49 protein-coding genes and 4 tRNA genes (2 of these 53 running past the window's edge) are annotated in these 57,671 nt (G+C 62.3%); 34 read left to right on the top strand and 19 right to left on the bottom strand.

Translation table 11 applies throughout. The annotated features are described in order from the left end of the window. From C8C92_RS00725 to tatC, 4 genes are all read left to right on the top strand, one after another. Positions 1-96, top strand: the 3' portion of a protein-coding gene (locus C8C92_RS00725; RefSeq protein ID WP_099761542.1) for a histidine triad nucleotide-binding protein. The gene continues 276 nt to the left of window position 1, outside the view; only the last 96 of its 372 coding nucleotides appear in the window; its start codon lies off the left edge, out of view; the stop codon is at positions 94-96. 80 nt (positions 97-176) lie between these two features. Beyond that, on the top strand, positions 177-413 hold the full coding sequence (gene tatA, locus C8C92_RS00720) for a Sec-independent protein translocase subunit TatA (protein ID WP_071075001.1): 237 nt from the start codon (positions 177-179) through the stop codon (positions 411-413). Between the two features lie 48 nt (positions 414-461). Further along, positions 462-995 carry a Sec-independent protein translocase protein TatB gene (gene tatB, locus C8C92_RS00715; protein WP_116742759.1) on the top strand — a complete coding sequence of 178 codons (534 nt, stop codon included), beginning with the start codon at positions 462-464 and terminating at the stop codon, positions 993-995. Then, on the top strand, positions 992-1,747 hold the full coding sequence (gene tatC, locus C8C92_RS00710; RefSeq protein WP_099761547.1) for a twin-arginine translocase subunit TatC: 756 nt from the start codon (positions 992-994) through the stop codon (positions 1,745-1,747). The genes tatB and tatC overlap by 4 nt, the downstream gene beginning before the upstream one ends. An 83-nt stretch (positions 1,748-1,830) precedes the next feature. Here tatC and C8C92_RS00705 read toward each other — a convergent pair whose 3' ends face one another. The 6 genes from C8C92_RS00705 to C8C92_RS00685 all read right to left on the bottom strand — a co-directional run bounded on the left by C8C92_RS00705 (position 1,831) and on the right by C8C92_RS00685 (position 11,237). Next, positions 1,831-2,364, bottom strand: coding sequence for a hypothetical protein (locus C8C92_RS00705; protein WP_116742758.1), 534 nt, complete (start codon positions 2,362-2,364; stop codon positions 1,831-1,833). A 166-nt stretch (positions 2,365-2,530) separates the two neighbouring features. Next, entirely contained in the window at positions 2,531-4,390 is a 1,860-nt protein-coding gene (locus C8C92_RS00700; protein ID WP_116745798.1) for a DUF885 domain-containing protein, read from the bottom strand. A 168-nt stretch (positions 4,391-4,558) separates the two neighbouring features. After that, on the bottom strand, positions 4,559-5,047 hold the full coding sequence (locus tag C8C92_RS00695; protein ID WP_096232605.1) for a hypothetical protein: 489 nt from the start codon (positions 5,045-5,047) through the stop codon (positions 4,559-4,561). Between the two features lie 55 nt (positions 5,048-5,102). Continuing rightward, the gene (locus C8C92_RS27690; RefSeq protein WP_347708480.1) at positions 5,103-6,767 is read right to left on the bottom strand and encodes a DEAD/DEAH box helicase; all 1,665 of its coding nucleotides are present in this window, start codon (positions 6,765-6,767) and stop codon (positions 5,103-5,105) included. 286 nt (positions 6,768-7,053) lie between these two features. After that, positions 7,054-9,297 carry a hypothetical protein gene (locus C8C92_RS27685; protein ID WP_243420075.1) on the bottom strand — a complete coding sequence of 748 codons (2,244 nt, stop codon included), beginning with the start codon at positions 9,295-9,297 and terminating at the stop codon, positions 7,054-7,056. Then, the gene (locus C8C92_RS00685) at positions 9,294-11,237 is read right to left on the bottom strand and encodes a prolyl oligopeptidase family serine peptidase (RefSeq protein WP_116742757.1); all 1,944 of its coding nucleotides are present in this window, start codon (positions 11,235-11,237) and stop codon (positions 9,294-9,296) included. Before C8C92_RS00685 ends, C8C92_RS27685 begins: the two co-directional genes overlap by 4 nt. Before the next feature lie 200 nt (positions 11,238-11,437). Between C8C92_RS00685 and hemE the strand changes: the two genes are divergently transcribed. Then, positions 11,438-12,523 carry a uroporphyrinogen decarboxylase gene (gene hemE / locus C8C92_RS00680; protein WP_071075009.1) on the top strand — a complete coding sequence of 362 codons (1,086 nt, stop codon included), beginning with the start codon at positions 11,438-11,440 and terminating at the stop codon, positions 12,521-12,523. An 840-nt stretch (positions 12,524-13,363) separates the two neighbouring features. Further along, on the top strand, positions 13,364-15,403 hold the full coding sequence (locus C8C92_RS00675) for a primosomal protein N' (RefSeq protein ID WP_116742756.1): 2,040 nt from the start codon (positions 13,364-13,366) through the stop codon (positions 15,401-15,403). A 1-nt stretch (position 15,404) separates the two neighbouring features. On the opposite strand, the gene C8C92_RS00670 is transcribed toward C8C92_RS00675, so the two are convergent. After that, positions 15,405-16,295, bottom strand: a complete 891-nt coding sequence (locus C8C92_RS00670) for an ArgP/LysG family DNA-binding transcriptional regulator (protein ID WP_099761563.1) — start codon at positions 16,293-16,295, stop codon at positions 15,405-15,407. Between the two features lie 129 nt (positions 16,296-16,424). Here C8C92_RS00670 and C8C92_RS00665 point away from each other — a divergent pair, with 129 nt between their 5' ends. The 3 genes from C8C92_RS00665 to C8C92_RS00655 all read left to right on the top strand — a co-directional run bounded on the left by C8C92_RS00665 (position 16,425) and on the right by C8C92_RS00655 (position 19,924). Beyond that, positions 16,425-17,873 carry a dihydrolipoyl dehydrogenase gene (locus C8C92_RS00665; protein ID WP_116745797.1) on the top strand — a complete coding sequence of 483 codons (1,449 nt, stop codon included), beginning with the start codon at positions 16,425-16,427 and terminating at the stop codon, positions 17,871-17,873. A gap of 163 nt (positions 17,874-18,036) precedes the next feature. Continuing rightward, entirely contained in the window at positions 18,037-19,158 is a 1,122-nt protein-coding gene (locus C8C92_RS00660) for an HD domain-containing phosphohydrolase (RefSeq protein WP_243420074.1), read from the top strand. 193 nt (positions 19,159-19,351) lie between these two features. Next, entirely contained in the window at positions 19,352-19,924 is a 573-nt protein-coding gene (locus tag C8C92_RS00655) for an FxDxF family PEP-CTERM protein (protein WP_180287846.1), read from the top strand. Positions 19,925-19,927: 3 nt separating this feature from the next. Here the strand turns inward: C8C92_RS00655 and C8C92_RS00650 are convergent, their stop codons facing one another. Next, positions 19,928-20,413 (bottom strand): SRPBCC family protein, encoded by a 486-nt coding sequence (locus C8C92_RS00650; protein ID WP_116742755.1) that lies wholly within the window; start codon positions 20,411-20,413, stop codon positions 19,928-19,930. A 209-nt stretch (positions 20,414-20,622) separates the two neighbouring features. On the opposite strand from C8C92_RS00650, the gene C8C92_RS00645 reads away from it, so the two are divergent. Then, positions 20,623-22,683 (top strand): UvrD-helicase domain-containing protein, encoded by a 2,061-nt coding sequence (locus C8C92_RS00645; protein ID WP_101483210.1) that lies wholly within the window; start codon positions 20,623-20,625, stop codon positions 22,681-22,683. Between the two features lie 7 nt (positions 22,684-22,690). On the opposite strand, the gene C8C92_RS00640 is transcribed toward C8C92_RS00645, so the two are convergent. Further along, complete coding sequence (locus tag C8C92_RS00640; RefSeq protein WP_099761574.1) at positions 22,691-23,047, bottom strand: addiction module antidote protein; 357 nt, start codon at positions 23,045-23,047, stop codon at positions 22,691-22,693. Next, a complete protein-coding gene (locus tag C8C92_RS00635; RefSeq protein WP_243420073.1) occupies positions 23,044-23,424 on the bottom strand; it encodes a type II toxin-antitoxin system RelE/ParE family toxin in 381 nt (126 codons plus the stop codon). Before C8C92_RS00635 ends, C8C92_RS00640 begins: the two co-directional genes overlap by 4 nt. A 161-nt stretch (positions 23,425-23,585) precedes the next feature. Here C8C92_RS00635 and C8C92_RS00630 point away from each other — a divergent pair, with 161 nt between their 5' ends. From C8C92_RS00630 to C8C92_RS00605, 6 genes are all read left to right on the top strand, one after another. Then, the gene (locus C8C92_RS00630) at positions 23,586-23,804 is read left to right on the top strand and encodes a SlyX family protein (RefSeq protein WP_070290273.1); all 219 of its coding nucleotides are present in this window, start codon (positions 23,586-23,588) and stop codon (positions 23,802-23,804) included. 154 nt (positions 23,805-23,958) lie between these two features. Next, positions 23,959-26,118 carry a M3 family metallopeptidase gene (locus C8C92_RS00625; protein ID WP_243420072.1) on the top strand — a complete coding sequence of 720 codons (2,160 nt, stop codon included), beginning with the start codon at positions 23,959-23,961 and terminating at the stop codon, positions 26,116-26,118. A gap of 226 nt (positions 26,119-26,344) precedes the next feature. Next, positions 26,345-28,495: a M3 family metallopeptidase gene (locus C8C92_RS00620; RefSeq protein WP_116742753.1), complete on the top strand. Its 2,151-nt coding sequence runs from the start codon at positions 26,345-26,347 to the stop codon at positions 28,493-28,495. A 109-nt stretch (positions 28,496-28,604) separates the two neighbouring features. After that, positions 28,605-28,817: a VF530 family protein gene (locus C8C92_RS00615; RefSeq protein WP_070219603.1), complete on the top strand. Its 213-nt coding sequence runs from the start codon at positions 28,605-28,607 to the stop codon at positions 28,815-28,817. Between the two features lie 12 nt (positions 28,818-28,829). Next, positions 28,830-29,108: a DUF4404 family protein gene (locus C8C92_RS00610; protein WP_116742752.1), complete on the top strand. Its 279-nt coding sequence runs from the start codon at positions 28,830-28,832 to the stop codon at positions 29,106-29,108. Positions 29,109-29,345: 237 nt separating this feature from the next. After that, complete coding sequence (locus tag C8C92_RS00605) at positions 29,346-31,607, top strand: YgiQ family radical SAM protein (RefSeq protein WP_218968380.1); 2,262 nt, start codon at positions 29,346-29,348, stop codon at positions 31,605-31,607. A 255-nt stretch (positions 31,608-31,862) separates the two neighbouring features. Here the strand turns inward: C8C92_RS00605 and C8C92_RS27680 are convergent, their stop codons facing one another. Beyond that, complete coding sequence (locus tag C8C92_RS27680) at positions 31,863-32,123, bottom strand: hypothetical protein (protein ID WP_243420071.1); 261 nt, start codon at positions 32,121-32,123, stop codon at positions 31,863-31,865. Between the two features lie 19 nt (positions 32,124-32,142). Here C8C92_RS27680 and C8C92_RS00600 point away from each other — a divergent pair, with 19 nt between their 5' ends. The 15 genes from C8C92_RS00600 (at position 32,143) to ahpF (ending at position 49,210) form a co-directional block, all read left to right on the top strand. Then, positions 32,143-32,925, top strand: coding sequence for a hypothetical protein (locus tag C8C92_RS00600; RefSeq protein ID WP_243420070.1), 783 nt, complete (start codon positions 32,143-32,145; stop codon positions 32,923-32,925). Positions 32,926-32,973: 48 nt separating this feature from the next. Then, the gene (locus tag C8C92_RS00595) at positions 32,974-33,696 is read left to right on the top strand and encodes a hypothetical protein (protein ID WP_099761587.1); all 723 of its coding nucleotides are present in this window, start codon (positions 32,974-32,976) and stop codon (positions 33,694-33,696) included. Between the two features lie 65 nt (positions 33,697-33,761). Continuing rightward, complete coding sequence (locus tag C8C92_RS00590) at positions 33,762-34,904, top strand: zinc ribbon domain-containing protein (protein ID WP_116742750.1); 1,143 nt, start codon at positions 33,762-33,764, stop codon at positions 34,902-34,904. An 8-nt stretch (positions 34,905-34,912) separates the two neighbouring features. Beyond that, the gene (locus C8C92_RS00585) at positions 34,913-36,010 is read left to right on the top strand and encodes a zinc ribbon domain-containing protein (RefSeq protein ID WP_099761591.1); all 1,098 of its coding nucleotides are present in this window, start codon (positions 34,913-34,915) and stop codon (positions 36,008-36,010) included. 163 nt (positions 36,011-36,173) lie between these two features. Further along, complete coding sequence (locus tag C8C92_RS00580; protein WP_116742749.1) at positions 36,174-37,055, top strand: EamA family transporter; 882 nt, start codon at positions 36,174-36,176, stop codon at positions 37,053-37,055. Positions 37,056-37,287: 232 nt separating this feature from the next. Continuing rightward, positions 37,288-38,223, top strand: a complete 936-nt coding sequence (locus C8C92_RS00575; RefSeq protein ID WP_243136578.1) for a sugar ABC transporter substrate-binding protein — start codon at positions 37,288-37,290, stop codon at positions 38,221-38,223. Positions 38,224-38,314: 91 nt separating this feature from the next. Then, complete coding sequence (locus C8C92_RS00570) at positions 38,315-39,868, top strand: sugar ABC transporter ATP-binding protein (protein ID WP_116742748.1); 1,554 nt, start codon at positions 38,315-38,317, stop codon at positions 39,866-39,868. 18 nt (positions 39,869-39,886) lie between these two features. Then, the gene (locus tag C8C92_RS00565) at positions 39,887-40,858 is read left to right on the top strand and encodes an ABC transporter permease (protein ID WP_086137501.1); all 972 of its coding nucleotides are present in this window, start codon (positions 39,887-39,889) and stop codon (positions 40,856-40,858) included. Between the two features lie 9 nt (positions 40,859-40,867). Then, complete coding sequence (locus C8C92_RS00560; protein ID WP_116742747.1) at positions 40,868-41,926, top strand: LacI family DNA-binding transcriptional regulator; 1,059 nt, start codon at positions 40,868-40,870, stop codon at positions 41,924-41,926. After that, a complete protein-coding gene (rbsK, locus tag C8C92_RS00555; protein ID WP_116742746.1) occupies positions 41,923-42,834 on the top strand; it encodes a ribokinase in 912 nt (303 codons plus the stop codon). The genes C8C92_RS00560 and rbsK overlap by 4 nt, the downstream gene beginning before the upstream one ends. Further along, positions 42,834-43,226, top strand: coding sequence for a D-ribose pyranase (gene rbsD / locus C8C92_RS00550; protein ID WP_116742745.1), 393 nt, complete (start codon positions 42,834-42,836; stop codon positions 43,224-43,226). Before rbsK ends, rbsD begins: the two co-directional genes overlap by 1 nt. 134 nt (positions 43,227-43,360) lie before the next feature. Next, positions 43,361-46,168, top strand: coding sequence for an EAL domain-containing protein (locus tag C8C92_RS00545; protein ID WP_243420069.1), 2,808 nt, complete (start codon positions 43,361-43,363; stop codon positions 46,166-46,168). A gap of 176 nt (positions 46,169-46,344) precedes the next feature. After that, a complete protein-coding gene (locus C8C92_RS00540) occupies positions 46,345-46,764 on the top strand; it encodes a DUF3597 domain-containing protein (protein ID WP_116742743.1) in 420 nt (139 codons plus the stop codon). Positions 46,765-46,952: 188 nt separating this feature from the next. After that, a complete protein-coding gene (gene ahpC, locus C8C92_RS00535) occupies positions 46,953-47,516 on the top strand; it encodes an alkyl hydroperoxide reductase subunit C (protein ID WP_034780873.1) in 564 nt (187 codons plus the stop codon). 98 nt (positions 47,517-47,614) lie between these two features. Continuing rightward, positions 47,615-49,210: an alkyl hydroperoxide reductase subunit F gene (gene ahpF, locus C8C92_RS00530; protein WP_116742742.1), complete on the top strand. Its 1,596-nt coding sequence runs from the start codon at positions 47,615-47,617 to the stop codon at positions 49,208-49,210. A 236-nt stretch (positions 49,211-49,446) separates the two neighbouring features. Here ahpF and C8C92_RS00525 read toward each other — a convergent pair whose 3' ends face one another. The 7 genes from C8C92_RS00525 to C8C92_RS00495 form a co-directional block, all read right to left on the bottom strand. Further along, positions 49,447-50,073 (bottom strand): ATP-binding cassette domain-containing protein, encoded by a 627-nt coding sequence (locus C8C92_RS00525; RefSeq protein WP_116742741.1) that lies wholly within the window; start codon positions 50,071-50,073, stop codon positions 49,447-49,449. Beyond that, the gene (locus C8C92_RS00520) at positions 50,064-51,167 is read right to left on the bottom strand and encodes a hypothetical protein (RefSeq protein WP_243420068.1); all 1,104 of its coding nucleotides are present in this window, start codon (positions 51,165-51,167) and stop codon (positions 50,064-50,066) included. Before C8C92_RS00520 ends, C8C92_RS00525 begins: the two co-directional genes overlap by 10 nt. 159 nt (positions 51,168-51,326) lie before the next feature. Continuing rightward, positions 51,327-51,403: transfer RNA gene (locus C8C92_RS00515), tRNA-Asp, on the bottom strand. 57 nt (positions 51,404-51,460) lie between these two features. Next, positions 51,461-51,536: transfer RNA gene (locus tag C8C92_RS00510), tRNA-Val, on the bottom strand. A gap of 217 nt (positions 51,537-51,753) precedes the next feature. Then, positions 51,754-51,830: transfer RNA gene (locus tag C8C92_RS00505), tRNA-Asp, on the bottom strand. 54 nt (positions 51,831-51,884) lie between these two features. Then, a tRNA-Val gene (locus tag C8C92_RS00500) sits at positions 51,885-51,960 on the bottom strand. A 99-nt stretch (positions 51,961-52,059) separates the two neighbouring features. Next, a complete protein-coding gene (locus C8C92_RS00495) occupies positions 52,060-54,228 on the bottom strand; it encodes a S9 family peptidase (RefSeq protein ID WP_116742740.1) in 2,169 nt (722 codons plus the stop codon). A gap of 151 nt (positions 54,229-54,379) precedes the next feature. Here C8C92_RS00495 and dinB point away from each other — a divergent pair, with 151 nt between their 5' ends. Beyond that, a complete protein-coding gene (gene dinB, locus C8C92_RS00490; protein WP_257224948.1) occupies positions 54,380-55,561 on the top strand; it encodes a DNA polymerase IV in 1,182 nt (393 codons plus the stop codon). A 116-nt stretch (positions 55,562-55,677) separates the two neighbouring features. Continuing rightward, a complete protein-coding gene (locus C8C92_RS00485; RefSeq protein ID WP_099761624.1) occupies positions 55,678-56,574 on the top strand; it encodes a recombination-associated protein RdgC in 897 nt (298 codons plus the stop codon). Between the two features lie 78 nt (positions 56,575-56,652). On the opposite strand, the gene C8C92_RS00480 is transcribed toward C8C92_RS00485, so the two are convergent. Beyond that, positions 56,653-57,138 carry an asparaginase domain-containing protein gene (locus tag C8C92_RS00480; protein WP_034781194.1) on the bottom strand — a complete coding sequence of 162 codons (486 nt, stop codon included), beginning with the start codon at positions 57,136-57,138 and terminating at the stop codon, positions 56,653-56,655. Positions 57,139-57,300: 162 nt separating this feature from the next. Between C8C92_RS00480 and C8C92_RS00475 the strand changes: the two genes are divergently transcribed. Beyond that, positions 57,301-57,671, top strand: the beginning of a protein-coding gene (locus C8C92_RS00475; RefSeq protein ID WP_099761627.1) for an L-asparaginase. Its footprint extends 403 nt past the window's final position; 371 of the gene's 774 nt are visible here — the first part of the coding sequence; its start codon is at positions 57,301-57,303; its stop codon lies off the right edge, out of view.

The raw sequence follows: 57,671 nt of genomic DNA, 5'->3' as shown, positions 1-57,671 counted from the left end.
ACCATGATCAACAGCGGCCCGAACGGTGGGCAAGAGGTGTATCACCTGCACATGCATGTGTACGGCGGCCCCCGCCCCTGGCGCGGTCAACACTGATTTCGCTGTGCGCCGGGTTCACGTGTATACTACCGGCATTGGTCGACGCTATTCGGGCACCGTCCCGCAAGGAGAATGTGATGGGTTCATTGAGTATTTGGCACTGGGTGATCGTTCTGGTCATTGTGATGCTGGTCTTCGGCACCAAGAAACTGGGCAATATCGGCGGTGATATCGGCAAGGCCGTCAAAGGCTTCAAGGATGGCGTCAAGGGCGACGATGACGCGCCGGCAGCCAACACCCCTCCTGCTGCGCCATCGCAAGTGGCCGACAAAAGCACCATCGACGTCGAGACGAAAGAGAAAAGCAAGTTCTGATAGCGTGGCGGGGCGCTTGCCTCGTCCGGTAACAGCCCTTGTCCGCTTATGATCGATCTCGGTCTCTCTAAAATCGCCATCATCGGCGTGGTTGCGTTGATAGTCATCGGCCCTGAAAAGTTGCCGAGAGTGGCGCGCATGGCCGGTACCCTGTATGGCCGCGCGCAACGCTACCTGAACCAGGTGAAATCCGAAGTCTCGCGCGAAATTGAAATGGAAGAGCTGAAAAACCTGCAGAAGGAAGTGCAGGATGCAGCCCATTCCGTCAAGCAAAGCGTGGAGAAATCCATGCATGGCGTGGAAAACTCGATCTCCGGCAACCTGGCCGAGGTGGAAAACGCCTGGCGCGGCGATTCCAGCGCGTATGATGGGCACCACGATGCGCATGAAGCCATGCTGCGCGCCACCAATGAAGACCTGGCCCGCAAGGCGCGTGAATTCCGCCGCAAGAAGCTGGTGCGCAATTCCGCCATCCCTGGCTGGTACAAGCAGCGCCATGGCGGCAAACAGCACGTGCAGTCGGCGGCCGCCCGCGTGGCGCGCTTCCGTCCGCGCGCCAGTTCCTCCTCCTTTTACTCATGAGTAGCAAATCCCCGGTGGAAGAAACCTTTATCTCGCATCTGGTCGAGCTGCGCAACCGCCTGGTCAAGGCCTCGATCGGTATCGCCGTCGTCTGCGCCGTGCTGTTCTACTGGCCCGGCCCCTCGCAAATCTACGATTTTATTGCGGAGCCGATGATCGCTTCGCTGCCGGCCGGCTCAAAAATGATCGCCACCGGCGTCATTTCGCCGTTCCTGGTGCCAATGAAAGTGACGTTGGTGATCGCCTTCATCGTCGCCTTACCCTGGGTGCTGTACCAGATGTGGGCGTTTATCGCGCCCGGCCTGTACACGCATGAAAAGCGCCTGATCGCGCCGCTGGTCATTTCCTCGTCCCTGCTGTTCATGGCCGGCGTGGCCTTCTGCTATTTCTTCGTGTTTGGCCGCGTCTTCCACTTCATCAGCGATTTTTCGCCATCGTCGATCGCGGTGACGCCCGATATCGAAAACTACCTCGATTTCGTCATGTCGATGTGCCTGGCCTTTGGCGCGACGTTCGAAGTGCCCGTGGTGGTGGTGATCCTCGTGCGCATGGGATTGGTTACTATTGCGAAACTCAAGGAAGTGCGTCCCTACATCATCGTCGGCGCTTTCGTGATTGCCGCCATCGTCACACCTCCGGACGTGGTCAGCCAGTTCTCGCTGGCCATCCCCATGTGCCTGCTGTTCGAGCTGGGCTTGCTGGTGGCGCCCATCTTCGTCAGGGCCACCCAGGCGCCGGAAGAAGCGTCCTAGACGGCAGCCACAGGCGCAGACAAAAGCCGCTGACCTCTCTCGGGAGCAGCGGCTTTTTTATTGCCAGAGGGGGATGTGAGTGCTTACTGCAGCATCAGTTTGCTGAGGATGCCCAGGTTGAGCAGGATCAAGGTACTCATCATCCAGTACACGTGTTTCATGTCCGCGCCCTGGCGCAAGTCCAGGCGTTCCAGGCGGGCCTCGAATTTTTGCTCGGAAGTAGCGAATCTGGCATTGAACTTCTGCTCGGAGTTATCGAATCTGGCATCGAACTTCTGTTCAAGTGCATCTATTCTGCTATCGAACTTCTGTTCCAGTGCATCTATTCGGCTATCAAGTTTCAGTTCCAGTGTATCTATTCTGCTGTCGAGTTTCAGTTCCAGCGCATCTATTTTCATATCCAGGGCTCCTACCCTGGTGTCGACTCTTTGCGCCACCAGCTTGATTTCTCCCAGCATATTGCGCTCCAGCGCCGCCAGTTCGCCATGCACGACGACTGCCGACCCCAGCACATCACCCAAGGCTGCCGCATGGGCTTCCGCTTGCTGCGTGGGCACGCCGGCCGAGGCGAGGCGTTTGGCGTATTCGAGGGTGTCGAACTGGATGGGCATATGCATGGACGCTCCTGACTACCACCCTAGCAGAAAAATCGGCGATTGCCAGTGAGGAGTGCGGTGGCGCCTGCCTTCCCGTCAGCTTAATGGGCAGGGGCGCTGGCGGTTTGCGGCGGCGCAAACGGATGCAGCGCCGCAGCGCCCTTTGCAAGCTGACGGCGAGCGCCGCTTAGTTCATCAGTTCCTTGATGACTTTCACGGGCGCGCTGCCGTAGCTGAGGAATTGCTCGTGGAAATCCTTCAGCACGAATTTGCTGCCCAGCGCTTGCTTGCGCTGTTCGCGCAAGTCCATGATTTCGCTGTAGCCGCTGAAATAGCTGGTCAGTTGCACCGAGCTCAGCTGCACGCGGCGCCATTTTTCCGTCGCTTCACGCTTGGTCTGGAAGGCCTGGCGCGTCAGCAGGTCCAGCGCCTGCTCTTGCGTCATGCCCTGCACGTGCACGCTGTAGTCGAGGATGGTGTTGGTGACGCTGCGCAAGTTCCACTTCGAATACATCAGCCACATTTCCGGCGCATTGTTGCCATAGCCCGATTCAAGCATCATGCGTTCGCCATACACGGCCCAGCCTTCGATCATGGCGCCGTTGCCGAAGATCGATTTGACCAAGGACGGCGACTTGTTGGCATACACGAGCTGCGTGTAGTGGCCAGGGATGGCTTCGTGGATGTTCAGGATCTGCAAGATCCAGTGGTTGTACTCGCGCAAGCTGCTTTCCGCCTGTTCCGCCGTTTCGCCGTCGAGCGGGGTCACGTTGTAATAGGTGCGGTCCTGCGGACGGTAGGGGCCGGGCGCCTCGATGCTGGCGCCGGCCACGCCGCGCTGGTAAGCGGGCGTTTCACGCACGACCAAGGGCTTTTTCGGGTCCATCGTCAGCAGGTTGTGGCTGGTCACCCATTCCTGCAACTCGGGGATCTGGCGGCGGATTTCCGGCACGAAATCGGCGGGCGCCACGTGATTGCTGGACAGCTTGTCGATCACCATGCCGATCTTCGCCGTGCGGTCCACCGGCTTGGCCGTGGCGCCCATGGTTTTCACCCACAGCTCGTCGGACAGGCTATCCATGTGCTCAAGCAACTTTTCGCGCGCGGCCAGGGCTTTCTGGTACATCTGCTCGGCGCTGACGCTGGCCTGGATATCGTAGGCAAATTTCTGTTCGTACAAGTCCTTGCCGATGTGGAAGGAGCGCGCGTTGCCGTTCTGCGCCAGCGCGGCATCCTGCTCCGTCAGCCAGGCGGCATAGCCTTGCACGGCCGAGCGGGCCGCGGCGATGCGTGCGTTGTACAGCTGTTTTTCGAGCGGCGTCAGGATGGACGCCTGTGCCGTTTTGTTCAGGTCGTCAAGCACGCTGAGCACGCCGGCGCTCTGGGCGATGGCCAACTGCGTGTGTTCGCGCGTGGGGTTGATGATGCTGGCGCGCGCGGCCGCATAGTATTGCGGCACGCTGGCGATGCGCTTGAGCAGGGTGCGCAGGCGCTGCGGCTGCGCCGCGTATTCCGTGTTCAGGATGAAGTCGATGGAGCCGGCCACGTTGTACTGGGCGGGATTCCATTCGAATTCGCGGAAGGTGGTCAGATACCAGCGGTCCGATTGCAGTTTATTCGTCAGCAAGGCCAGGTCGGTACGTTGCTTGTCCGACATTTTGCTCGCATTCAGCTTGCCGAACTTGCCCAGCCATTCTTCGATGAAGGCCAGTTGCTTCTGGCGGTTGGCCGCGTCGGGAATGCTCAGGTTGGCGGCGCCATCGTACTTGCCGACCGAAATCGCGCTTTCCGGGTCCAGGCGCCACAGGGCCGTGAGGAACTGGCCGCTCAGGTTATTCATGGAGCGGTCGCTGCTATTCTCGCTGGCGACGGCGGCGACCGTGGCTGCCGTGGCGGCACTGACGACGGCCGCTTTCTTGGTGACGGTTTTTTTCTTGCTGCTGCTGGTACTGGCCTTGCCGTTCTTCTGCGGCTTCTTGGCGGCGCTGGCCGGTGTCAGGGTAAAGGCCAGCATCAATGCGGCGAGCGCAACTTTATTTCTTGTCAGCATAGTTTATCTCTTGAATATTTTGTTGTTTGCCCTCATCAGAAAATAATAAACTGATAATATAAGTAACAAACAACTATTGAAAGGTTGGCTTTGCTTGCCAGGGCGGCCAAAGATTAGCATTAATTGCCGCGCTTGCGCAGTTTTTTGCCAGGCCAGCCAGCCCCGCTAGACGACGATGGCGCTGCCTTGCAGCATCTCCTGCTGACGCGCATTGATGGCCGCCACGGCATCCTTGCCGCGCGCCATGCCGGTGGCGTGGATTTCGATGTCTTGCGTGTAACGCTGGCTGACGCGCACCGTATAGGACTGGAACAGCCAGCTCCAGAAATTGGTTTCGTAGACGGCTTCATCCATGTCGCGCCATTTGACACCCATGAGTTTCTTTTTCCACGGCAAGATGCCGGAGGCCAGCCACACGCCCGCCTCATCAATGTACAGCTGATAGCTGCGGATGGTCAGCAGGCGGTAGCCGACGATCAGGGCCGAGCCGATCAGCACCACGAAGGCGGCGCGCGCGTTGTACTTGAAGGCCAGCGGCAGGGCGGCAAAGAACAGCAGCACGGCAATGACGAAAGTGCTGACATAGGCGGTCCAGGATTTGCCGCACAGAAAGGTGGCGCGCTGGCCGGCGCTGGTGGCGATGTAGTCGGTCATGGGGCAAGAAAGAAGAGCGGAAAAACGATCATCGCATGGAACGCGGCTTCGTCGTTCATTTTTTCAACCCCTCTTGCAGCATGCCCAGCATGTCGCTTGCCGACATGCGCGCGGCTGCATCGCTGCCTTCCAATAAACTGTCGGCCAGGTCGCGCTTATGCTGGTGCAATTCGACGATGCCTTCCTCGATCGTGTGTTTCGCCACCAAGCGGTAAATGGTGACGGGACGCAATTGCCCCATGCGGTGGGCGCGGTCCGAGGCCTGGTCTTCCACGGCCGGATTCCACCACGGATCCATGTGGATCACATAGTCGGCCGCCGTCAGGTTGATGCCCATGCCGCCCGCTTTCAGGCTGATCAGGAAAACGTCGCCTTCGCCCGCCTGGAAGGCATCGACGCGGCGCTTGCGCTCCTGCATGGGCGTGCTGCCGTCGAGATACTGATAGCTGACGCCATGCTGTTCCAGGTGCTGGCGGATCAGGCTCAAGTGGTCGACGAACTGGCTGAAGACGAGCACCTTGTGGCGGTTTTCCAGCAAGCCCGACAGCAGCTCGGCGAAGGCCGCCAGCTTGCTGCTGGCCAGGCCCAGTTCCGGCGCCACCAGTTGCGGATTGCAGCAGGCGCGGCGCAGCTTCATGATTTCGGCCAGGATCTGGATGGCTTTCTTCGACGCCGGCCCTTCCACCATGGCCAGCTTTTCCAGCGCTTCGCGGCGTAACGATTCGTACAGCGCCGTTTCCTGCGGCGACAGTTCCACTTCCAGCACGATTTCCGTGCGCGATGGCAATTCGGACAGCACTTGCGTTTTTGTCCTGCGCAAGATGAAGGGGGCGATCAGGCGGCGCAAGCGCAGGCGCGCGCCGGCCGCCGCCCGCTTGTCCTGATCCTTTTCGATCGGTCCCGCAAAGCGCAAATTAAACTGGTCGAGGGTACCCAGCAAACCGGGGTTAATAAAACGGAAAAGATTCCACAGTTCGCCCAAATGGTTTTCCAGCGGCGTGCCGCTGGCCAGCATGCGGAAATCCCCTTGCAAGGCCATCACGGCTTGCGAGCGCTTGGTGGCGCCATTCTTGATCGCCTGTGCTTCGTCGAGCACGATGGTATGCCAGCGCACGCCGGCAAACAGGGCCGCTTCCTGCTGCAGCAAGCCATAGCTGGCCACCACCAGGTCGAACGGCTGCAAGGTATCGAGCATGTCGGCGCGGTCGCCGCTGCCGAACAGTTTGACCTTCAAGGTGGGCGCAAAGCGCTGCGCTTCGCTGATCCAGTTCATGCACACGGACGTGGGGGCGACCACCAGGGTGGGGCCGTTGGGTGCGCGCGCCAGGATCAGCGCCAGCGCCTGCAACGTCTTGCCGAGTCCCATGTCGTCGGCCAGGCAGGCGCCCACGCCCCAGTGCGCCAGGCGCGCCAGCCATGCGTAGCCGGCCAGCTGGTAGTCGCGCAAGTCCGCCTGCAGAGTGCTGGGCAGCTGCGGCTGATAGTCGTCGAGGGCGCGCAGGCGCAGCAAGTGTTCGCGCCAGAGTTTGTCGGCCTTCACGCCGCCCGCATCGTTGGCCAGCTCTTCCAGCGCGAAGGCGGCCAGCGGGTGGATGCGCACGCCATCGGCATGCGCTTCGCCATACGCGGCCAGCTCGGACAGGCGGCGGTGCAATTCGTCGCTGAGGGCGAGGAACTGGTTGTCGCCCAAGGCCACGAAGCGGCTTTTATTGTTCTGCATCAAGTCGAGCAGGGCGCGCAAATCCATCACCTTGTCTTCATCGATCTGCACTTCGCCGCTGGCGGCAAACCAGTCTTTTTCGCTCTTGATATTGAGGCGCATCTGGCCGCTGTCGATGCGTTTCGACACGCGCATGGTTTCGCCTTCGGGCCAGGCCAGCACGATACCGGAGCCGACAGCGGCGGGATCGAGCGCCTGCAGCTCGACCAGCAGTTGCAAGCCCAGGGCAGGCTGGCCCAGCAGCCACTCGCCGTGTTCTTCTTCCGCCTCTTCCAGCACCAGGCATTTACCGATCAACTGGCGCTGCGCTTCGCGTTCGGCATTCAGGTCGCGCCGCGCTTGCACGGCACGGCCCGCCACGTCGGCAAACACGCTTTCGGCACCGCTGCCGGGCGCGTAATAGGCGCCGTTGTCGAGCAGGGGGCGCACTAAAATCTGCATTTTCAAACCTTGCTGATACGGCAGCAAATGCACGTGCAGACGGTGGTCGGCCGTGATGACTTCCGCGTCGCCGGCGCCGCCGCCGATATCCGATTGCACGGTGACCATCGATGAAATGGCGCCGATCGCCTGCATCACCTGTTTTTTCCGCATGCAGCGGTACGGACAGACCCAGGCCCACGATGGCGCCGATACGCCGGTGCTCGTCGAGGATGTGCACCACGCGCAAGCGTGTCGGCGTCTCGCGCTGCACCACGACGTTGCCGCCGTTGTCGGGTAATGGCGGCTGCATGCCCAGCCACAGCTGCCCTTCGTGCGACTTGATCAGCAGCTCGGGCGCGCCGGCGATCAGTTCCACGCGCGTGTCAGGATGGTCGAGCCAGAACACCAGCGGGTGGCCCACCAGCAAGATGGCGGCCTTGTCCAGCTCGATTTCATAGCGCGGTGCAGACGAATAATATTGTTTGAACGGTGCGATGCTGCCGGCCGCGCGGGCGTCTTGCGGCGTGAGGAAATCGATGTCGCCCGCCTCTTCGGCCAGGCGTTTGAGGCCCATGGCGCGGCCCTTGCTCCAGCCGCCGCGCGCGTCGCGTTTCTGCTCGCGCACTTCCACGGCCGTCAGGCCGAAACGCGGGTCGAATGCCACCAGCCACACCAGGCGCGAGACGCTGCCGATGGCTTCGGCGGGTGCGTTCTGTTGCAGGTTGATCAGCGCGCTCAGCTGGCGCTGCCACGCTTCCTGGCGCTCGAACCACGGCGCCATGTCCGTCAAGCCATGCTGCGCCCGCTTGGCCGTCGCATAGCGCTCCTGCTGCGGCTCGCCCAGCAAGCCCAGCAAGCCGGCCGCCTGCGCCGCAATCAAATCATAGCCGGCCGCGTCGGCTTGCTGCACCAGCAGGCGCAATTGATCCTTGCGCTCGTTCAATTGCGGCAGCGCCAGCCAGTAGTACAGCAAGGCCTGGAACAGCTGCGCCTGCAAGCCCGTTTCCCAGCTGCGCGTGGGGATGCTTTCCGCCAGCATGACGCCGGCACGCACCAGGCGCAAGGTATTGAACTGCTGGTAGACGATGCTGTCGTGGTTCGGCTGCGCGTGCAGCGCGATATCGAGGTAGGTTTCCGCGCTTTTCAGCAGCTTGGCGTCGTTGCCGCGCAGCAGGGCCAGCACGTACAGGTGGCCGCCGATGCCCGTAAAGCACAGCTTGCGCTTGCCCGCCTCCTTGCGCAATCCTTTCAGGGCTGTTTCAAAGCCCGCCACGGCCTGCGCGTGTTCGCCGCGCAACAGGGCGATGCTGCTGTCGACAAACAGCGCCTGCGGCCCCTGCTGGCCTGCCAGGTAGCGCGCAGCGGCGTCGAGTTCGCCGCACAGCAGGGCATCCTCGGCCAAGGCCAGCGGCAGAGCGGCGCCGATATGGTCGCCGGCCGCCGCCTGGCGCGCGTGGTGCGCGCGCGCATAGCTGCGGATGGCGTGCGCCGTGGCCGGCTCGCGCGGGGCGTTGCCCAGCAGCACGGCGAGGATGTCATCCTGCAGTTGCGGCATGACGAAAGACAGCATTTCCGGCTCGAACGGGCGGCCGAAAATCTCGATCAGCGGATGCAGCTGCTGCGCTTCATAGCACGCCATGCAGGCGGCCAGGATGGCGGCCACATGGCGCACTTCGTCATTGCGCAGCAGGGCGATGCGCAAGCGCGCCACGCCTTGCCGGTAGCTGCGCAATTCCACATAGCCATCCCAGTTGCGGCGCACGGGGTTGATGGTTTCGATGGCCTGGCACAGGTCGCGGAACGCCAGGTGTTCGATGGCGGCGCGCATGGCGGGCCAGCGCAGCTTCGCTTCGCAGGCATAGCCGCGTCCCACCACTTCGGACGCCAGCGCGTGCCGCGTCAAATGCTGCAGCATGCCCGTGACGGTGAGCAGGGCAAACGGCGTGCCGTCCGGCTCGACGACATTGGCGCGCTGCAAGTGTTCATACACCGCATGCTTGCCCACCGGCTCGCCCGCAATCGCCAGCAAGGCCAGGATCATTCGTTCGTGCTGCTCCAGGGCGGCGAATTCGTCCAGCAGGAGCTGGTCTGCATGCGGATCGGTCATGCGGGCAAGTTGGCTATCTGCACGGGAGGCTCGCCAGCCGCCACGGGCAGGCCGAATACGCGCTGGTAGAAATACAGTTCCGCTTCCAGCGTGCGCACGATGTTTTCCGCCTTGCGGAAGCCGTGTCCCTCGCCTTCGAGCGGTACATACGCGACGGGCACGCCGCGCGCCTGCAGGGCGTCGACCATCTGTTGCGACTGTTGCGGCGGCACCACCTTGTCATCGAGGCCCTGGAAGAAGATCATCGGGCGCGACAATTTATCCGTGTGGTGGATGGGCGAGCGCTCAAGGTACAGCGCCTCGGCTTGCGGCTGCGGGGCGATCAGGTAATCGGTATAGCGCGATTCGAACTTGTGCGAATCGTCGTCCAGGCCCTTCAGGTCGGACACGCCATAGTAACTGGCGCCCGCCTTGAAGACGTCGTGGAAGGTCAGGGCGCACAGGGTCGTCAGGCCGCCCGCGCTGCCGCCGCGCACGATCAGGCGTTCCGGGTCGGCCAGGCCGTTGGCGGCCAGGTAGCGCGCGCCGGCGATGCAGTCTTCCACGTCGACGATGCCCCACTGCCCGCGCAGCGCGTCGCGGTATTCGCGGCCGAAGCCGCTGCTGCCGCCATAGTTAACGTCGAGCACGCCGATGCCGCGGCTGGTCCAGTACTGCGTCGCCAGTTTCAAGGTATTGCTGGCCATGCTGGTGGGGCCGCCATGGCTGATGACGATGACGGGCGGTAATGTGCCTGCCGGCGCCTGCACGTCGCCATTGGTCGGTGCATAAAAGAAGGCGTACGCCGTGCGGCCATTGCTGCTGGTAAAACTCAAGCTGCGCGGCACGGACAGGTAAGCCAGCGCGGGCAATTGCGTGATCGATTGCGCCAGCACTTCCAGCTCATGGTTCGACAGGTCGATGCGCGCCAGTTCCAGCGCGATGGTGGGGCTGCCGCCCAGCAGCGCGACGAAGCCGGGGCCCACGCGCAGTTCGCGGATTTCCTGGTACGGGTGGGGAATCGGCTCCAGTTTCGCCTCGGCCACATTCAATTGCGCCAGGTAGCTGATGCCGGCCTGGATATACGTGCAGACGATCTCGTCGTCGGACAGAAAACCGTACATGCTGGCGCCGAAGGTCCAGTGCGGCGTGGCAAATTCCGCTTCCATCGGGCACAGCGCCTCGATGTCGGCGCCGTGCAGGCGGTACAGATTCCACCAGCCGCTGCTGTCGGAAACGAAGTGCAGCAAGCCGTTCGGCGACCATTCCGGCTGGCAAATCGACTCGCGCGCGCCGCCGGCGATCAGGCGTGGTGAGCCCAGGCTGCCGTCCGCGTGCACGTCGGCCAGCCACAGTTCCGTGCCTTGCCACGGCAGGCGCGGGTGGTCCCAGCTGATCCAGGCCAGCTGGCTGCCGTCCGGCGACAAACGCGGCGCGGCATAAAAGTCGTGACCGCGCGCCAGCACCGTTTCACACCCGTCGAAGCCGACGGCGGCCAGGCAGTTTTCCGGATGCGCGTGGCCTTCTGCCGGATGCTGCTCGCGCACGGCGATCAGGCGGGCACGGGCCGCATCGACGATGAAGTCCGCGTGGCGCGTGTTGCCACCCGTGGTCAACGCTTCGGGCGCGGCGTCGCCGGCCACGCGGTACAGGCAATTGTCGGCGAAATGCGAAAAATACACGGTATCGCCGGCCACGGCATACGCGCCACCGCCGTATTCATGCACGCGGGTGCGCACATTGAACGGCGCTGGCGTGAGTTCATCGACCCGCGCGCCGCGCTGGCGCAGCAGGGTGTTGCGGCCCGCCTCGCTGGCGCGTCCGGCCAGCCAGAATACATCGGCGCCATCCGCCCCGCCCAGGGCCAGTTGCGTCAGCGGCGAGGCGCCAGCGGCGACGATGGCCGCGCTGATCGGCGATGGCCAGATGCCATAAGGGGTGCTGGATGCGGTCGAGGTCATGCGGGCTCCGTGTCGTGGTGGAAAGAGGGGGGCCTCCAGGCGGCGTCAGGCAGCGCGGCGGCGTGCATCATCATAAAGGAAGGGCCGGCACAACGAAAGTCATCGCTGTGCGTGGCAAATGCTGCAAAGCGGCACCGGAATCAATGATTTGGCGGTGATTGGATGCGATAATACCGCTTCTCCCAGCTCGATTGCCTGCCATGCCACAATTTGCTCCGCTCCAGAATGACACTTTCCTGCGCGCCCTGCTGCGCCAGCCGACCGAGCACACCCCTGTCTGGCTGATGCGCCAGGCGGGCCGCTACCTGCCCGAATACCGCGCCACGCGCGAGCGGGCCGGCTCCTTCCTGGGCCTGGCAAAGAATCCCGATTACGCCACCGAAGTGACCTTGCAGCCGCTGGAGCGCTTCCCGCTCGACGCGGCCATCCTGTTTTCCGACATCCTGACGGTGCCGGACGCCATGGGCCTGGGCCTGTATTTTGCCGATGGCGAAGGTCCGAAGTTCGAGCGTCCGCTGCGCACGGAGCAGGATGTGAAGGCCTTGCAAGTGCCGGACCTGGAGTCGCTCGACTACGTTTTCAAGGCCGTCACGCAAATCCGCACGGAACTCAATGGCCGCGTGCCGCTGATCGGTTTTTCCGGCAGCCCGTGGACCCTGGCGTGCTACATGGTGGAAGGCGGCGGCTCGAAAGAGTTCCATACCATCAAGAAGATGTTGTACAACCGCCCCGACCTGATGCACCACATCCTGGCGATTAACGCCACGTCCGTGGCACAGTACCTGAATGCGCAAATCGATGCCGGCGCGCAAGCCGTGATGATCTTCGACTCGTGGGGCGGTGCGCTGGCCGATGGCGCCTACCAGGAATTCTCGCTGGCCTACATGCAGCAAGTGGTGGCGCAGCTGAAACGCGACAAGGATGGCGTCAAGATTCCCGCCATCGTGTTTACCAAGGGCGGCGGCCAGTGGATCGAACAGATCGCCGACATCGGCGCCGATGCCGTGGGCCTGGACTGGACCGTCAACCTGACGCGCGCGCGCCAGCTGGTCGGGCATAAAGTGGGCTTGCAGGGCAATCTCGACCCGGCCATCCTGTTCGCCAGCCCCGAGCAGATCCGCGCCGAAGTGGCGAAAGTGCTCAACGCCTTTGGCGCGCCGTCGGCAGGCACGGGTCACGTGTTCAACCTGGGCCATGGTATTTCCCAGTTCACGCCGCCGGAATCGGTGGCAGCCATGGTGGAAGCCGTGCACAGCATGAGCCGCGCCATGCGCAGCGGCCAGTAAGCAAGCGCATTGCCCTGGCACAGGGGTAGAGAGGCAGGCTTCCCCGCGGAAGCCTGCCTTTTTCTTTGCTGCGCCTTAGCAAGAAATACCGACTTATGCACAATTTTTTTTGCTGCGGAAATAAGAGGCAGTCGAAAATCCATGCCCGGGGATGCTCTGCAAGTACTTGATTATTAAGAAATAAAAAATGCCTTGCCCGGCGGACTTTGTTGCAATTGATAAGGTTATTCTTCCGTTCGCCAGCCTTATTCCTTCATTGTCCACAAAGTTATCAACAGATTCTGTGGATAAAATTGAAAAGTATTTTGTTAACCGATACTTAGCGTCGATGTTCAGATTTCACCTGAAGTGCATGTTGCACTGCATGATCATTCAACAATGTTTCGCCGCGCGCCAGGCAAAACCGAACGCTTGCCCGGCAATTGTCAACTTTGCCGCCTATGGTGGAGATTTTTGCGCAAGGCATGCATCAAAACGGTGCTTATTCCTGTATAAAAAAATCAGAAATGGTTCAGTTATGCACAGCGGCGGAAATGCCCCACGGATTTATCGCCTTCCGGGGATCAATTTTTAAGTCATTGATTTTAAATAGTTAATTTTTCTTGCGTGCCCCTCTTGACGGCGATCAAAATTTTCTGTCCACATTTTTATGAAAGTTAATTTTGCTTTGTCCACAAAGTTATCCACAGAATTTTCTTCAGGCATGATGACACGCTGTGCTGCCTGCGGTTAGGCGTTTGACGGACGAAACAAGTATCATGGCCCGCTGGCTTGATGCCTGACCTCCCGCCGCGCGATGGACCCTGCCGCGCGCTTTTTTATAAGATAGGCCAACTCCCCATGTCGCAGTGCCTTTTGACGTCGTGCATCCTGAAAATCGCGCTCGACACGCCCCTGAACGCCCTGTTCGACTACCGCTGGAACGCGGCGGCGGACGTGCCGCTACCGCAAGTGGGGCAGCTGGCGCTGGTGCCGTTTGGCCGGCGCGAAGTGATGGGGCTGATCGTCGGCATCTCAAGCAGCACCGACGTGCCCGCCGCGAAATTGAAGGACGTGCTGGCCGTGCGCAGCCAGCTGGCGCCGCTGTCGGAACAGTGGCTGGCGCTGGCCGCCTTTGCCGCCGATTACTACCAGCGCCCGCTGGGCGAGGTGGCGCTGCCGGGTTTGCCGAAGAATCTGCGCGTGCTGACCACCGTGGCACTGGACCGCGCCATCAAGAAGCTGGCCAAGCTGGCCGATGCGCACGACGGCACGCCGCTGAACATGCCGGCCCTGAATGCCGCCCAGCAAGAAGCGGCCGACGCCATCGGCGGCGCCTTGGGTTTCAAGCCGACCTTGCTGTACGGCGTAACGGGCAGCGGCAAGACGGAAGTGTATCTGCAAGCCTGCGCCCAGGTGCTGGCGCGCGACGAGGCGGCGCAAATCCTCATCCTGGTGCCGGAAATTAACCTGACACCCCAGCTGGAAGGCAATATCCGCGCGCGCTTTCCCGGCGTCATGCTGGCCACCTTGCACAGCAGCCTGTCCGAGGGCGAACGCATGCTGCACTGGCTGGCCGCCCACCAGGGCCAGGCGCGCATCGTGCTCGGCACGCGGCTGGCCATCCTGGCGTCCTTGCCGAAACTCAAACTGATCGTCATCGACGAGGAACACGACCCGTCCTACAAGCAGCAGGAAGGCTTGCGCTATTCTGCGCGCGACCTGGCCGTGTGGCGCGCCTGGCAATTGCAGATTCCCATCGTGCTCGGTTCGGCCACGCCCTCGCTGGAAAGCTGGCACCACGCGCAGACGGGGCGCTACCGCAAGCTGGAACTGCGCGAGCGGGCGGTGAAAAATGCCGTCTTGCCGCGCGTCAAGATCCTCGACATGGAGCGCGACAAGCCGAAAGATGGCCTGACCTCGCATCTGGTGGCCGCCTTGAAACTGCGCATGGAGCGCGGTGAGCAGTCGCTGCTGTTTTTGAACCGGCGCGGCTATTCGCCCGTGATCTGTTGTGAATCGTGCGGCTGGATCAGCAATTGCACGCGCTGCACCTCGTTCATGGTGCTGCACAAGCCCGAGCACCGGCTGCGCTGCCACCATTGCAGCCTGGAATTGCGCATTCCCCGCCATTGCCCCACCTGCGGCAACGTCGACTTGCAGCCGCTGGGACGCGGCACGCAGCGGGTGGAAGAAGGTTTGCAGCAATTGTTTCCCGAGGCGCGCATCTTGCGCATCGATGCCGATTCCACGCGCAAGAAGGGCAGCGCGCAGGAAGCGTTCGACACCGTGCACCGGGGCGAAGTGGATATTCTGATCGGCACGCAGATGGTGGCCAAGGGCCACGATTTCAAAAAGCTGACCTTGGTCGGCATTTTGAATCCGGACACGGCCTTGTTTTCGCAGGATTACCGGGCCAGCGAACGGCTGTTCGCCCAGCTGATGCAGGTGGCGGGCCGGGCCGGGCGGGCCGCGCAGACGGAAGGCGGCAGCGTCAGTGAGGTGCTGATCCAGACGCGCTATGCGCGCCATCCGCTGTACGACGCCGTCGTCAACCACGACTACGACCATTTCGCCACGACCTTGCTGGAAGAGCGGGCGCAGGCGGCGTTGCCACCGTACCTGTTCCAGGCCCTGCTGCGCGCCGAGGCGCCCGAGCTGGCCACGGCCATCGAATTCCTGCAGGCGGCCAAGGAGTGTATGGCGCACCCGCAAGTGACCATCAATGACCCGATTCCCATGAGCATGACGCGCGTCTACAACGTGGACCGCGCCCAGCTGCTGCTGGAATCGCCCTCGCGGCCGGCCCTGCAGGCGTTTTTAAAAGAATGGTTAAGTGAGCTGCGCGCCATGAAGTCGCGCGTGAAATGGTCGCTGGAAGTGGACCCGCTGGATATTTAAATTACTGCAGGTAATCGCGCGCCGATTTGACGATCTGCTCGGACAGCAGCTTGGTAAACGGCGTGTCCAGAGTCCACGCATGCCAGCTCAGCGGCATATCCAGGGTGCTGCCCGGCAGCAGATCCACGAGGCGGTCCGTTGCCAGCGCTGGCGCGGCCAGGCGCTGCGGCATCAGGCCGTAAGCCAGTCCATCCTGGACGCAGCCGCGGCGCGCCGCTTCCACGGGTAAAGTATGGTGCGGAAACGGTTCACGCATGCTCAATTTTTCAGCAAGGAAACGTGCCAGCAAGCCGTGCTGACCCACCACGGCCGGCGCCAGCTGCACCGCCTCGGCACTGAAACCATCGCCGAACCAGTGGCCCGCAAACACGGGTGTGGCCACGCAGACATAGCGCAGGGTGCCCAGCGGCGTGACGCTGGTGGCCGCCGCCGCGTCCAGTGCTGTGCCGGACTCGGCCGCCACGCAGCCGAACACGGAGCCGTCGCGCACCATTTGCAAGGCGCTGTCGCTGTCGGCCAGGCGCACGTCGAGCTGGCAGCGCGGCGGCGCCAGCAGGGCGGATAAAGTGTCGGGGAACCAGGTGGCCAGGCTGTCGGCATCGATGGCGATGGCGATTTCCGGCATGCTGACGCTGTTGCCCAGGTCGATGTCGAGCGACGCTTCCATCAGCTTGACGTTGCGGTGATGCACGATCAGGCGCTGACCCAGGCCCGTCGGCACGGCCGGCTGGCCACGGATGATCAGCAGGCGCCCGCTGGCGTCTTCCAGCGCCTTGATGCGCTGCGAGACGGCCGACTGGGTGATGCCCAGCGCCAGGGCGGCCTTGTCGAAACTGCCATGGCTGGCCACGGCGTCCAGCACGGCCAGCGCGCGATAATCGAGTGATCCCATTAGCTCAGCTTATAAATTCTAAAAATGATTAGTTATACTAATACATATATTGCAGCAAAGTAAAACCTTATTTTCGGCAAACGGGTAGTATCGAACGCTGTGAGCAACCTCAGTGGGATGGACAGCACGATGAAAACACTACAAGTGGATGTGGCCGTGATCGGCAGCGGCACGGCCGGCATGACGGCGCACAAGGCGGCGCGCATGCAGGGCAAGCGCGTGCTGATGATCGAAAGCGGGCCGTACGGCACGACCTGCGCGCGCGTGGGCTGCATGCCCAGCAAACTCTTGATCGCGGCGGCCGAGGCGGCCCATGCGGTGGCTGCCGCGCCCGCTTTTGGCGTGCATCCGGGCCCCGTGCGCATCGATGGCCAGCAAGTGATGGCCAGGGTGCGTAGCGAGCGCGACCGCTTTGTCGGTTTCGTCCTCGATGGCGTCAATGCCATCCCCGAGGAAGAAAAACTGCGCGGCCATGCGCGCTTTATTTCCCCCGGCACATTGCAGGTGGATGAACACACGCTGGTGGAAGCGGCCAGCGTGGTGATTGCCACCGGTTCCACGTCCATCGTGCCGCCCGAGTGGCGGGCGGCGGGCGACAGAGTCATCACCAGCGACGCCGTGTTCGAATGGACGGACTTGCCGCAATCGGTGGCCGTGGTCGGCGGCGGCGTCATCGGCCTGGAGCTGGGCCAGGCGCTGGCCCGCCTGGGCGTGCGCGTGACCCTGTTTGCGCGCGGCAACAAAGTCGCGCAGCTGACGGACCCGCTGGTGCTGCGCGAGGCGGGCGCCGTGCTGGCGCGCGAACTCGACATCCGCTTCCAGACCACGGTGGCGCACGTGGAAAAAACATCGGATGGCAGCGGCATCGTGCTCACCAGCCGCGATGGCGCGGGCGCGGAAAAAACCGAGCAGTTCGAGTATCTGCTGGCCGCCATCGGCCGCCGTCCGAACGTGGACCACATCGGGCTGGACACGGCGCAAATCGAGCTCGACCGCCACGGCATTCCCCTGCATGACCCGCACACCATGCAGTGCGGCAAGAGCGCCATCTTTATCGCCGGCGATGCCGACAACGCCTTGCCGCTGCTGCCCGAAGCTGCCGACGAGGGCCGCATCGCGGGCGAGAATGCGGCGCGCTTTCCTGACGTCAAACCTGGCTTGCGCCGCACGCCGCTGGCGATCGCCTTCACGGAGCCGCAAATCGCCACCCTGGGCGCCACCTACCAGCAACTGTGCGTGAGCCACGCGGGCCGCTTTGCCGTCGGTGCCGTGTCGTTCGGCAACCAGGGCCGCAGCCGCGTGATGCTGCAAAACCAGGGCTTGCTGCGCGTGTATGCAGAGTTTGGCAGCAAGCGCTTTCTCGGCGCCGAACTGATCGGCCCACGGGCGGAACACCTGGGCCACTTGCTGGCCTGGGCATGCCAGGCACAGCTGACGGTGCCGGCCATGCTCGACATGCCGTTTTACCACCCCGTCATCGAGGAAGGCGTGCGCACGGCCTTGCGCGAGCTGGCGCTGCACCTGGAAAAAGACCCGGAACACGCACCGGGCTGCGCCGATTGCTCGCCTGGCGTCTGATGCAATTTTTGTATTTAAACAATTTTGTAGACAAGCGCACATGATTGCGCGATCATCGTTGCCACATTGGAATATTGACTAAAAGCAAAAAATATTTCAATTGGTTCATGCCCACGACTTCCTGATGGTAAAAAGGGTGGCGGCTAGCGATGACGGAGACGATGTGAAAATTCGGCGCATTTATGCGGGAGAACTCGCCCTGGGCGTGGCCCTGCCCTGGGACGTGCATGATGAGACGGGCAGCTTGCTGGCCAGGCTGGGCCATGTCATCAGCAGCGAGAACCAGATCGCATTACTGCTGGCGCGTGGCGTCATCGCCGATACCAGCGCGGACGTGCCGCGCACGGCCACGGAAGCGCCGTCGGCCCTGCGCATGCTGAACCTCGTCACGGCGGGCCTGGCCCTCGTCTTGCCGGCGATTGCCGCCGGGCAGGCGGGCAGCCACGCATCCTTGGTGCCGCTGGCGCAGTTGGTGGAAGAGGCGGTGGCACTGGACGCCGACGTGGCGCTGGCCTGCATCCTGCACAACCAGGGTGCGGGCGACTTTGCCGTGCGCCACAGCGTCGACACGGCCGTCATCACGGCCTTGCTGGCGCGTGCCCTGAAACTCGATGACGGGGTAATCCGCAGCGTGCTGCTCGCTGCGCTGAGCATGAATGTGGGCATGCTGGAACGCCATGCGGATTTCCAGCACAAGGCGGGCCCGCTGGACGCGCAGGAACGCGCCTATTTGCGCGCCCATCCGCAAGCGGGTGTCGACTTGCTGCGCGCGGCCGGCGTCACGGACGCCGTCTGGCTGCAAGCCGTGCTGCAGCACCATGAAAATATCGATGGCAGCGGCTATCCGCTGGGCACGCAAGGCGAGGCGATCGGCATCGGCGCGCGCCTGATCATGCTGGCCGACCGCTATTGCGCGCGCGTGTCAAGGCGCAGCTATCGCCAGCCCTTGCTGCCGAACGTGGCCCTGCGTGAAATGCTGATGGCCGACAAGGCCACGCTGGATGCGCCGCTGGCCTCGCTGCTGGTGCGCGAGCTGGGTATCTACCCGGTCGGCACCTTCGTCAAATTACTCAATGGGGAAATCGGCGTCGTCACGCGCAAGGGCTTGAATGCCACCACGCCCCATGTGCAATCGCTGATCGGCCCGCGTGGCGCGCGCCTGGACGTGCCGCTGCGGCGCGATACGCGCGTGGACTTGCACGCCATTCGCGAAGTGCTCAGCGCGGAGCAGGCGGGGCTGCAGTTTCGCCCCGACCAGCTGTGGGGCAGCAGCGCCAGGGCGTGATTGCTGTGTCATTTATGTCACTGTATTTGCAAAAATAATAATTGATTAATTGCAATTACTGCAAAAGATTATTACCATTAGTTTCCTGATGGTTACAAATACAGCGTTGGCCGATAGCGGCGAGAGGTCGTCAAACTCCCGTTGCAGATCTCAGCCATGACCACATGATCCGTATCTACACTGGAGCTTAGCGATGAAAAAACTGATCTGCCTGATGGCCCTGTCCGGCGCCGCCCTGTTGTCCAATGCGCACGCCGCCACGGTGTTTTCCGACAACCACAGTGGTTTGGGCGCCTTGGCCAGCCCTGGCCAGATTACCGATACTTTTACCGCCTCGGCCGGCGCGGCATTGCTGAGTTTCGAGATTCAAGGATATGCCAGTCTGGATGGCGCGAATGATTATGCGGACCTCTTCAAGCTGAGCGTCAACGGCACGACGCTGCTGACGGGCAGCTGGGACCTGGGCGGCGGCGGCGCCAACGTGATTTACCTGAACCCCAACAATGCCACCGTCAATGCCCAGACGAATGGCGCTTTCAGCGGCGGCAAAGCCAGCGTCTACATTCCCATTGCCTTGTTGAGCGGCCTCAACTCGATCACGTATTCCTACTCGGGCAATGCGCAAGGCCTCGGTGACGAAGGCTGGGGCATCAACGCCGTGAACGTGTCGGCCGTGCCGGAACCCGGCACCTACGCCATGATGCTGGCCGGCCTGGGCCTGGTGGGTTTTATGACGCGGCGCAAGGCAGCGAAAAAAGCGGCGTAACGGTCAGTTCAACAGACCCGCATCGAGGCGGCCCTCGGCCGCCAGCTCGCGCATGATGCGCACCGTGTCGATGTCGGATTCCTTGTAGGCGGAGCGGCGGAAGTCGTCGTACAGGGCGTTGGCCGCATCGGTGGCCGCGTCGTGGCCGTCGTCATACTGGAAGCGCACCCACAGGCTCGCTTCATCGGGCATCTCGATGGTCATCACCAGCGAGGAGGCGCTGATATCCTGTTGCGCCGGCACGTCGTAGCGCACCTGCAGTTGCGGTATCAGCACCACCTTGTCGTTGATGACCAGCTCGCCATAGCGCAGGCTGCGCGCGAAACCGGCGTCGCTGCGCTCGCTGATCTGGCACTCGTCCAGGTGCGGCACGAACAGCTTCGGCGACTCGGCGCGCAAGACCAGGCCGCGCCAGACTTGTTCCAGGCTCAGGGTGTCGATCAGCGGGTTCAAAGGATCGTTGATTTCAATCAGGTGTTCAAATTTCATGGGACTGTCATTCGGTAAGTGGGCGCGCACGCGCGATACAGGCGGAATGGTACTCCAGCGCTGACATCGCCGCACGCATGGCATGGGCCAAGATGGCGGCAATTGGCGAGATATCAATGCCATTGCCTGTTTTTCACGCAGATCTTGCCGTGCAAATGGGGCGCGCGACGCTGTTACAATGGGCTGCTGTTCCCTGCGGAAATACCCTGATGTCCAAAGCACCACAGTTCGGTCTGAATGCGCCCCAAAGCGAAGCGGTTACCTACCTCGACGGCCCTTGCCTGGTGCTGGCGGGCGCCGGCTCGGGCAAGACGCGCGTGATCACGCAAAAGATCGCCCATCTGATCGAAGACCGCGGCTATGACCCGCGCACCATCGCCGCGCTGACCTTCACCAACAAGGCGGCGCTGGAAATGCAGGAACGCATCGCCAAACTCTTGAAGCAACCGCGCCAGGCCAAGCAGTTGACGGTGTCGACTTTCCACTCGCTGGGTGTGAAAATCCTGCGCCAGGAAGCCAATGGCGTCGGATTGAAAGACCGCTTTTCCATCATGGACAGCGACGACTGTTTTTCCCTCGTGCAAGACCTCGCCATTACCACCGATAAACAGGTGATACGCGGCATCCAGAACGCCATGTCCTTGTGGAAAAACGGCCTGATCGACCCGGACATGGCGCTGGCGCAGGCGAAGGATGAGGACGAGGCGAACGCGGCGCGCATCTACCGCAGTTATGTGGCCACCCTGTCTGCCTACCAGGCCGTCGATTTCGACGATCTGATCCGCTTGCCGGTGGAACTGTTCCGCAACAACGGCCCCGTGCGCGACAAGTGGCAGCGCCGTTTGCGCTACCTGCTCGTCGACGAATACCAGGATACGAATACGTGCCAGTACGAATTGGTGAAACTGATGGTGACGGGCATCGGCAAGAAGCCGATGTTTACGGCCGTGGGCGACGATGACCAGGCCATTTATGCCTGGCGCGGCGCCACCGTGGAAAACCTGAAGACCCTGGAAACGGATTTCCCCGATTTGCGGGTGATCAAGCTCGAGCAGAATTACCGCTCCACCATGCGCGTGCTCAACGCGGCCAATGCCGTCATCGGCAACAACCCGAAACTGTTTGAAAAGTCGCTGTGGTCGGAACACGGCCTGGGCGAGCCGATCAAGGTGCTGGGCATGCAGACGGACGAGCAGGAGGCGGAGCAGGTCGCCATCATGATTTCGGCCGACCATTTTGAGCGCAAGAACAAGTTTTCCGATTATGCGATTTTGTACCGGGGCAACCACCAGGCGCGCATCATCGAGCAGTGTCTGCGCAAGGAACGCATCCCGTACACGATTTCGGGCGGCCAGAGCTTTTTCGACAAGGCCGAGATCAAGGACATCATCAGCTATCTGCGTTTGCTGGCGAACGAAGACGATGACCCGGCCTTCATTCGCGCCGTGACGACGCCGCGCCGTGGCGTGGGACAGTCGACTTTGGAAGTGCTGGGCGCGTTTTCGGGGCAGTGGCAGTGCTCGCTGTTCCAGGCCGTCTTTAAAGGCGGCATCGAGGCCAAGCTGACGGACCGCCAACTGGGGCCGCTACGCGACTTCTGCAACTTCATCAACGATCTCGAATCGCGCGCCAGCCGTCCCGGCGCGGCTGGCAGCGGCGACAACGCGGCCGAAGTGCTGGACGACATGATGAAGGAAATCCACTACGAATCGTATCTGTACGATGCCTTCGAGGAACGGCAAGCGCAAAGCAAGTGGCAGAACGTGCTGGAATTCGTCAACTGGCTCAAGGAACGGGGCAGGGGCGGCAAGGACCGCGACGGCGAAGAAAAGAACGTGCTGGAACTGACGCAGATGGTGGCCCTGATGACCATGCTCGAAGGCAAGGACGAAGAGCAGGACGCCGTGCGCATGTCCACCCTGCACGCGTCCAAGGGTCTTGAATTCCCGCACGTGTTTCTGGTCGGTGTGGAAGAGGGCATCTTGCCGCACAAGGGCGACCCTGACGCGCCCGCCGAAACCATCGCCGCGCGCATCCAGGAAGAGCGCCGCCTGATGTATGTGGGCATCACGCGCGCCCAGCGCACCTTGCACGTGACCTGGTGCAAGAAACGCAAGCGGGCGGGCGAGCAAGTCCATTGTGACCCGTCGCGTTTCATCAAGGAAATGCAACTCGACGTGGGCGACGCCGTGCCGACGGAGTCGGAAATCATTTCGCCGAAAGAACGGCTGGCGCGCATGAAGGCCTTGCTGGCCACGCCGAAAGTGTAAGCGGCGTTCAGGCTTCCACGGCGCCGTCCGGCGTGGTTTTTGGCACGATGGCCAGCTGCATGCCCAGCGCATCGAGCATCTTCAAAATGGTTTCGAAGCGCGGCTTGCTGCCTTCGCGCAAGGCTTTATAGGCGCCTTCGCGCGTGATGTCGGCCCGCGCCGCCACCTTGCCCATGCCGTAGGCACGCACCACGTCGTTCATGGCAGCCTGGAACAGCTCGGCGTTGCCGGTGGCGACGATTTCGCTCATGTAGGCGGCCACGGCGGCTTTGCTGGTCAGGTGTTGCGTCGGGTCAAATTTGCTCAGGCCTAAGGCTTCCAGGTCGTCGAGATCGAAGGTGTCACTGTGTATGTCCTGGTTCATTTTTTTCGTACTCCTGTCGATGGGCCTGCCGCCGCTTTCCGGATGGCTGACTGCCGGGCTTTCAAGTCCTTGAGGATCGCTTGCGCCTGCTTGATGTCGCGTTGCTGGCTCGATTTGTTTCCACCCAGCAGCAACAAGATCAGGGTGCCCCGATTCGTTTCGTGAAAATACACGCGCCAGCCAGGTCCCGTCTGTAAAAAACGCAGCTCGCACACGCCTTCACCCACTGGCCGCCAGTCGCCCTTTTTTCCGTGCTGCAAATGCTTGATGCGCGCATCGATGGCGGCCGCCGCCACGTCGTGCAGGGAATCTTCCCAGCGCCGGTATTCGGCCGTCTTGCGCGTATCGATCAGGTCAGGCAAGGTGGATACGTCCATTGTAATCGTTTGTTCTCATTCGTCAAGCGGTTTGATTCAGCCATCAGGGAAGAATAGGCAGAAATGGCCGCCTGACCGATGGGGAATGGACGAGGTTTGTGCTGGCTCACGCCGCTGCGGCGGTAGAATGCCGCTTTCAGTCAGGAATCACCGAGAGCACCATGGACAATGCAGAACAGATGGAAACACGTTTCGTCGATATCGAAATCAAGCTGGCGCAGCAGGAAGACCTGGTCGAGTCGCTGAACCAGATGGTGTACCAGCAAGGCAAGCGCATCGACCAGCTCGAAGCGATGCTGCACAAGCTGGGCGAACACGTGCGCGACGGGGCGCAGCAGGCAAACGGCGGACTGGTCAACGAACGTCCGCCGCATTACTGAATCGGCATCGTGGCGCGGAGCGCATGAAAACCGTTCCTCACCGGCAGGCGCGCTACCATCGGTAGCGGCGGGTGACGCAAGTGTGTCAGGCTGTTATTATTTCAGGCTGGCCCGCGACACAATCGCGGCTCTCTTGCGTTTCTTGAAAGAAGACATGACCCGTCCTACAATGCTCGTCATCGCCGCCAGCCTGATGCTGGCACCAGCCGCCGCCGCTTTTGCCGCCACCACCGTGCCCACCACTGCCGCTACCGCGGCCGCCGCCTTGCCCGCCTCGAACCCGTTTGCGCAAGCGAGCAGCCTGCCATTCCACTATCCGCCGTTCGACAAGGTGCAGGACGCCGACTACGCGCCCGCCTTTACGGCCGGCATGGCCGCCAACCTGGCGGAAATCAACGCGATTGCGAATAACCCGAAAGCGGCCACGTTCGACAACACCATCGTCGCCATGGAACGCTCGGGTCAGCTGCTGAGCCGTGTGCGCACCGTGTTTTCCGTGATGTCCGGCTCGAACACGAATGAGACGATCCAGGGCCTGGAACGCGAGCTGGCGCCGAAAATGGCCGCCCACAGCGACGCGGTCATGCTCAACGACAAGTTGTTCAAGCGCATCGACAGCCTGTACGCCAAGCGCGACAAGCTGGGCCTCGATGCCGAATCGAAGCGTTTGCTGGAACGCTATCACACGGATTTTGTACGCGCGGGCGCCAAGCTGTCGGCGGCGGACAAGCAAAAGCTGCGTGCCTACAACGGCCAGCTCGCTGCCCTGTCGACCAAGTTCGCACAGAACGTGCTGAAGGAATTGAACGCGTCGGCCGTCGTCGTCGATACGCGCGAAGAGCTGGACGGCCTGTCGCCGGCCGCCATCGAAGTGGCTGCCGGCCTGGCCAAGAAGCGCGGTCTCGATGGCAAATACGTGATCGCCCTCGTCAATACGACGGGCCAGGCGCCGCTGTCGCTGCTGACCAACCGCGCCGTGCGCGAACGCATCATGGCCGCTTCGCAAGCGCGCGGCAGCCGTGGCGGCGAGTTCGACAATACCGCCGAAGTGCTGGAACTGGCGAAACTGCGCGCTGAACGTGCCGCGCTGATGGGCTACCCGAACTATGCGGCCTATTCGCTGGAAGACCAGACGGCGCATGACACCACCGCCGTGAACGCCCTGCTGGGCGAGCTGGCGAAGCCGGCCGTCGTCAATGCGCGGCGTGAAGCGGACGATATCCAGAAGGTCATCGATGCAGGCAAAGGCGGCTTCAAGGTGGGCGCTGCCGACTGGGCTTTCTATAGCGACAAGGTACGCGCCGAACGCTACAACTTTGATGAAACGCAACTCAAACCGTACTTTGAAATGCACAGCGTATTGACCAAGGGCGTGTTCTTTGCCGCTGGCAAGTTGTACGGCCTCACCTTCAAGCAGCGCACCGACTTGCCCGTCTACACGGCCGACATGCTGGTGTACGACGTCTTCAATGAAGATGGCACGCAACTGGCCATTTTCACGCTCGATCCTTACGCGCGCAGCAACAAGCGCGGCGGCGCTTGGGCGAATGCCTACGTGGGCCAGTCGAGCTTGCTGAACCGCAAGCCGGTGATTGCGAATAACCTCAACATTCCGAAGCCGGAAGCGGGCCAGCCGACCCTGATGACGTTTGACGAAGTCAACACCATGTTCCACGAATTCGGCCATGCGCTGCACGGCATGTTTTCGAACGTGAAATACCCGCGCTTCGCCGGCACCAGCGTGCCGCGCGACTTCGTCGAATACCCGTCGCAAGTCAATGAAATGTGGGCGCTGTGGCCGGAAGTGCTGCAAAACTACGCCAAGCACTACCAGACGGGCGCGGCCATCCCGGCCGAGCTGCTGGCCAAAGTGACGGCGGCCGACAATTTCAACCAGGGCTATAAAACCACGGAATACCTGGCATCGGCCTTGCTGGACCAGCGCTGGCATCAGCTGACCCCGGCACAGATCCCCACCGACGTGCTGGCGTTTGAAAAAACCGCCTTGACGCAGGCGGGTGTCGATTTCGCGCCGGCGCCGCCGCGCTACCGCACCACGTACTTTTCGCACGCGTTCGCGGGCGGTTATTCGGCCGGCTACTACGCGTATCTGTGGTCGGAAAAGCTCGATGCCGATACGGTCGAGTGGTTCAAGGAAAACGGCGGCCTGACGCGCAAGAACGGCGACTGGTTCAGAGCCAAGTTGCTGTCACGCGGCGGCAGCGCCGATGCGCTCGACATCTACCGTAACTTCCGCGGCCGCGATGCGAAGATCGAGCCGCTGCTGCAACGCCGTGGCTTGAACGGCAAGTAATCCGCGTCATTCCGGCCTCAAGGCCAGGTCAATGAAAAAGGCTGCCAAGCGATTGGCAGCCTTTTTTATTTGGCGATGTTGATTGCAAACCGTGGTAAACCGCGCATTTGGCGTGCTGCACCACAGGATCGCCCATGTTGGATGACGCCTGTGTGACAGGCTGCTATGATCTGCCACTGGCCCGCGACGCGATCGCGGTTCTTCCCCGCGCTTCCTGAAAGATGTCATGATCCGTCCACAACTGCTCGTCATCGCCGCCAGCGTCATGCTGGCCCACGCCGCTCCATCCGCCCTGGCCGCCACCGCTGCCAACTCCGCACCCGCCGCCATCAGCGCCCAAAATCCGCTGTTGAAAGTTAGCCCGCTGCCATTCCAGATGCCGCAGTTCGGTCTGATCAAGGATGGTCACTACGCGCCGGCGTTTGCCGAAGGCATGAAACGTCAGCTGGCTGAAGTCAATGCGATTGCCAACAACCGCCAGGCGCCCACGTTTGAAAACACCATCGTGGCCCTCGAGCGCACGGGGCAGCTGCTGCACCGCGTACAAAACATCTTCAGCAACATGACCTCGACCAACACGAATCCCGTGCTGGAAGCGGTGGAAGTGGATGTGTCGCCCAAGCTGGCCGCGCATACGGATGCCATCGACCTGAATCCAAAACTGTTCGTCCGCATCGATACCCTGTACGCCAAGCGCGACAAGCTGGGTCTCGATGCCGAATCCTTGCGCTTGCTGGAACGCTATCACACCGATTTCGTGCGCGCCGGCGCCAAGCTGTCCGATGCGGACAAGGAAAAGCTGAAGGCTTTCAACGCCGAGCAGGCGGGCCTGGAAACGGCCTTCGCGCAAAACGTGCTGAAGGAAACGAATGCCAAGAGCATCGTCGTCGACACGCGCGCCGAACTGGCAGGCATGACGGACAGCGATATCGACACGGCCGCCGCTGCCGCCAAGGAACGCGGCTTGAACGGCAAGTTCCTCATCGCCCTCGTCAACACCAGCGGCCAGCCGCCATTGGCCGTATTGACGGATCGCAAGACGCGTCAGCGTTTGATGGATGCGTCGCTGAACCGGGGCAGCCAGGGCGGCGAGTTCGACAATCGCGCCATCGTGCTGAAGCTGGCCAAATTGCGCGCCGAACGGGCCACCTTGCTCGGTTACGCCAATTACGCTGCGTATTCGCTGGAAGACCAGACGGCCAAGACGACGACCGCCGTCAACACCCTGCTGTCGGAACTGGCCAAACCGGCCGTCGCCAACGCGCGCCGCGAAGCGGCCGACCTGCAGCAAGTGGTCGATGCGGAAAAGGGCGGTTTCCAGGTGGCAGCGGCCGACTGGGCCATCTACACGGACAAGCTGCGCAAGCAGCGTTTCAATTTTGATGAAAACGAGCTGAAGCCGTACCTGGAACTCAACAGCGTGCTGAATAATGGCGTCTTCTTTGCCGCCAATAAACTGTATGGCATCAGCTTCAAGCAGCGTACTGATCTGCCGGTGTACAACCCGGACGTGCGCGTGTATGACGTGCTGGACGCCAACGGCAAGCCGCTGGCCCTGTTCATCGCCGACTTTTATGCGCGCGGCAACAAGCATGGCGGCGCGTGGATGAATGAATACGTGTCGCAGTCCAGTTTGATGGGCACGCATCCTGTTGTTGCGAATCAATTGAATATTCCGAAGCCACCGTCCGGTCAGCCGACCTTGCTGACGTTCGATGAAGTGACGACCATGTTCCACGAATTCGGCCATGCGCTGCACGGCATGTTCTCGAACGTGAAATACCCGCGCTTTGCCGGCACCAGCGTGCCGAGCGACTTCGTCGAGTATCCATCGCAAGTCAATGAAATGTGGGCCGTCTGGCCGGAAGTGCTGCAAAATTACGCCAAGCACTACCAGAGCGGCGCGGCCATGCCGCAGGAACTGCTCGATAAAGTCACGGCGGCGAAGAAATTCAACCAGGGCTTCATGACCACGGAATACCTGTCGGCGGCCCTGCTGGACCAGCGCTGGCACCAGCTGGCGCCAGCGCAGATTCCGACCGACGTGCTGGCCTTTGAAGCGGCATCGCTGAAAGACGCTGGCGTCGACTACGCGCCCGTACCGCCGCGCTACCGCACCAGCTACTTCTCGCACAGCTTCTCGGGCGGCTACTCGGCGGCCTATTATGCCTACCTGTGGTCGGAAAAGCTGGACGCGGAATCGGTCAACTGGTTCAAGGAAAACGGCGGCCTGACGCGCAAGAATGGCGACTGGTTCCGCAGCAAATTGCTGTCGCGCGGCGGCAGCGTCGATGCGCTGCAACTGTTCCGTGACTTCCGCGGCCGCGATGCGACCGTGGAACCATTGCTGGAACGCCGCGGCTTGAACGCCAAGTAAGCCGTCCTCATCAGAAGCTTGCGTTGCGTTGACATGGCGCACGCAAGCTTTCTGTGCCGGCGGCGTAGAATTGAGTAAGATGTAAATAAGTAGGCAGTCGAAAGAGTATATGAGTCAGCAAGATTTGAATGGTATTACCCTGGAAGGTATCGTGACGCGCCTGCACGCCCACTACGGCTGGGACGGCCTGGCCAAGCACATCGATATCAATTGCTTCATCAGCGATCCCAGCATCAAGTCGAGCCTGAAGTTTTTGCGCAAGACCCCGTGGGCCAGGAGCAAGGTGGAACAATTGTTTCTGGACACGCAATTTACTGACTGACAGGAAAAAGATATGGATAGCAAACTCAAGGAATCGCTGCAACAGCTGCAATCGACCATCGCATCTGGCGATCCTGTGGATGAAGAAACGCATGGTTTGCTGCAAAAGCTCAATGGTGATATTCAGCAACTGCTGGAAAAGCGCGCCGCGCAGGAAGAGGACGAAGAGTCGACTACCTATGGCCTGGCCGAGCGCAGCCAGGAATTGTCGGCCAAGTTCGCCGTCAAGCATCCGAAGCTGGAGCCGGCGTTGCGGGAGTTGGGTGAGATTTTAGCGAATATGGGGATCTGATGTAACCCGGGGAAAAGCTGGGGTCAGACCCTTGAAGGGTCTGACCCCAAGGGCCACATTTCCCCAAGTGATTGAAAAATAAACGTTTTTTATACGAAAATCCAACAGTAAAAAGCAGGCCGTCAGGTTGGAAATGGCCAATTCCGGTACAATCCGTACCCTATGAGCTCCCCTACCAATTTATTTGCGACCGTTCCCAAGCGGTCTGCCCGCGCTGCTGTGGCGCCTTTCCTGCCGATGTCGCGTGCCGAGATGGACGCGCTGGGCTGGGACCAGTGCGACGTCATCCTCGTCACGGGCGACGCCTACATCGACCATCCGAGTTTCGGCATGGCCCTGGTGGGCCGCCTGCTCGAAGCGCAAGGTTACCGCGTCGGCATCATCAGCCAGCCCGACTGGCTGTCGGCCGACGCCTTCCGCATCCTCGGCAAGCCGCGTCTGTATTACGGCATTACGGCCGGCAACATGGATTCCATGGTCAACCAGTACACGGCCGACCGCAAGATCCGCTCCGACGACGCCTACACGGCGAATGCCGAACCGAATAAACGCCCGGACCGCGCCGTCACCGTGTACGCCCAGCGCGCGCGCGAAGCATATCCCGACGTGCCGGTGGTCATCGGCAGCATCGAAGCGTCCTTGCGCCGCATCGCCCATTATGATTACTGGTCGGACAAGGTCCGCCGTTCCGTCTTGCCCGATTCCAAGGCCGATCTGCTGATCTTCGGCAATGCCGAACGGGCGCTGGTCGACTTGACGCACCGTCTGGCTGCCGGCGAAGCCATCAAGGATATCCGCGACTTGCGCGGCACGGCCTTCATGGTGCCGGCTGGCTGGCTGCCCGGCGACGACTGGGGTGTGCACAATTCCACCCGCGTCGACGTGCCCGGCAAGGTCGATCCGCACTACAGCCCGTATGAGATGGTGCAGGAAGACAAGACCGCCTGCGCCACGGAAAATGCCTCAAAATCGGCCGAAGTCATCAAGCCGATCCGCATCATGAGCCGCGAAGAGCGCCTGGCCATGGCCAAGGAAAAGCACGACAAGACCGTCGTGCGCCTGCCCGCGTACGATGTCGTCAAGGATGACCCGGTGATGTATGCGCACGCCTCGCGCGTGTTCCACCTGGAATCGAATCCCGGCAATGCGCGTGCCATGGTGCAGGCGCACGGCGAACGCGACGTGTGGCTCAATCCGCCGCCGCTGCCGCTGGCCATGGACGAGATGGATGGCGTGTACGACATGAATTACGCGCGCGCGCCGCACCCGAGCTATGGCAAGGCGCACATTCCCGCCTGGGAAATGATCCGCTTTTCCGTCAATATCATGCGCGGCTGCTTCGGCGGCTGCACCTTCTGTTCGATCACCGAGCATGAGGGCCGCATCATCCAGAGCCGTTCGGAACCGTCGATCTTGCGCGAAATCGAGCATATCCGCGATAAAACCAAGGGCTTCACGGGCACCATTTCCGATATGGGTGGCCCGACGGCGAATATGTACCGCCTCGCTTGCAAAGACAAAGAGATCGAAGTGTCGTGCCGCCGCCTGTCGTGCGTGTACCCGTCCATCTGCGTGAATCTGGGCACGGACCACAGCAAGCTCATTTCGCTGTACCGCAAGGCGCGCGCCATTCCCGGTATCAAGAAAGTGCTGATCAGCTCAGGCTTGCGCTACGACCTGGCCGTGCGTTCGCCCGAGTACGTGAAGGAACTGGTGACGCACCACGTCGGCGGCCTCTTGAAAATTGCGCCCGAGCATACGGAAGAGGGCACTTTGTCGAAGATGATGAAGCCCGGCATCGGCGCGTATGACGAGTTCAAGGAAATGTTCGACCGTTTTTCGCTGGAAGCGGGCAAGAAGCAATACCTGATCCCGTACTTCATTGCGGCCCATCCGGGCACGACGGACCTGGACATGCTGAACCTGGCCCTGTGGCTGAAGAAAAACAATTTCAAGCTGGACCAGGTGCAAACCTTCATGCCTACGCCGATGGCCATGGCCACGACCATGTATCACACGCGCAAGAATCCTTTGCGCAAGGTGACGGCCGACTCGGAAGTGGTGGAAACGGCGCGCAGTGGCAAGATCCGCCGCACGCACAAGGCTTTCCTGCGCTACCAGGACCCGGCCAACTGGCCGATTTTGCGCGAAGCGCTGGTCAACATGGGCCGTGGCGACTTGATCGGCAATGGCGACAAGCACTTGATTCCCGCCTGGACGTCGTCCGAGTCGGGCGGCCTGGCCGCAGGCGAACGCAGCCGCCAGACGCATGGCGCCGGCACGCCGGACAAGTTCAAGGTCACGCCGGGCAAGAACCGCATCGCCCTGGGCGGCACGGCAGCGGCGCCGAAGGCATCGGCTGCCGAGTCGAAAGTGCGGCCCTCGATCTTGTCGACCATCAAGACGAAAGCCAAGCCGGCCGCCGTGCCGATGGGCCGTGGCAGCAAGCCGCCTGCCAAGGGCGGCCATGCCGCACCAGCACGCGGCGGACGCAAGTAAGCCAGCGTCACTGTCCCCCCTGCATCGACTGAAACCCGGCAACGCACACTGCGTTGCCGGGTTTTTTGCTTTCCGCGCACCAAGATGGTGCGCGACACCTGCTTGGCGGCAGGATTTTTACCAATATTTAAAAATTGAATAGAGCAAAAGGCAATTTTCTCTTGTGGCAACTTGCTGTTTGAAAATATACTCGTTGCATATTTAGCCGTACGGCAACAAAGCTGCCATTCTGGCAAGCGATACAGGCGTATGGCGTCAGCGTTGATATGAAAAGAGATGCCAATTGAAATGCCTTTCCTGCCAGGCCGAGAATAAACCGGGTGCAAAATTCTGTTCTTCCTGCGGCACGACGTTTGCCGTTGCCACCACCGATGCCGCCCCGGTAGCAGGCAAATCCTGTGGCCAGTGCGGCCATGATTGCAAGGCCGATGCCAGATTCTGTCCCAAGTGCGCGTTCAGCTTTGCCGTGGCGCCAGAGGCGGCAGCGGTGCCGCCGCCTCTGCCGGAGCCCATCATTGCGCCCGCCATCGAGCCCGTGCCTGAACCTCTCCCGACGCCAGTGGTGAAACCTGTCGCGGTACCCCCGCCGCCGCCCGTGCTGGAAAAGCGCCAGCCTGAAGCCGCCCCCGCACCCGCACCCGCACCCGCACCCGCACCCGCACCCGCACCCGCACCTGCGCCGGAACCGGAACCGGGAGCCATTCCCGCACGCGTGCCGGACAGTGTTCCCGATACGCCAGCTGACATCCCGACAGGCGGCAACCGCATGAAGCTGATCGCGGCGGCGGTCGCCGTGGTGGTGCTGCTGGGCGGTGCGGGCGCTTACTATTTCTTGTCAGGCAAGCCGCCTGTCGCGGCGCCGGAAGCCGCGCCAACTGTGCCGCCGGAACCTGCGCCTGCCGCCGAAAAGCCGCTGGTCATCAGCGACCCTGCGCTCGATGGCGCCACGGCGGCCGAGCCTGCCGTGACGCCAGCGGTGCCCGCTCCGGTGCCAGCACCGGTTGCCGCCCCTGCGCCCGCGCCCGAGCCTGCACCAGCGCCAGCGCCAGCGCCTGCCCCCGTCGTGGAAAAGCCGGCCAAGCCCGTCAAGGCAGCACCGCCAGTCGCGCCCGCCAACCAGGCTGCCGGACTGGAAAGTGTGATCACGGAGAGCCTGTCGGAAGCGAGCCACTGCATGAGTCAGCGCAAATATGACTGTGCCATTGCCAACGCGAATGCCGTGTTGCGCATGGACAAGGGCAACCGCTACGCGCTCGACATCAAGCGCAAGGCGAAAGACGCGCAAGACAAGGCGCTGTCGCAAATCCAGATCGAGTAAGCCGCGCTGCTTGCCTCCCCCCCTATTTTGTTCCTCCCGGAGAATAACGTGAAAAACTTGAAACAAATTGCCAAGCCCATGGTAGCGCTGCTGGTTGTGTCCTCGATGCTGGCCGGTTGCGCCGCGCCGGGTGGCCCTGGCGCCACCGGCACCACCACCGCAGGCACGGAAGCGGCCAGCGGTGAATGCAATACGGCCATGCTGGCCGGCATCGGCGCTGTCGTGGGCGGCTTGCTGGGCGGTGGCACGAATACCGTGCGCGGCGCGGCCCTGGGCGCCAGCCTGGGCGCACTCGCCTGCGTGGCCTTGAACTATCAAAGCCAGCAAGTCAAGACGGCGCAGCAAGTGCAGGCCGACTACAAGGTGGCCAACAAGGGCAAGCTGCCCGAGCAGTCGACCTTGGTAAAGTATGAGACGGCCTTTACGCCATCTTCCGTACGTCCGGGCCAGAAGGCGCAGACCAATTCGTATATCGAAGTGGCAGCCGGCACGCGCGATCCGAACCCGCTGGTGGAAGAAGAGTTGAGCCTGTACAAGCCAAATGGCGACCTGATCAAAACTGTGCGCAAGGTGGTCAGCAGCAACAACGGCAGCGGCGCCTACAAGGGCGGCTTCTCGATTCCCATGCCCGAAGGCGTGCCGCAGGGCATTTACCCCGTGCGTACCGCCTTGTACCTGAATAGCAAGCGTGTCGGCGGCCAGGACGTCAAACTGCAGATCGTCCAGCGCCAGGCGCCTGCGAGCGAGCTGCAACTGGCGCTGGCTTACTGACACAGCAATACCACGGGGCGGCCAGGCAGGCCGTCCCATCCCGATTTCCCCCTTCCAGGCTAGACATGACCATTTCCACAGAAGCACATAAACCGTTTCCCTTTTCCTCCGCCGTGGGATCGCTGATCGAAGCGACCGATGCCATCAAGAATTTCCGCGCGATTGCCCTGCTGGCCCTGACCTTCATCGGCGCGGTGCTCGTCGGCGGCGTGCTGACGATGCTCGCCGGCAGCATGAGCAGTGTCGTGCTGGCCTTCCTGGGCGGCCTGATGGCCTTCCTCGTGATGTTTTACGGTTCCAACGCCGTGGGCATCCTGCTGATGCGCGATGCGCAGGGCCAGCCTGGCTTGAGCCTGGTTGATGCCGTGCTCGTCTCGCTGTACACCAGCCACCGCCTGATCGCGGTCGTCTTCCTGGAATTTTTGATCGTGCTGGCGGCCATGATCGCCATCGCCATCATCTTGTTCGTCTGCAAAATCCCCGTGCTGGGCCCCGTGCTGTACGCGGTGGTCTTCCCCTTGTCGGCCATCGTGCTGGGCGTGCTGGTGTTCGCGCTGTTCTACGTGATGCTGCCGCTGGCCGGCCCTGCTGCCTGGTCGGGCGCCAGCGTGTTCCAGATCATTGCCCGCCTGAACCAGATCGTGCGCACCAAGCTGGTGTCGGTGATCCTGCTGGAAGTGCTGTTGTTCCTGATCACGTCGTTTACCGCGCTGCTGATCTTTGGCGTGCTGGGCACGGGCGTGTCGCTGACCACGGGCATGTCGGCTGGCATCCTGGGCCTAGGCGGCGGCCAGATGAACATGTATGCGCTGGCCTCGGGTCTGGGTGGCGGCAGCGGTTCCGGCTATATCATCGCTGCCGGCCTGGGCGGCGGCTTGCTGATGGCGGCCGCGGCCGTTGTGCCTGGCCTGATCTTCACCAAGGGCGTGTGCATCATTTACCTGAACGCCACGCGCAATGTCGATTTCAGCGCCTCGGAAGCGAGCCTGAACGACGGCCTGGCCGTGGTCAAGAAAAAGGCCGAGGAAGCGCGTGAACGTGCGCGCGCCCTGGCCGAGCAGGCGACGGCCCCAGCCGCTCCAGCCGCTCCAGCCGCCCCGGCAGCGCCAGCCGCTGCACCGGCAGACAGCCTGCAATGCCCGAGCTGCAAGGCACCGGTCGCGTCCGATGACGTGTTCTGCGGCGAATGCGCGCATAAACTCAAGTAAGGCAGACCATGGCTCACTTCTGTACCAAATGCGGCACGGCCTATGCCCCGGGCGCGCGCTTTTGCGATGAATGCGGCAATACCTTGCCTGCCACGGCAGCGGCAGCACCGGCGCCGGCACCGGCCAGTCCGGCCGGGGCTGGCGTGCAGCGGCGCCACGTCATGATTGCCGGCGGCGTGCTGGCGGTAGTCATCGTGGCTGGCGGCGCCCTGGCGTGGCTGCTGGCGCCCGAAGCGGCCTCGGCCAGCAGTTTCAGCCGCGCCATCGATGCCCACCTGACGGCCGACGAGGCGGCGCGCGACAAGTTGCTGTGCTTGACCAACTTGCCGTACCAGAAGGAAGAAATCCGCGTAGCCTCGTACGACAGTTCCACGCGGCAATGGCTCGATATCCTCGTGCGTAGCGGGCTGTACGCAGCTCCCGTCGAGCAAAGCAGCGGTGGCTGGCTTGCGCAATCGCAATTTGTCTACGCGCTGGCCGCCCCGGGCAAGGCGGCCTTGCGCGGCGACAAGCTGTGCGTGGCCAAGGGCGTGAAAGTGGCCAAGGTCAGCGGCTACGAGCAGGTGCGCGAGATGGGCGGTCAGCAGGTAGCGATGGCCACTGCCACGCTGGCCTTGACCGATGAGGCGACGTGGCTGGCCAAATCGGCGGACCGGGCACTGATCCTGCAACGCTTGCCGCACGGTGACCTGGAAGTGGAATTGCCGCTGGCGCTGGTCGACAAGCAATGGCAAGTCACCGACCGCGCGCAACTGCAGCAGGCTGCCATGAGCATGGCCATGGCAGGGGCCTTGGGTAATGCGTCGGCCACCCAGGGACCGGGCATGCTGGATAAACTGAAAGGCCTGTTCAGCTTTGGCGGCCACCCGCTGGTGGGCAAATGGAAGGCACCAATGGGCGGTGTGCTGGAATTTACGCGTGACAGCGTCATCGAGAACACCAAGGCAAGCAAAGGCACCTTTACCACCGAGGGCAATGTCGTGACGTTCGCGCCGGAAGGCGCAGGCGGCATGGCCATGCAAATCAGCCTGAGCAATAGCAACAACACGGCTACGCTCAGCATCGGCGGCATGCCGATCACGGTGCTGCAGCGCGTGCGCGATTAAGCATCCGGCGGGTGGCGCAGCGTGCCGCCTTGCATCATTCCAGAAGCCCGGCCATGCCGGGTTTTTTTACGCCCGCCAGGCAGCGGCGCGCCCGTCAATTTATCTTGACATTAAGATAGTACGCATCCACACTGGGCTTTTATCTTAATGTCGAGATAGTTGCATGAGCTCTTCTTCTGCCCGTCCCGTCTGGGGCGACATTCTGCTCACGGCGCTGGCACCCCTGATCTGGGGTTCCACATATATCGTCACATCCGAACTGTTGCCGCCAGACCGGCCTTTCACGGCGGCCCTGATCCGCGTGTTGCCGGCCGGCTTGCTGTTGCTGCTGCTGATGCGGCGCCTGCCCGCGCGGCGCGAGTGGGGCCGCGTGCTGATTCTTTCCGCACTCAATATCGGCGTGTTCCAGGCGCTGCTGTTCGTCGCCGCCTACCGCTTGCCGGGTGGCCTGGCGGCTGTGGTGGGGGCCATCCAGCCGCTGCTGGTGATGGGGCTGGCATGGGGCGTGGAAGGACGCCGTCCGGCCCGCCTGGCCTTGGGGGCCAGCGTGCTGGGCGTGGCCGGCATGGGCGTCTTGTTGTTGTCGCCGCGCACGGTGTGGGAACCCATCGGCATCGCCGCCGCGCTGGGCGGCACGGCTTGCATGGCGGCCGGCACGTATCTGACGCGGCGCTGGAAGCCGGATTTGCCCGTGCTGGCGTTGACGGGCTGGCAATTGTTGCTCGGTGGCCTGATGCTGGCGCCCGTCGCCTGGCTGGCCGATGCCCCGTTGCCGGCCTTGTCGCTGCAGCAAGTGCTGGCCTACGCCTACCTGTGCCTGGCCGGCGCCCTGCTGGCGTATGCGCTATGGTTTCGCGGCATCGCCAGGCTGTCTCCCGTGGCCGTGTCATCGCTGGGCTTGCTCAGCCCCCTGATGGCCGTCCTGCTGGGCTGGGCCTTGCTGGGCCAGGCCATGACGGGCTGGTCAATGCTGGGCTTGCTGCTGGTGCTGGCCAGCGTGCTGGCGGTGCAGTGGGCCAGCGCCCGTCCCGCAGCAAACAGCTGACTGCCGCGCATTTCCCCTCGGCAGGCTGATCGCATCGGCCTGCCTGTTTCCCTCTGAACGTTCCCTTTTTGCTGCACCGCACATACTGTTTTGCTTGCACTGATGTGTGGCATTGAGGCACTATTCGCTTCGCGCAAACGTTTGCGCGCAATGAAATTCCATAAAAGCATGCTCTACACGTGCTTGACCAATAACTCTGGAGACGCTCATGACATCCCGTATTCGCCTGAAAATGATTGCCGCCGCTGTCCTGGTGTGTGCCTTGCCCGCCGTGCCGGCGATGGCGCAGACACCTGCCAAACCGAAGGTGGCGCTGGTGATGAAGTCGCTTGCCAATGAATTTTTCCTGACCATGGAAAATGGCGCCAAGGCGCATCAGAAGGCGAATGCCGCCAAGTACGACTTGCTGTCGAACGGCATCAAGGATGAAACGGATACGTCGAGCCAGATCAAGCTGGTCGAGCAAATGATCGTCTCGCGCGTCAACGCGCTGGTGATCGCGCCGGCCGACTCGAAAGCGCTGGTGCCGGTGCTGAAAAAGGCCATCGACGCGGGCATCATCGTCGTCAATATCGACAACAAGCTCGACGAGGGCGCCCTGAAAGAGAAGGGCATCACCGTGCCGTTCGTCGGTCCGGACAACCGCAAGGGCGCCAAGGTCGTCGGCGACTATCTGGCCAAGCAAATCAAGAAGGGCGATCCCGTCGGCATCATCGAAGGCGTGTCCACCACCTACAACGCGCAGCAGCGCACCCTGGGTTTCCAGGACGCCATGAACGCGGCCGGCGCCAAGGTCGTCAGCGTGCAGTCGGGCCAGTGGGAAATCGCCCCTGCCAACACGGTGGCGGCCGCCATGCTGAACGCCAATCCGAATATCAAGGCTTTGCTGTGCGGTAACGACAACATGGCCATCGGCGCCATTTCCGCCATCAAGGCGGCCGGCAAGACGGGCAAAGTGCTGGTCGTCGGCTACGACAACATTAACGCCATCAAGCCGATGCTGGCCGATGGCCGCGTGCTGGCCACCGCCGACCAGTTCGGTTCGCAGCAAGCCGTGTTCGGCATTGAGACCGTGCTGAAAGCGCTGGCGCAGAAGAAGAAACAGGCCGAGCTCGGTGGCGTCATCGAAACCAAGGTCGAACTGGTCGCCAAGGGCGCCAAATCCTGATCGCCTGATCGTTTGATCCCGCCGGGGCCGGCGGCGCTTGCTCATCGAGCAGGCGCCGCCGGCCCCGCCGCCACTACCGCGGAGTTTTATCATGCCTACCGACATCCCCCCGGCGCCATCAGCGGCCACCCCTCTATTGACCCTGGACAACATCGGCAAGTCCTATGTCGGCCCCGTGCTGGGCGGCGTGGGCTTGCGCTTCGCCGCTGGCCAGGTGCTGGCGCTGACGGGCGAAAACGGTGCCGGCAAAAGCACGCTGTCGAAGATCATCTGTGGCCTGGAGCAAGCCACGACGGGCACCATGCTGCTCGACGGCAAGCCTTACCAGCCCGCCTCGCGCGGCGCCGCCGAGGCGCTGGGCATCCGCATGGTGATGCAGGAACTCAATCTGATTCCCACCCTGTCGATCGCGGAAAACCTGTACCTGAAAAATTTGCCGCAGCGTTTCGGCTTCATCGACCGCGGCCGTCTGGAGCGCGACGCGCGCGAACAGATGGAGAAAGTGGGCCTGGGCGGACTCGACCCGTGGACACTCGTGGGCGAACTCGGCATCGGCCACCAGCAAATGATCGAGATCGCGCGCAATTTAATTGGTTCTTGCCGTTTGCTGGTGCTCGACGAGCCGACGGCCATGCTGACGCACCGCGAAGTGGAATTGCTGTTCCTGCAAATTGAGCGCCTGAAGGCCGAAGGCGTATGCATCATCTATATTTCCCACCGCCTGGAAGAACTCAAGCGCGTGGCCGACCGCATCGCCGTGCTGCGCGACGGCCAGCTCGTGTGCGATGACGCTATCGCCGGCCACTCCGCCGCCGACCTGGTCAGCCTGATGGTGGGCCGCTCGGCCGATGACGCCGTCGACCTGAGCGGGCGCACCATCGGCGCGCCGCTGCTGCGCGTGCGCGGCCTGGCGCGCGGCAAGGTGGTCAACCCCACTTCCTTCGACTTGCGCGCCGGCGAAATCCTCGGCATCGCCGGGCTGATCGGCTCGGGCCGCACGGAATTGCTGCGCCTGATCTTTGGTGCCGACCGCGCCGACGCCGGCGACGTGTTCCTCGGCGACAGCGAGGTACCCGCCGCCTTGCACTCGCCACAGGCAGCCGTGAAAGCCGGCATCGCCATGATCACGGAAGATCGCAAGGGCCAAGGTTTGTTGCTGCGCCAGTCCATCGCCGTCAACACGACCCTCGCCGCGCTCGATACCGTCAGTGGCGCCGGTTGGCTCAACGACGCGGCCGAAGCGTCGGTGGCCGACGATTATATTCAGCGCCTGGGCATCCGCTCGCGCAACAGCGCGCAAACGGTGGCCGAACTCTCTGGCGGCAACCAGCAAAAAGTGGTGATCGCCCGCTGGCTGTACCGCGACTGCCCCGTGATGCTGTTCGACGAGCCCACGCGCGGCATCGATATCGGCGCCAAGTTTGATATTTATCAGGTGCTGGCCGAACAGGCACGCCAGGGCAAGGGCCTCGTCATTGTATCGAGCGACTTGCGCGAGCTGATGCTGATCTGCGACCGCATCGCCGTCATGAGCGCCGGCAGCATCGTCGACACCTTCGAGCGCGGTGCCTGGAGCCAGGACGCGCTGCTGTCGGCCGCTTTCTCCGGCTATTTGACCCCTACTTCCACTCCAGCTGCGGCCTGATCCGCCGGAAAGATTCCCATGACCACCCATTCCTCTCCTTCGTATCTGCAGCGCAGCCTGGCCGACCTGAAAAACTATGCGGGCCTGATCGGCGCCCTGCTCGCCATGTGCGTGCTGTTTTCGTTTGCCAGCGAAAATTTCTTCACGCTCGCGACCCTCAGCACCCTGTCGAACAACATCCCGACCCTGGTCGTGATGGCCGTCGGCATGACCTTTGTATTGATCATCGGCGGCATCGATTTGTCGGTCGGCTCCGTCATGGCGCTGGCCGCTTCCGTGCTGTCGCTGGCCGTCGTGCACTGGGGCTGGCCCGTGTGGAGCGCGGCCCTGCTGGGCATGTTCGTCGCCGCCCTGTGCGGCGCGACGACCGGCCTGATTTCCGTCGGCTGGCGCATCCCCTCGTTCATCGTCTCGCTGGGCGTGCTGGAAATGGCGCGCGGCCTGGCCTATCAGGTGACCAATTCGCGCACGGAATACATCGGCAGCGCCGTGGACGGCATCAGCTCGCCGATCGCGTTTGGCCTGTCGCCGGCCTTCATTGCCTCGATCGCCATCGTCGTCATCGGCCACCTGGTGCTGACGCGCACGGTGCTGGGACGCCACTGGATCGGCATCGGCACGAATGAAGAAGCCGTGCGTTTGTCCGGCATCAACACAAAACCGTCGAAAGTGCTGGTGTTTGCCTTGATGGGTTTTCTGGCCGGCGTGGGCGCGCTGTTCCAGGTGTCGCGCCTGGAAGCGGCCGACCCGAACGGCGGCGTGGGCATGGAATTGCAAGTGATCGCCGCCGTCGTGATCGGCGGCACGAGCCTGATGGGCGGGCGCGGTTCCGTCATCAGTACGTTTATCGGCGTGTTGATCATTTCCGTGCTGGAAGCGGGCCTGGCGCAAGTGGGCGTGTCCGAACCCGTGAAACGCATCGTCACGGGTCTGGTGATTGTCGCCGCCGTGGTGCTCGACACTTACCGCCGCCGCGGCGAGCGTTCATAATACTGGCCCATGGCAACGATCAAACAAGTGGCGCAGGTGGCGGGGGTGTCGTTTACTACCGTCTCGCACGTCCTCAACAATACCCGCCCCGTCAGCGACGCGGCGCGCCGCGCCGTGCTGGCGGCCGTGGAGCAATTGCATTACGTGCCCAGCGCGCTGGCGCGCTCGCTGCGCTGCCGCAGCACGGGCACCATCGGCCTGATCATTCCGAATAATACGAATCCGTATTTCTCGGAAGTGGCGCGCGGCATTGAGGACCGCTGCTACGCGGCCGGTTACAGCGTGATTTTGTGCAATTCCGATGACGACCCCGTCAAGCAGCGCGAGTACCTGAACGTGCTGCTGACCAAGCGCTGCGACGGCCTGATCCTGTCCGCGCTGGCCGACAGCGATGGCGAACTGCTGCGCAAGATGAAGGTGCCTGCCGTGCTGCTCGACCGCGCGCCCAGCGACCTGTCCATCGATGCCGTGGCCGTCGACAACCGCGCTGGCGGTGCCCTGGCCGCGCGCCATTTGCTGGGCCTGGGACGCCGACGCCTCGCCTGCATCGCCGGACCCCGCGAAGTGAGCATTTCCAACGAGCGCATCGACGGTGCGCGCAGTGCCATGGCGGACGCCGGCGTGGTCCTGGCCGACGCCCTGTGCTGCCACGCGGACTTTACCAGTGCGGGCGGCTATGCGGCCGCGCTGGATTTGCTGGCGCTGCCGCCAGGCCAGCGCCCCGACGCCTTGTTCTGCTGCAATGATTTGATGGCCTTTGGCGCCCTGCGCGCCGCCGCCGAGCGGGGCATTGCCGTGCCGGCCGAACTGGCCGTGGTCGGCTTCGACGATATCGACCTGGCCAGCTTCGTGCATCCGGCCTTGAGCAGCGTGGCGCAAAACACGCGCGAGCTGGGTCACATCACGGCCGCCTGCCTGCTGGCGCGCATTGCCGACCCCGCCTTGCCGCGCCAGCAGCGCAGCATCGCACCCGAGCTGCACGTGCGCGGCTCCAGCGTGGCCACCACGGTAACTTCTGCTGTACCTACTTCTTCACCTGCAACTGAACTGATGGGAATGACATCATGATCGTGGTTATCGGCAGCATCAATATGGACCTGGTTTTGCGCGTGCCGCGCATGCCCCTCCCCGGCGAAACCCTGACGGGCGGCGCGTTTCGCACCATTCCTGGCGGCAAGGGCGCCAACCAGGCCGTAGCCTGCGCGCGCCTGAGCGGCAAAGTGGCCGCCGGTGGCCAGCAAGTGGCCATGGTCGGCTGCGTGGGCGATGACGCGTTCGGCGCGACCTTGCGCGCGGCCCTCGTGGGCGACGGCATCATCGACAGCCACATCACCACCTTGCCCGGTGTCGCGTCCGGCATCGCTTCCATCCTGGTCGACGACAACGGCCAGAACAGCATCGTGATTGCCGGCGGCGCCAACGACCTGTTGAGCCCCGCGCATATCGACGCGGCAAAAGAGCTGATCGACCAGGCCGATATCGTCGTGCTGCAGCTGGAAACGCCGATGGCCACCGTCGTGCACGCGATCAAACTGGCCCGCTCCTTGGGCAAGACGGTGGTGCTGAACCCGGCCCCGGCGGCCAGCCTGCCCGAAGGCGTGCTGGAACTGGTCGACTACCTGATTCCGAATGAAATCGAAGCGGCCATGCTGGCCGGCGTCAGCCCGGACGGCGCGGACGTCCAGGCGCTGGCGGCCGCGCTGCAAAAGCTGGGCAGCGACAACGTCATCATCACGCTCGGCTCCAAGGGCGTGCACGCGGCCCTGTATGGCGGCGATTTCACCTTCCCGGCCGAGGTGGTGCAAGCCGTCGACACGACGGCCGCCGGCGACACCTTCATCGGCGGCTTTGTCGCCGGCCTGGCGTCCGGCATGGACGAGGCCGAAGCGATCCAGCAAGGCCAGCGCGCGGCCGCCTGGAGCGTCACCAAGCCCGGCGCGCAAACCTCGATTCCCCACTTGCACGAGCTGTTCTGATGAAAAAAACACCGCTGCTTAATATTGCGCTGTCGCAAATGATCGCATCGCTCGGTCATGGCGACATGCTCGTCATCGGCGACGCGGGCTTGCCCTCGCAGCCGGGCGTGCCCCTGATCGACCTGGCCCTGACGCGCGGCATCCCCGGCTTCATCGATACCGTCAATACGATATTGACTGAAATGCAAGTGGAATACCATTTGCTCGCCAGCGAGTTGCCGCAGCACAATCCGGCCATGGCGGCGCAGGTGGCGGCCCTGGCTGTGCCCGATGCGCGCCAGGTGACGCACGAGGAGTTCAAGCAATTGAGCAAGGGCGCGCGCGCCATCGTGCGTACAGGGGAGTGCAGTCCGTATGCCAACATCATTTTGGTGGCAGGCGTCGTGTTCTAGCGCAAACAAACGTCAGATTGTTTGCTAAAAACATCAACGTTATTGTTCCTAGTGAAATAATTATCCATCTGCAAAAGGGGGCGGCTACAATAGTCGTACCCTGCCAGCTCGGCAGTTTCCAGTGGTGTCCTGCCATGCCGATGACAGCATTCGACGCTTTCCGCTGCTGTTTCATTCTGCTGCTGTGCCTGACCACGCCCGCCCGCGCGCTGGAACCTATCTCCCTGCAGCTCAATTTCACGCACCAGTTCCAGTTTGCCGGCTATTACGCGGCCATCGAGCAAGGCTATTACCGCGAGGCGGGGCTGGAAGTCAAACTGGTCGAAGGCAGCGGCGTGCCGCTTGCCGAGGCGGCCGTGCTGACGGGCCAGGCCGAGTATGGCGTGGGTAACAGTACCTTGTTGCTCAGCCGTATGGCGGGCAAGCCCCTGGTGGTGCTGGCCGTGGTGTTCCAGCATTCGCCCAGCGTGCTGCTGATGCGCCAGCATGGCGGCGCGCCCGACGTGCACCGGCTGGTGGGGGCGCCCGTGATGATCGGTGCGGCCACCGATGTGGCGCTTGCCTCCGATGAAGTCTCGCTGTTCCTGCAGAAAATGGGCGTCGCACCGGAACAGATGCGCCACTTGCCGCCCAGCTACCGGATCGAGGATTTGATCGCTGGCAAGGTCGACGCCATTGCCGCGTATTCCACCAACGAAGCCGATTACCTGGACCGGGCGGGCTTTCCCTACTACCAGTTTACGCCGCGCACGGCCGGCATCGATTTCTACGGCGACAACCTGTTTACCAGCGAGTATGAACTGCGCCGCCATCCCGAGCGCGTCAAAGCGTTTCGCGCGGCCAGCCTGCGCGGCTGGCAATACGCGATGGCGCACCGCGAGGAAATGGCGCGTCTGATCCATGCCAAATACAGCCAGCGCCATGACCAGGCGCACCTGCTGTACGAGGCGCAGCAGATGGAATTGCTGCTGCAGCCCGTGCTGGTGGAACTCGGCTACATGAATCCCCAGCGCTGGCAGCACATCGCCGACACCTACGCCGCCATGGGCGTGCTGCCGCGCAATGCCACGGACAGCCGCGCCTACCAGGGCTTTTTGTATCGCCCCGTGCCGGGCGCCGACCTGGGCTGGCTGTACCTGTCGCTGGGCGTGGCGGGCAGCTTGCTGGCCGTGTCGGCGGCCTTTCACTTCAGCAACCTGGCGCGCGAGCGCCGCCGCACGGAAGAAACCATCCGGCAAGGGGAATTGCGCTTTCGCACCATGTTCGAGGAAGCACCGATGGGCATCGCCCTGATCGATACCGTGAGCGGACAGTTTCTGGATATCAATCCGCGCTATCTGGCCATCGCCGGGCGCAGCCTGGAGCATATGAAGCGCTCGAGCTGGATGGAGATCAGTCATCCCGACGACGTGGCGGGCGAGCAGGCGCACGTGGCGCAGCTGCTGGCGCGGCGCATGCCGGGCTTTCGCCACGCCAAGCGCATCGTGCGTCCCGATGGCGACGTGGTGTGGGTCGATGCCTCGGTGACGGCCATCGCCACGGCGTGCCACGGCGGCCCGCACCACCTGTGCATGCTGGAAGATGTGACGGACAAGCGGCAAACGGAAGCGCTGATCTGGCAGCAAGCCAATTTCGATACCTTGACGCAACTGCCGAACCGCCGCATGTTCCACGAGCGCCTGCGCCAGGCGCTGGCCCAGGGACGGCGCGATACGAGCCGCGTGGCCATCCTGTTTATCGACCTCGACCATTTCAAGGAAGTCAACGACACCCTCGGCCACCACCAGGGCGATATCTTGCTGATCGAAGCGGCGCGGCGCATCCGCGTGGGCGTGCGCGAAACGGACACGGTGGCGCGCCTGGGCGGTGATGAATTCACGGTGATCCTGTCCGACCTCGATGATCTGCAGCAAGTCGACCGCATCGCGCGGCAGATACTCGACGGCTTGCTGGCGCCGTTCCTGCTGGGGCAGGAGCAGGCCTTCGTCTCGGCCTCGATCGGCATCACCCTGTATCCGGACGACGCGGGCACGATCGAGGACTTGCTCAAGCATGCGGACCAGGCCATGTATGTGTCGAAAGGCGCGGGGCGCAACCGCTACAGTTATTTTACGCCCGCCATGCAGGTGGCGGCCGTCAACCGCATGCGCATGGGGGCGGACTTGCGCACGGCCTTGCGCGAACAGCAGATGCAGCTGTATTACCAGCCCATCGTCGAGCTGCATGGCTGCACGATTGTCAAAGTGGAAGCCCTGCTGCGCTGGCACCATCCGCAGCGCGGTGTGGTATGTCCGCCGGATTTTCTGGCGCTGGCCGAGAGCAGCGGCTTGATCGTCGACATCGGCGACTGGGTGCTGCGCACGGCGGCCGCGCAACTGCTGCGCTGGCGCGCGCAGGGCCAGGCCATCGGCTTGCCGGGGCTGCAACTGTGCCTGAACCAGTCGCCGCTGGAGCTGCAGCGCGAAGTCGAGGCGCCCGGCACCTGGCTGCGCCAGCTGATGGCACTCGATGTGCCGGCTTCGGCTATCGTGCTCGACATGCGCGAAGATGCGCTGCTGGGCGCCGGCAGCGGCAGCGGCATGGCGCAGCGGCTGCAGCACTTGCGCGAAGCAGGCTTGCAGATCGCCCTGGACAACTTCGGCAGCGGCCCCGCCTCGCTGACGCAATTGCAGCAATGCGGCATCGACTACCTGAAGCTCGACGGCATGCTGGTGCGCAAGCTGGCGCCCGGTGCCAGCGAACTGGTGTTGTGCGAAGCCATCGTCACCATGGCCCACAAGCTGGGTTTGCAAGTCATCGCCGAAGGGGTGGAGACCGAAGAGCAGCGCGCGCGGCTGCTGGAAATCGGCTGCGATTTTGCGCAAGGCGAGCTGTTTGCGCCGCCGCTGGCCATCGACGCATTCGATGCGCTGCTGCACGCGCGGCGGCCCTTGCACCCTTGAAACCGGCGCGCCCTGCCACCAGATGTCCCCTGGCCCTGCGGGACAGGGCTCCCGGCCTGAACGGGCTTATACTCGACAGGCTGGCGCCTGCGCCCGGCTCCAGCTGTCACCGGTTCGCGTCATGAACCGGGCGCGCAGGCAAACCTTCTTCCATTCACTCAACTCGAGGTGACCTCATGGGCATTTTCAGCAATATCTATAACAAAATCTTCCACCATGCGTCCGACGCCGCTCCGGCAGCCACGCCAGCGGCCGCCACCGACGCGCCAGCGGCCGCCACCGACGCGCCAGCGGCGGCCGCACCGGCAGCCGCCGCTGCACCAGCGGTTGTCGTGCCGGTGGTGGACGTGGAAGTGGTGCTGGTCGGCCTGGCCAGCAAGAACGCGGAAACACTCAATTGGCGCACGTCCATCGTCGACCTGATGAAGCTGCTTCAACTCGACAGCAGCCTGGCTTCGCGCAAGGAACTGGCGCAAGAGCTGCACTTCACGGGTGATACCAATGATTCGGCCAGCATGAACATCTGGCTGCACCGCCAGGTGATGATCAAGCTGGCGGAAAACGGCGGCAAGGTGCCGGAAGAACTCAAGAACTAAACACCTGGCGGCGGCAGGGGTATCCACTGTCACCGCTATCCAATCCCGTGGGAACTGCCTATCATGGAGTTCCCATGGCGTCGCGATAGCTAAAACTAATTGAAACTATTGTGACAATCAATTTTGCATATGGGTTAAAACCCCTTACACTAGAGTCTTACTGATTCACCACACGAGAGGAAATGATTATGTCGCTCATCAATACCCAAGTTAAACCATTCAAGGCAACCGCATTCCACAATGGCAAATTCGTCGACCTGACGGAAGCGTCGCTGAAAGGCAAGTGGTCGGTATTCGTGTTCTACCCAGCCGACTTCACCTTCGTTTGCCCAACCGAACTGGAAGACCTGGCCGATCACCACGCCGAATTCCAAAAGCTGGGCGTCGATGTCTACGGCATCTCGACCGACTCGCATTTCGCGCACAAAGCATGGCACGATACCTCGGACGCGATCAAGAAAGTGCAATACGCACTGATCGGCGACCCGACCGGTACCCTGTCGCGCAATTTCGAAGTCATGATCGAAGAAGAAGGCATGGCACTGCGCGGTACCTTCGTCATCAATCCAGACGGCTTCATCAAAGTGCTGGAAGTGCATGACAACGGCATCGGCCGTGACGCATCGGAACTGTTGCGCAAAGTCAAGGCAGCGCAATACGTTGCCGCTCACCCAGGCGAAGTGTGCCCAGCCAAATGGACGGAAGGCGCCGCAACGCTGACCCCATCGCTGGACCTGGTTGGCAAGATCTAAGTTTCGATGCACCACGTAGCAAACAAGTAGTTACCGCGATGCCGGACCGGGCGTCCGGCCCGGCATACGCCTAAATATTTGTAAAGGAAGAAAAAATCATGTTAGATGCAACCCTCAAAACCCAACTGAAATCCTACCTGGAAAAAGTGGTGTATCCGCTTGAGCTGGTCGCTTCTCTCGATGACAGCGCAAAAGCCCGCGAGATGAAGGAATTGCTCCAGGAGATAGTCCTGTTGAGCGACAAGATCACGCTGGTCGAGCGCCTTGACGCTGGCGTACGGGTGCCGTCGTTCAGTATCAACCGTACCGGCTCCGACATCGGCGTGCGTTTCGCCGGTGTGCCGCTGGGCCACGAATTTACCTCGCTGGTGCTGGCGCTGCTGCAAGTGGGCGGCCACACCATCAAGTTCGACGACGCCGTGATCGAGCAGATCCGCAACCTCGACGGCGATTACGAGTTTGAAACGTTTATTTCGCTCTCCTGCCATAACTGCCCGGAAGTGGTGCAGGCCTTGAATGCCATGGCGGTGATCAACCCGCGCATCAAGGTCACCACCATCGATGGCGGCGTGTTCCCGCAAGAAGTGGAAGAGCGCCAGATCATGGCCGTGCCGATGATGTTCCTGAATGGCCAGCATTTTGGCCAGGGACGCACGAATGTCGAGGAAATCCTCGCCAAGCTCGACACCAACGCCGGCGCACGCCAGGCGGAAGCTTTGAGCAAGAAAGATGTCTTTGATGTACTGATCGTCGGCGGCGGTCCTGCCGGCGCGGCAGCGGCCATCTACGCGGCCCGCAAAGGCATCAACACGGGCGTGCTGGCCGAGCGTTTCGGCGGCCAGACCCTCGACACCATGGCCATCGAGAATTTTATTTCCGTCAAAGAAACCGATGGTCCGAAGTTTGCCATGGCGCTGGAACAGCACGTCAAGACCTATGACGTCGACATCATGAACACCCAGCGCGCCAGCAAGCTGACGCCAGGCAAGCTGATCGAGATTGAAACGGCGAATGGCGCCATCCTGAAAGCCAAGACCGTCATCCTGGCCACCGGTGCCCGCTGGCGCGAAATCAACGTGCCGGGCGAGAAGGAATACCGCAACCATGGTGTCGCCTATTGCCCGCACTGCGATGGCCCCTTGTTCAAGGGCAAGCGCGTGGCCGTGATCGGCGGCGGCAACTCGGGTGTGGAAGCGGCGATCGACCTGGCCGGCCTGGTAAAGCACGTGACCCTGATCGAGTTCGGCGCGGAATTGCGTGCCGATGCGGTGCTGCAACGCAAGCTGCACAGCCTGCCTAACGTGACCGTGATTACCTCGGCGCAAACCACCGAGATCCACGGCGACGGCAAGATCGTCAATGGCCTGAGCTACACGGACCGGGTCAGCGGCGAGTCGAAAAAGGTCGAGCTGGAAGGCGTCTTCGTGCAAATCGGCCTGGTGCCGAACACGGAGTGGCTGAAGGGGACAGTGGCACTGTCGCGCCACGGTGAAATCGAAGTCGATGCCCGCGGCCAGACCTCGATCCCCGGCGTGTTTGCGGCCGGCGACGTCACCACGGTGCCGTACAAGCAGATCATCATCGCCACCGGCGAAGGCGCCAAGGCTGCCCTGTCCGCCTTTGACCACCTGATCCGCTCGGACGACGAGGAAGTGGTCGAAGAGTCCGCAGTCAAGGAAGCACTGACGGCGTAACTATTCGCCGTATCAAGAAAAACCGGAACTGCCGCGAGGTGGTTCCGGTTTTTTTTACGTGTAGAGGAAACTTAGCTGCCCGCGTACAGCGGGTTGGCGGCCACATACACCTCAATACCATCGACGGGCATGTCCTGCGGCGCCTTGTTGTTGTCGTGGCTGCACCGGGATCGCCGGTTTTTGCAGCACGGCATCGTAAGCGTTTCTTGGCCGATTTGCAAAGCTGTATTTCCTGTCTATATTTCCACCGTCGCCGCCAGCGGTACGTCCGGCGCCAGGTGGCTGGTCAGCACGATGCACTGGCGCGCCAGGCGGGACGGGTCGGACAGGCGCTGGCGCAAGTAGGCCATGGCGGATGCATCGAGGCCATTGAACGGTTCATCGATCAGCAGCAGGCGCACGGGCAAGGCCAGGGCCAGGGCCAGTTGCAGTTTTTTGTGCTGACCCAGCGAGAGGGCGGTGATGCTTTGCTGCAAGGTGGATGTCAGGGCAAACGCGCTCAACTCGCCGTTCAGCAGCGACTGGTCACTGCCCGGGTACAGGGCCAGGTGCAGGTCGAGAAATTCGTGTACTTGCAGCCAGGGCAGGGCGGGTGCGTCGCCGCCACAATAGAATGCCTGGGCACGGTAGGCCAGCGGCATGCGGCCGCTGTCGACGTCATCGAGGCGGATGGTGCCGCGCGCGGGCAGCATGGCGCCGCCCGCCAGTTTCAGCAAGGTTGTCTTGCCGGCCCCGTTCGCACCGCGCAGCCAGTTGATGCCGGGGCCGAATTGCAGATTGCAGCCCTGGAAGACGCTGTGCGTGGGGAAGTGAAAATCGAGGTGCTCGATGTGCAGCACGGGAGAAGAGGCATTCAATTCCATAATTCGCTTCCGATGGCGCTCAAGGCAAGGATGGAGAAAACGACGAGGACGACACGCCCGCGCGCCGTGAGGCGGGGCAGGCCGACGATGGCCAACAGGGCCACGCTGGCCGTGAGGGCGTAGACCGTGGTCACGCGCTGCTGCAAGGCGGCGGGATTGATGGCGTACAGCAAGACCGCGCCCGCCAGCAACACGGCAAAGGCGGGTAGCAGGCTGGCGGCGCAAGCCAGGCGCGTCAAGCCCGTGCTGGCCAGGGGCCAGGCGTTCAGCGATGGACGCAGCACGGCGATCTGCTCGCGCACGGCCTTGTCGCCGCGGTCCGTCACAATGATCAGGCTGGCGCTGGCCAGCAAACCCAGCAGTGGGGCGGGCACGAGCGGTGCGCGCAGCAGCCAGGCCAGCATGCTGGCGCCAGCTGTGACCAGCAGCACGCTTTGCTGGATGCCAATCACATTGTCATTGCGCCAGAATGGCAGCCAGAACAACTGGCGCCACAGGAACACAGTGCGCCAGCGGGGAGGCTGCGGCACATAGGCCGTCATCGTGGGCGGGCGCGCCCTGTGTGCGGGGCGCGGGGCGCGCAGGCGCTGCGCCACGATGAGTGTCGTCAGCAGCCAGGCCAGCAGCCAGGCGGCGATGGTGGCGGCCATGCCGGGCACGACAACCGGGCGCAACCAGGGCGGCGACTGCAGCAGCCAGATGCTGGTCGAGACGGCATAGGCGAGGCCCAGCGGCAGCATCAGCACACCGGCCACGGCGATATCGGCTTGCCAGCGCACACGCGTCGGCAAGGGCAGCTGGCGCAGCCAGGCGGCGGTATTTGCCGGCAACAGGCGCTTGCGCAGCAGCCAGGCGGGCAGGCAGGTCAGCAGGACTTGCGCGCCGACCACGCCCAGGGCGGCGGGCCAGGGCAGGGTGACGGCGAGAAAGCCGGGCAGGGCGATGACGCTGAGTAAACCCAGCAGGACGGGACCGGCCAGGAACACGAGGATTTCCATGGAACTGGCCAGGCTGGCGGCAAATTGCAGCAAAGCATGACGGGCCAGGCGCAAGCGCAGGACGAGGTAGGGGGAAAGACTGTGTGGCAGGCGCATCAGGCAGGAGCGGCAGAGTCAGGAGGAGCGCTGATTCTAACAGCAGGGGTCAGACCCCCGGACAAGTTGGCGTTGAGCTTGACGTTGGCGGTGTTGAGGGTCTGACCCCAGAATGGGAAAAGCCCTTCGGTTCAGAGAACCAAAGGGCTTTTCTTTTATTGGCGGAGCGGACGGGACTCGAACCCGCGACCCCCGACGTGACAGGCCGGTATTCTAACCAACTGAACTACCACTCCAAGCTCGTATGATCTGTGTTGCTGATCCATGAAGCACTGGATAATTTTCTGTATTGGTGGTGGGTGCTGAGAGGCTCGAACTCCCGACCTACGCCTTGTAAGGGCGCCGCTCTACCAACTGAGCTAAGCACCCGCATACCCAGAAAACTATCCCGACGTTTGTCACCACGTCTGGAAGAGGCACTATTATAGGGGGCGCTTTCGTGCTTGTGCAACTATTCTTGAGGGGGAAAAGCAGTTTTTTTGCTGAAAAGCGCAAAAATATTCAAGCAAGGGAGTAATGACGTGTTTTTGGCTGCTGAAATGGGAAAAGCCCTTCGGTTCAGAGAACCAAAGGGCTTTTCTTTTATTGGCGGAGCGGACGGGACTCGAACCCGCGACCCCCGACGTGACAGGCCGGTATTCTAACCAACTGAACTACCACTCCAAGCTCGTATGATCTGTATTGCTGATCCATGAAGCACTGGACAGTTTTCTGATTTGGTGGGTGCTGAGAGGCTCGAACTCCCGACCTACGCCTTGTAAGGGCGCCGCTCTACCAACTGAGCTAAGCACCCGTTGCTTGTCTCAGAAAACCATCCCGACGTTTGTCACCACGTCTGGAAGAGGCGCTATTATAGGATGGCTAAAATCCTTCTGCAAGCGCTTTTTTTACATTATTGGGTAATGCCCCACTGCGACAGCATCCACGCCATATTGAAGGCGTTCTCGGCAATCGCGTTATAGCGGCCCGACGCACCGCCGTGGCCGGCGCCCATATTCGTTTTCAGCAGCAAGGGATTGCCGTCTGTTTTATATGCACGCAGCTTGGCCACATACTTGGCCGGTTCCCAGTACATGACCTGGCTGTCGTTCAGGCCCGTCGTCACCAGCATGGCGGGATAATTCTTGCGCGCAATGTTGTCGTAGGGCGAGTAGCTGAGCATGTAGTCGTAGGCCGCCTTCTGGTTCGGGTCGCCCCATTCCAGGTATTCGCCCGTCGTCAGGGGCAGGCTGGCGTCCATCATGGTGTTCATCACGTCGACGAACGGTACGGCCGCGTGCACGGCGTGGAACAGCTCGGGACGCATGTTGACGACGGCGCCCATCAGCAAGCCGCCGGCGCTGCCGCCCTGGATGATCAGGCGGTTCGGGCTGGTCCATTTTTCGCGCACCAGGTAGTCGGCGCTGTCGATGAAGTCATTGAAGGTGTTTTTCTTCTTCATCAGCATGCCGTCTTCATGCCACGCCTCGCCCATGTCCGTGCCGCCGCGGATATGCGCCTGGGCATAGATGACGCCCCGCTCCAGCAGGCTGATGCGGCTGATGGCAAAACTGGCTTCCGTGGAAATGCCATACGAGCCATACGAGTACAGCAGCAGCGGCGCGGAACCGTCGAGCTTGACGCCTTTCTTGTAGACGATCCACAGCGGCACTTGCACGCCATCGCGCGCGGTCACCCACAGGCGCTGCGTGGTGTAGCGGCTGCCGTCAAAGCCGCCGACGATTTCCTGCTGTTTCAGCACCGTGCGCTTGCCATCCTGCATGCTGACGTCGATGACGGTGGGCGGCGTGACGGGCGACTGATAGGACATGCGAAATTGCGTGGCGGAAAATTCGGGCGTGCCGGCCGCCGTGGCCAGGTAGACGGGGTCGTCGAACTGCACCGTCTTCCAGTTTTTATGCGCAAAATCAAAGATGCGCGCGCGGTTCAGGGCGCGCGCCTTTTCCATCACCACCAGGTAGCCCTGGAACACGTCGATGGACTGGATCACGGCGTCCTTGTTGTGCGGCACGACGGGTTTCCAGTTCTTTTGCTGCGGGGCAGTGACTGGCGCGCTGACGACGCGGAAATTCTTCGCGTCCTTGTTGGTCAGAATATACAGCTGGCCGTCGCGGTGTTCGATGCCGTAGCGGTGGCCTTTTTCGCGTTTCAGCACGGACTGGAAGCTGCCTTGCGGCTTGCTCGTTGGCAGCAGCAGCACTTCGCTCGTATCCGTGCTGCGCGCGGTGAGCATAAAGTAGCGATGATCGCGCGTGCGGCTCACGCCGATGGCGAATTGTTCCACCGGCTCGTGGTAGACCTGCTGCGGCGTGCCGCCCAGGGCCAGGCGGAACAAGCGGTCCGCGCGCTTGGTGGTGGCGTCTTCCTGCGTCAGCATCAGCGTGGCATTGTCCGCCGCCCAGGCCAGGGACGTGACGCGCGGCATGCTGTCGCCCAGCAACTTGCCCGTCTTCAAATCCTTGACATGCAGTTCGTACTGGCGGAAACCCGTCGTGTCGGTGGTGTAGGCCAGCAATTGCTCATTCGGGCTGATGGCAAACGCACGCACGGCAAAGAATTTGTGGCCTTCAGCCAATTGATTCTGGTCCAGCAGGATTTCCTCAGCTGCCTGCGCATCGTAGGCGCCATGTGCGCCGACAGGGCGGCGGCAATGCAGCGGGTATTGCTTGCCCGCTTCCGTGCGCGTGTAATAGTAAAAGTTACCCTGGCGCGCAGGCACGGACAGGTCCACTTCCTGCATGCGGCCCTTGATCTCCGCAGTCACCTTGTCGGCCAGCGGCTGGATGGGGGCCGTGACGGCCGCCGTGTAGGCGTTTTCCGCATTCAGGTAGTCGATCACGGCAGGATCGGTCTTCTTTTGCAGCCAGCGGTAGTCGTCCGTGACGAGCGTGCCGTGGCGCGTTTCCTGCCAGGCTGTCTTGGCGGCGACCGGCGCGGTGGGCGTGGCAACGGTGGTGGTGGTGTCGGCCAGCGCGGATGGCGCCAGGGTGGACAACAGCAGGGCCGGCAGGATGGATAACCAGGCGGACCGGCGGCGCGCAGCGTGATGGGTAATGGACAAGGCGACTCCTTTGAATAGTTGTGTCAGGATTGTAATCTTGCCATTGAGAAAAGCAACTGCCAGGCACCACCAATGCGTGCGTTTCAACTTGCATCCACGGGCATTTCCAGCGATACTGTATATAACTACAGTATCCTGCCGCGAGGTGTCCTTGACCACATCTGCCTGCCCACTTCCCGAGCCACCCGCCCGCCGCTGGATAGCCCACCTGGACATGGATGCCTTCTTTGCCTCCGTGGAACTGCTGAAATATCCCGAATTGCGCGGCGAAGCCGTCGTCATTGGCGGCGGGCGCCTGCAGCAACCCATGCTGCTGGAAGATGGCACGCGGCAGTTTGCGCGCATGCGCGACTACGTGGGGCGCGGCGTCGTCACCACTTCCACCTATGCGGCGCGCAAGTTTGGCGTGTTTTCCGCCATGGGCATCATGAAGGCGGCGAAATTGGCGCCCGACAGCATCCTGTTGCCCGCCGACTTCGAGGCCTACCGTGAATACTCCGCCCGCTTCAAGCAAGCCGTGGCCCAGTTGTGTCCCATCATCCAGAACGTGGGCATCGATGAAATCTATGTCGATCTGACGGAATACGGCGAGCAGGCGCCGGCCATGGCGGCGCGCCTGAAGGCGGCCGTGTTCGAGGCGACGGGCCTGTCGTGCTCGGTCGGCCTGGCGCCGAACAAATTGCTGGCAAAAATCTGTTCCGACCTGGAAAAGCCCGATGGCTTGACCATTTTGTCGCCCGAGGATATCGAAACCAGGGTCTGGCCCTTGCCGGCAAAAAAGATCAACGGCATCGGCCCGAAGGCGACGGCCAAGCTGGAAGCGCTGGGCATAGTGACCATCGGCGAGCTGGCGCGGGCCGATCTCACCATGCTGCGCACGCAGTTCGGCGACCTGTACACGGGCTGGCTGCGCCAGGCGGCGCTGGGCATCGACGAGCGGCCCGTGCAGACGAGCCGGGAAACCAAGTCCGTCAGCCGCGAGACGACGTTCGAGCGCGACTTGCAGGTGGTGCGCGACCGCGCCACCCTGTCGGAAAAGCTGGAAAGCCTGTGCACGCGCGTGGCGGGCGACCTGGATAAACAATCGCTGGCGGGGCGCACGGTGGGCATCAAGCTGCGCTTCGAGGATTTCAGCACCGTTACGCGCGACATCACCTTGCCCAGCGCCACGGCGGACGCCGCCGCCATCCTGCGCGCCAGCCGCGATTGTCTGCGGCGCGTGCCATTTGACAAGAAAATCCGCCTGCTGGGCGTGCGCATCTCGACCTTGTCCGATCCGGCCATCGTGACGCGGCAGGCGCCAGCCCAGGCGGAGCTGTTTCCCAGGCTCTAGCGGCGTTTCCTGCAAGATACATACCGCGCCGGACCGCGCTTTTGACGGCATTTTCACGTCGAAAGTGTAGAATGGCGTTCCCCTGGCACTACTGAAACAAACGGAAGACAAAAACTATGTGGTTCAAGAATCTTCAGATTTACCGCCTGCCCGCACCATGGGCTTATACGCCAGAACAACTGGAAGAGGCCTTGTCCTCGAACAAATTTACGCCGGCGACCAGCATGGATCTGATGCGCCAGGGCTGGGATACGCCACGCCCGAATGGCGGTCTGGTGCATGTGGTCAACAAGCAGATGCTGATCTTGCTGGGCACGGAAAAGAAACTGCTGCCAGCCACCGTCATCAACCAGGTGGCCAAGGCCCGCGCTGCCGAGATGGAAGAAGCGCAAGGCTTTGCGCCGGGTAAAAAAGCCATGAAAGAATTGAAGGAGCGCGTGGCCGACGAGTTGCTGCCGCGCGCCTTCAGCATCCGTAGCAATGTCTGGACCTGGATCGACCCCGTCAATGGTTGGCTGGTGGTCGATGCGGCCAGCCCGGCCAAAGCTGATGAAGTCATCAAGCTGTTGCTGAAAGCCGTGGATAAACTGCCGCTGGAAAGCTTGCGCGTGCAGCGCTCGCCCGTGGCGGTGATGACGGAATGGCTGCAGGCCGACGATGCGCCTGCCGGCTTCACGGTCGACATGGACACGGAATTGCGCGCCACGGGCGAAAGCAAGGCCACCGTGCGCTACGTGCGCCACACGCTGGAAGCGGACGACGTGCGCCGCCACATCGCGGCCGGCAAGCAGTGCACGCGCCTGGCCATGACGTGGAACGACAAGATCTCGTTCGTGCTGACGGAGTCCCTGGCCATCAAGAGCGTCAAGCCGCTGGACGTGATCAAGGAAACGGAATCGAGCACGAAGAACGACGACGAGCGTTTCGACGGCGACCTGATGCTGATGACGGGCGAGCTCTCCAAGCTGATGGCCGACGTGGTCGAAGCATTGGGCGGCGAAGCGACTGCATAAACGCAGTCATATCGGTACGAAAAAGGAGCTTCGGCTCCTTTTTTTCGTCTGTGCTGTTAGCCCTGTCCTGGCATCGGCTTACAAGGGCTGGAACACGCCGGCGGCGCGGTTCTTTTGCACATTGTCCCAGGCGAAGATCTGGCCATTCATGGCCACGTACACGCCGGCTGGCAAGGTTTGCGCCACGCCGCAGGCAAAGCCCAGGTTGAACAGGGCATCGGAGTTGTCGATTTCGTAGGGAATCATGGCGCCCGTCAAAATCACCGTTTGCTGCAGGTTCGCCGCGCCCAGCACTTGCGCCGTTTCGCGCATGGTGTCGGTGCCGTGGATGATGACGATGGCTTTCTCCTGTGCTGCGCGGCACGAGGCCAGCACGCGCTGGCGGTCCGCATCCTGCATGTCGAGCGAATCGAGCAGGGGCAGTTGCTCCAATGCGACGGGTGCCGTCATGCGTGCGCGGGCAATCGCTGCCGGCAAATGACTGTCGGAAAAGCCCAGGGTACCGTTCAATTCGTTGTAGTGTTTGTCGAAAGTGCCGCCGGTGGCGAGTATGCGCAAAGTCATGATGTGGTCACGATGTCAGTGGAGAATGACGCGCATGATAGCGTGGATTGTGTGCCTTGCGTGAATGGCGGGCCCGTTGCGGGCCGTTGCGGATCGCATCTGGAAAATTTGGCCATCTGTGAGTACACTGGTTTCTTTGTTTGCCTGCCACTCCGACTCCGTATGAAAGCGCTCGCTCCCGGCACCGTCATTTTTCACCGCCACCGCGGCTATGGCGTCATCACGTCCGTGAATCTGCTGACGGGCTGGATCGCCGCCCGTTTCGGCAGCGAAGCGCGCACCCTGGACCTGAACCTGTCGACCGACGACGTGCAGTTTGCCGATGGCGAAGCGATTTTGTTTCGCCGCGCGCCGCCCGACCGCATGCCGCATGCGCGTCTGATGGCCATGGTGCGCGAGCTGCACCAGGCCGGCTATCAAAAACTGTATCTGTATTCCTGGCCCAAGCCGTCCGGCCTGCACTGGCGCTGGCATTTGTTTACGGGGCCGCGCGACTGGATGCAGCGGCCCTGGCGCGAAGGCTGGTACGGTTC

This window comes from Janthinobacterium sp. 78, from assembly GCF_003096775.1.
In the GTDB taxonomy this organism is placed as follows: Bacteria; Pseudomonadota; Gammaproteobacteria; order Burkholderiales; family Burkholderiaceae_D; genus Janthinobacterium; species Janthinobacterium tructae.
Note: the sequence above shows the minus strand (reverse complement) of the source record. Positions and strands in the feature narration are given on the sequence as shown.

Excerpts from the sequence above, each read along its gene's own strand:
- C8C92_RS00575 (WP_243136578.1), top strand. The coding sequence starts at position 37,288 with ATGATTGCCGCCGCTGTCCTGGTGTGTGCCTTGCCCGCCGTGCCGGCG.
- tatB (WP_116742759.1), top strand. The coding sequence starts at position 462 with ATGATCGATCTCGGTCTCTCTAAAATCGCCATCATCGGCGTGGTTGCG.
- C8C92_RS00565 (WP_086137501.1), top strand. The coding sequence starts at position 39,887 with ATGACCACCCATTCCTCTCCTTCGTATCTGCAGCGCAGCCTGGCCGAC.
- C8C92_RS27680 (WP_243420071.1), bottom strand. The coding sequence starts at position 32,123 with ATGATGGGCTCCGGCAGAGGCGGCGGCACCGCTGCCGCCTCTGGCGCC.
- C8C92_RS00670 (WP_099761563.1), bottom strand. The coding sequence starts at position 16,295 with ATGGGATCACTCGATTATCGCGCGCTGGCCGTGCTGGACGCCGTGGCC.
- C8C92_RS00585 (WP_099761591.1), top strand. The coding sequence starts at position 34,913 with ATGGCTCACTTCTGTACCAAATGCGGCACGGCCTATGCCCCGGGCGCG.
- C8C92_RS00665 (WP_116745797.1), top strand. The coding sequence starts at position 16,425 with ATGAAAACACTACAAGTGGATGTGGCCGTGATCGGCAGCGGCACGGCC.
- C8C92_RS27685 (WP_243420075.1), bottom strand. The coding sequence starts at position 9,297 with ATGACCGATCCGCATGCAGACCAGCTCCTGCTGGACGAATTCGCCGCC.
- C8C92_RS00525 (WP_116742741.1), bottom strand. The coding sequence starts at position 50,073 with ATGGAATTGAATGCCTCTTCTCCCGTGCTGCACATCGAGCACCTCGAT.
- C8C92_RS00655 (WP_180287846.1), top strand. The coding sequence starts at position 19,352 with ATGAAAAAACTGATCTGCCTGATGGCCCTGTCCGGCGCCGCCCTGTTG.
- tatA (WP_071075001.1), top strand. The coding sequence starts at position 177 with ATGGGTTCATTGAGTATTTGGCACTGGGTGATCGTTCTGGTCATTGTG.
- C8C92_RS00640 (WP_099761574.1), bottom strand. The coding sequence starts at position 23,047 with ATGAACCAGGACATACACAGTGACACCTTCGATCTCGACGACCTGGAA.
- C8C92_RS00615 (WP_070219603.1), top strand. The coding sequence starts at position 28,605 with ATGAGTCAGCAAGATTTGAATGGTATTACCCTGGAAGGTATCGTGACG.
- C8C92_RS00625 (WP_243420072.1), top strand. The coding sequence starts at position 23,959 with ATGACCCGTCCTACAATGCTCGTCATCGCCGCCAGCCTGATGCTGGCA.
- rbsD (WP_116742745.1), top strand. The coding sequence starts at position 42,834 with ATGAAAAAAACACCGCTGCTTAATATTGCGCTGTCGCAAATGATCGCA.
- C8C92_RS00650 (WP_116742755.1), bottom strand. The coding sequence starts at position 20,413 with ATGAAATTTGAACACCTGATTGAAATCAACGATCCTTTGAACCCGCTG.
- C8C92_RS00560 (WP_116742747.1), top strand. The coding sequence starts at position 40,868 with ATGGCAACGATCAAACAAGTGGCGCAGGTGGCGGGGGTGTCGTTTACT.
- C8C92_RS00635 (WP_243420073.1), bottom strand. The coding sequence starts at position 23,424 with ATGGACGTATCCACCTTGCCTGACCTGATCGATACGCGCAAGACGGCC.
- C8C92_RS00545 (WP_243420069.1), top strand. The coding sequence starts at position 43,361 with ATGCCGATGACAGCATTCGACGCTTTCCGCTGCTGTTTCATTCTGCTG.
- C8C92_RS00480 (WP_034781194.1), bottom strand. The coding sequence starts at position 57,138 with ATGACTTTGCGCATACTCGCCACCGGCGGCACTTTCGACAAACACTAC.
- hemE (WP_071075009.1), top strand. The coding sequence starts at position 11,438 with ATGCCACAATTTGCTCCGCTCCAGAATGACACTTTCCTGCGCGCCCTG.
- C8C92_RS00675 (WP_116742756.1), top strand. The coding sequence starts at position 13,364 with ATGTCGCAGTGCCTTTTGACGTCGTGCATCCTGAAAATCGCGCTCGAC.
- C8C92_RS00695 (WP_096232605.1), bottom strand. The coding sequence starts at position 5,047 with ATGACCGACTACATCGCCACCAGCGCCGGCCAGCGCGCCACCTTTCTG.
- C8C92_RS00610 (WP_116742752.1), top strand. The coding sequence starts at position 28,830 with ATGGATAGCAAACTCAAGGAATCGCTGCAACAGCTGCAATCGACCATC.
- C8C92_RS00590 (WP_116742750.1), top strand. The coding sequence starts at position 33,762 with ATGACCATTTCCACAGAAGCACATAAACCGTTTCCCTTTTCCTCCGCC.
- C8C92_RS00685 (WP_116742757.1), bottom strand. The coding sequence starts at position 11,237 with ATGACCTCGACCGCATCCAGCACCCCTTATGGCATCTGGCCATCGCCG.
- C8C92_RS00520 (WP_243420068.1), bottom strand. The coding sequence starts at position 51,167 with ATGCGCCTGCCACACAGTCTTTCCCCCTACCTCGTCCTGCGCTTGCGC.
- C8C92_RS00540 (WP_116742743.1), top strand. The coding sequence starts at position 46,345 with ATGGGCATTTTCAGCAATATCTATAACAAAATCTTCCACCATGCGTCC.
- C8C92_RS00605 (WP_218968380.1), top strand. The coding sequence starts at position 29,346 with ATGTCGCGTGCCGAGATGGACGCGCTGGGCTGGGACCAGTGCGACGTC.
- C8C92_RS00705 (WP_116742758.1), bottom strand. The coding sequence starts at position 2,364 with ATGCATATGCCCATCCAGTTCGACACCCTCGAATACGCCAAACGCCTC.
- C8C92_RS00630 (WP_070290273.1), top strand. The coding sequence starts at position 23,586 with ATGGACAATGCAGAACAGATGGAAACACGTTTCGTCGATATCGAAATC.
- C8C92_RS00620 (WP_116742753.1), top strand. The coding sequence starts at position 26,345 with ATGATCCGTCCACAACTGCTCGTCATCGCCGCCAGCGTCATGCTGGCC.
- C8C92_RS00570 (WP_116742748.1), top strand. The coding sequence starts at position 38,315 with ATGCCTACCGACATCCCCCCGGCGCCATCAGCGGCCACCCCTCTATTG.
- C8C92_RS27690 (WP_347708480.1), bottom strand. The coding sequence starts at position 6,767 with ATGCAGAACAATAAAAGCCGCTTCGTGGCCTTGGGCGACAACCAGTTC.
- ahpC (WP_034780873.1), top strand. The coding sequence starts at position 46,953 with ATGTCGCTCATCAATACCCAAGTTAAACCATTCAAGGCAACCGCATTC.
- C8C92_RS00485 (WP_099761624.1), top strand. The coding sequence starts at position 55,678 with ATGTGGTTCAAGAATCTTCAGATTTACCGCCTGCCCGCACCATGGGCT.
- ahpF (WP_116742742.1), top strand. The coding sequence starts at position 47,615 with ATGTTAGATGCAACCCTCAAAACCCAACTGAAATCCTACCTGGAAAAA.
- tatC (WP_099761547.1), top strand. The coding sequence starts at position 992 with ATGAGTAGCAAATCCCCGGTGGAAGAAACCTTTATCTCGCATCTGGTC.
- rbsK (WP_116742746.1), top strand. The coding sequence starts at position 41,923 with ATGATCGTGGTTATCGGCAGCATCAATATGGACCTGGTTTTGCGCGTG.
- C8C92_RS00580 (WP_116742749.1), top strand. The coding sequence starts at position 36,174 with ATGAGCTCTTCTTCTGCCCGTCCCGTCTGGGGCGACATTCTGCTCACG.
- C8C92_RS00645 (WP_101483210.1), top strand. The coding sequence starts at position 20,623 with ATGTCCAAAGCACCACAGTTCGGTCTGAATGCGCCCCAAAGCGAAGCG.